At 58.9% G+C, this 57,671-nt stretch carries 53 protein-coding genes and 2 pseudogenes (1 of these 55 running past the window's edge); 39 read left to right on the forward strand and 16 right to left on the reverse strand.

The features are described from left to right. A pseudogene (locus tag WBG04_RS12215) lies at positions 1 to 373 on the forward strand (hypothetical protein); the annotation flags it as partial. Between the two features lie 13 nt (positions 374 to 386). Here the strand turns inward: WBG04_RS12215 and WBG04_RS12220 are convergent. The 6 genes from WBG04_RS12220 to WBG04_RS12245 form a co-directional block, all read right to left on the reverse strand. Continuing rightward, positions 387 to 554, reverse strand: a complete 168-nt coding sequence (locus WBG04_RS12220; protein ID WP_424314713.1) for a hypothetical protein — start codon at positions 552 to 554, stop codon at positions 387 to 389. Between the two features lie 42 nt (positions 555 to 596). Beyond that, on the reverse strand, positions 597 to 1,694 hold the full coding sequence (gene ppk2, locus WBG04_RS12225) for a polyphosphate kinase 2 (RefSeq protein WP_424314714.1): 1,098 nt from the start codon (positions 1,692 to 1,694) through the stop codon (positions 597 to 599). 305 nt (positions 1,695 to 1,999) lie between these two features. Continuing rightward, positions 2,000 to 2,449: a hypothetical protein gene (locus WBG04_RS12230; RefSeq protein ID WP_424314715.1), complete on the reverse strand. Its 450-nt coding sequence runs from the start codon at positions 2,447 to 2,449 to the stop codon at positions 2,000 to 2,002. Between the two features lie 77 nt (positions 2,450 to 2,526). Next, positions 2,527 to 2,982, reverse strand: a complete 456-nt coding sequence (locus tag WBG04_RS12235) for a hypothetical protein (protein ID WP_424314716.1) — start codon at positions 2,980 to 2,982, stop codon at positions 2,527 to 2,529. Between the two features lie 63 nt (positions 2,983 to 3,045). Beyond that, positions 3,046 to 4,383: a hypothetical protein gene (locus WBG04_RS12240; RefSeq protein WP_424314717.1), complete on the reverse strand. Its 1,338-nt coding sequence runs from the start codon at positions 4,381 to 4,383 to the stop codon at positions 3,046 to 3,048. A 45-nt stretch (positions 4,384 to 4,428) separates the two neighbouring features. Continuing rightward, on the reverse strand, positions 4,429 to 6,225 hold the full coding sequence (locus tag WBG04_RS12245) for an arylsulfatase (protein ID WP_424314718.1): 1,797 nt from the start codon (positions 6,223 to 6,225) through the stop codon (positions 4,429 to 4,431). 55 nt (positions 6,226 to 6,280) lie between these two features. Here WBG04_RS12245 and WBG04_RS12250 point away from each other — a divergent pair, with 55 nt between their 5' ends. Beyond that, the gene (locus WBG04_RS12250) at positions 6,281 to 6,772 is read left to right on the forward strand and encodes a low molecular weight protein-tyrosine-phosphatase (RefSeq protein WP_424314719.1); all 492 of its coding nucleotides are present in this window, start codon (positions 6,281 to 6,283) and stop codon (positions 6,770 to 6,772) included. Positions 6,773 to 6,901: 129 nt separating this feature from the next. Here the strand turns inward: WBG04_RS12250 and WBG04_RS12255 are convergent, their stop codons facing one another. After that, the gene (locus WBG04_RS12255) at positions 6,902 to 8,698 is read right to left on the reverse strand and encodes an AsmA-like C-terminal region-containing protein (RefSeq protein WP_424314720.1); all 1,797 of its coding nucleotides are present in this window, start codon (positions 8,696 to 8,698) and stop codon (positions 6,902 to 6,904) included. Between WBG04_RS12255 and WBG04_RS12260 the strand changes: the two genes are divergently transcribed. From WBG04_RS12260 to WBG04_RS12285, 6 genes are all read left to right on the forward strand, one after another. Next, positions 8,685 to 8,867: a hypothetical protein gene (locus WBG04_RS12260; RefSeq protein ID WP_424314721.1), complete on the forward strand. Its 183-nt coding sequence runs from the start codon at positions 8,685 to 8,687 to the stop codon at positions 8,865 to 8,867. The two genes, WBG04_RS12255 and WBG04_RS12260, sit on opposite strands and share 14 nt — an antisense overlap. Before the next feature lie 9 nt (positions 8,868 to 8,876). Next, the gene (locus WBG04_RS12265) at positions 8,877 to 9,386 is read left to right on the forward strand and encodes a hypothetical protein (protein ID WP_424314722.1); all 510 of its coding nucleotides are present in this window, start codon (positions 8,877 to 8,879) and stop codon (positions 9,384 to 9,386) included. A gap of 160 nt (positions 9,387 to 9,546) precedes the next feature. Then, positions 9,547 to 10,338: a hypothetical protein gene (locus WBG04_RS12270; RefSeq protein WP_424314723.1), complete on the forward strand. Its 792-nt coding sequence runs from the start codon at positions 9,547 to 9,549 to the stop codon at positions 10,336 to 10,338. 368 nt (positions 10,339 to 10,706) lie between these two features. Next, positions 10,707 to 11,354: a hypothetical protein gene (locus WBG04_RS12275; protein ID WP_424314724.1), complete on the forward strand. Its 648-nt coding sequence runs from the start codon at positions 10,707 to 10,709 to the stop codon at positions 11,352 to 11,354. A gap of 219 nt (positions 11,355 to 11,573) precedes the next feature. Further along, a complete protein-coding gene (locus tag WBG04_RS12280; protein ID WP_424314725.1) occupies positions 11,574 to 11,975 on the forward strand; it encodes a MaoC family dehydratase in 402 nt (133 codons plus the stop codon). A 172-nt stretch (positions 11,976 to 12,147) separates the two neighbouring features. Continuing rightward, positions 12,148 to 13,443, forward strand: a complete 1,296-nt coding sequence (locus tag WBG04_RS12285; RefSeq protein ID WP_424314726.1) for an alpha/beta hydrolase — start codon at positions 12,148 to 12,150, stop codon at positions 13,441 to 13,443. Positions 13,444 to 13,450: 7 nt separating this feature from the next. On the opposite strand, the gene WBG04_RS12290 is transcribed toward WBG04_RS12285, so the two are convergent. Beyond that, positions 13,451 to 13,780, reverse strand: coding sequence for a hypothetical protein (locus WBG04_RS12290; protein WP_424314727.1), 330 nt, complete (start codon positions 13,778 to 13,780; stop codon positions 13,451 to 13,453). 90 nt (positions 13,781 to 13,870) lie between these two features. Here WBG04_RS12290 and WBG04_RS12295 point away from each other — a divergent pair, with 90 nt between their 5' ends. The 7 genes from WBG04_RS12295 to WBG04_RS12325 all read left to right on the forward strand — a co-directional run bounded on the left by WBG04_RS12295 (position 13,871) and on the right by WBG04_RS12325 (position 23,195). Further along, complete coding sequence (locus WBG04_RS12295) at positions 13,871 to 14,488, forward strand: MBL fold metallo-hydrolase (RefSeq protein ID WP_424314728.1); 618 nt, start codon at positions 13,871 to 13,873, stop codon at positions 14,486 to 14,488. A 199-nt stretch (positions 14,489 to 14,687) separates the two neighbouring features. Further along, a complete protein-coding gene (locus tag WBG04_RS12300; protein WP_424314729.1) occupies positions 14,688 to 17,306 on the forward strand; it encodes a hypothetical protein in 2,619 nt (872 codons plus the stop codon). Beyond that, positions 17,303 to 17,926, forward strand: a complete 624-nt coding sequence (locus tag WBG04_RS12305; protein WP_424314730.1) for a hypothetical protein — start codon at positions 17,303 to 17,305, stop codon at positions 17,924 to 17,926. The genes WBG04_RS12300 and WBG04_RS12305 overlap by 4 nt, the downstream gene beginning before the upstream one ends. A 16-nt stretch (positions 17,927 to 17,942) precedes the next feature. Then, on the forward strand, positions 17,943 to 18,929 hold the full coding sequence (locus tag WBG04_RS12310) for a prenyltransferase/squalene oxidase repeat-containing protein (RefSeq protein WP_424314731.1): 987 nt from the start codon (positions 17,943 to 17,945) through the stop codon (positions 18,927 to 18,929). Further along, positions 18,926 to 20,485, forward strand: coding sequence for a hypothetical protein (locus WBG04_RS12315; protein ID WP_424314732.1), 1,560 nt, complete (start codon positions 18,926 to 18,928; stop codon positions 20,483 to 20,485). Before WBG04_RS12310 ends, WBG04_RS12315 begins: the two co-directional genes overlap by 4 nt. Further along, positions 20,482 to 21,816: a hypothetical protein gene (locus WBG04_RS12320; protein WP_424314733.1), complete on the forward strand. Its 1,335-nt coding sequence runs from the start codon at positions 20,482 to 20,484 to the stop codon at positions 21,814 to 21,816. The genes WBG04_RS12315 and WBG04_RS12320 overlap by 4 nt, the downstream gene beginning before the upstream one ends. Then, complete coding sequence (locus WBG04_RS12325; protein WP_424314734.1) at positions 21,813 to 23,195, forward strand: hypothetical protein; 1,383 nt, start codon at positions 21,813 to 21,815, stop codon at positions 23,193 to 23,195. Before WBG04_RS12320 ends, WBG04_RS12325 begins: the two co-directional genes overlap by 4 nt. Here WBG04_RS12325 and aat read toward each other — a convergent pair. Then, positions 23,165 to 23,809, reverse strand: a complete 645-nt coding sequence (aat, locus tag WBG04_RS12330; protein ID WP_424314735.1) for a leucyl/phenylalanyl-tRNA--protein transferase — start codon at positions 23,807 to 23,809, stop codon at positions 23,165 to 23,167. The two genes, WBG04_RS12325 and aat, sit on opposite strands and share 31 nt — an antisense overlap. A gap of 121 nt (positions 23,810 to 23,930) precedes the next feature. Between aat and WBG04_RS12335 the strand changes: the two genes are divergently transcribed. The 3 genes from WBG04_RS12335 to plsX all read left to right on the forward strand — a co-directional run bounded on the left by WBG04_RS12335 (position 23,931) and on the right by plsX (position 25,739). Next, positions 23,931 to 24,431 carry a YceD family protein gene (locus WBG04_RS12335; protein ID WP_424314736.1) on the forward strand — a complete coding sequence of 167 codons (501 nt, stop codon included), beginning with the start codon at positions 23,931 to 23,933 and terminating at the stop codon, positions 24,429 to 24,431. Between the two features lie 12 nt (positions 24,432 to 24,443). After that, complete coding sequence (rpmF, locus tag WBG04_RS12340) at positions 24,444 to 24,626, forward strand: 50S ribosomal protein L32 (RefSeq protein ID WP_424314737.1); 183 nt, start codon at positions 24,444 to 24,446, stop codon at positions 24,624 to 24,626. A gap of 87 nt (positions 24,627 to 24,713) precedes the next feature. After that, positions 24,714 to 25,739, forward strand: coding sequence for a phosphate acyltransferase PlsX (gene plsX / locus WBG04_RS12345; protein WP_424314738.1), 1,026 nt, complete (start codon positions 24,714 to 24,716; stop codon positions 25,737 to 25,739). Between the two features lie 6 nt (positions 25,740 to 25,745). Here plsX and WBG04_RS12350 read toward each other — a convergent pair whose 3' ends face one another. From WBG04_RS12350 to WBG04_RS12365, 4 genes are read right to left on the reverse strand one after another with little or no spacing between them, the layout of a single operon-like run. Further along, the gene (locus tag WBG04_RS12350; protein ID WP_424314739.1) at positions 25,746 to 28,937 is read right to left on the reverse strand and encodes an efflux RND transporter permease subunit; all 3,192 of its coding nucleotides are present in this window, start codon (positions 28,935 to 28,937) and stop codon (positions 25,746 to 25,748) included. 4 nt (positions 28,938 to 28,941) lie between these two features. Next, on the reverse strand, positions 28,942 to 30,114 hold the full coding sequence (locus WBG04_RS12355; protein ID WP_424314740.1) for an efflux RND transporter periplasmic adaptor subunit: 1,173 nt from the start codon (positions 30,112 to 30,114) through the stop codon (positions 28,942 to 28,944). 12 nt (positions 30,115 to 30,126) lie between these two features. After that, positions 30,127 to 31,533, reverse strand: coding sequence for an efflux transporter outer membrane subunit (locus WBG04_RS12360; protein ID WP_424314741.1), 1,407 nt, complete (start codon positions 31,531 to 31,533; stop codon positions 30,127 to 30,129). 5 nt (positions 31,534 to 31,538) lie between these two features. Continuing rightward, on the reverse strand, positions 31,539 to 32,243 hold the full coding sequence (locus tag WBG04_RS12365; protein WP_424314742.1) for a TetR/AcrR family transcriptional regulator: 705 nt from the start codon (positions 32,241 to 32,243) through the stop codon (positions 31,539 to 31,541). Positions 32,244 to 32,403: 160 nt separating this feature from the next. On the opposite strand from WBG04_RS12365, the gene WBG04_RS12370 reads away from it, so the two are divergent. From WBG04_RS12370 to WBG04_RS12380, 3 genes are all read left to right on the forward strand, one after another. Next, positions 32,404 to 33,723: an NAD(P)/FAD-dependent oxidoreductase gene (locus WBG04_RS12370; protein ID WP_424314743.1), complete on the forward strand. Its 1,320-nt coding sequence runs from the start codon at positions 32,404 to 32,406 to the stop codon at positions 33,721 to 33,723. A gap of 128 nt (positions 33,724 to 33,851) precedes the next feature. After that, positions 33,852 to 35,126: a hypothetical protein gene (locus WBG04_RS12375; RefSeq protein ID WP_424314744.1), complete on the forward strand. Its 1,275-nt coding sequence runs from the start codon at positions 33,852 to 33,854 to the stop codon at positions 35,124 to 35,126. Between the two features lie 82 nt (positions 35,127 to 35,208). After that, positions 35,209 to 36,705, forward strand: a complete 1,497-nt coding sequence (locus WBG04_RS12380) for a S10 family peptidase (RefSeq protein WP_424314745.1) — start codon at positions 35,209 to 35,211, stop codon at positions 36,703 to 36,705. A gap of 23 nt (positions 36,706 to 36,728) precedes the next feature. On the opposite strand, the gene WBG04_RS12385 is transcribed toward WBG04_RS12380, so the two are convergent. Both WBG04_RS12385 and WBG04_RS12390 read right to left on the reverse strand, forming a co-directional pair. Beyond that, entirely contained in the window at positions 36,729 to 36,851 is a 123-nt protein-coding gene (locus WBG04_RS12385; protein ID WP_424314746.1) for a hypothetical protein, read from the reverse strand. Between the two features lie 183 nt (positions 36,852 to 37,034). Continuing rightward, complete coding sequence (locus WBG04_RS12390) at positions 37,035 to 37,958, reverse strand: LysR family transcriptional regulator (RefSeq protein WP_424314747.1); 924 nt, start codon at positions 37,956 to 37,958, stop codon at positions 37,035 to 37,037. 94 nt (positions 37,959 to 38,052) lie between these two features. Here WBG04_RS12390 and WBG04_RS12395 point away from each other — a divergent pair, with 94 nt between their 5' ends. From WBG04_RS12395 to WBG04_RS12430, 8 genes and pseudogenes are all read left to right on the forward strand, one after another. Beyond that, entirely contained in the window at positions 38,053 to 39,081 is a 1,029-nt protein-coding gene (locus WBG04_RS12395; protein WP_424314748.1) for a CmpA/NrtA family ABC transporter substrate-binding protein, read from the forward strand. Between the two features lie 109 nt (positions 39,082 to 39,190). Beyond that, a pseudogene (locus tag WBG04_RS12400) lies at positions 39,191 to 39,830 on the forward strand (CmpA/NrtA family ABC transporter substrate-binding protein); the annotation flags it as partial. Between the two features lie 500 nt (positions 39,831 to 40,330). After that, positions 40,331 to 40,933, forward strand: a complete 603-nt coding sequence (locus WBG04_RS12405; protein ID WP_424314749.1) for a 3-keto-disaccharide hydrolase — start codon at positions 40,331 to 40,333, stop codon at positions 40,931 to 40,933. Positions 40,934 to 40,977: 44 nt separating this feature from the next. Further along, entirely contained in the window at positions 40,978 to 41,433 is a 456-nt protein-coding gene (locus tag WBG04_RS12410; RefSeq protein WP_424314750.1) for a DUF5069 domain-containing protein, read from the forward strand. 366 nt (positions 41,434 to 41,799) lie between these two features. Further along, positions 41,800 to 43,257, forward strand: coding sequence for an efflux transporter outer membrane subunit (locus WBG04_RS12415; RefSeq protein ID WP_424314751.1), 1,458 nt, complete (start codon positions 41,800 to 41,802; stop codon positions 43,255 to 43,257). A 58-nt stretch (positions 43,258 to 43,315) separates the two neighbouring features. Further along, entirely contained in the window at positions 43,316 to 44,470 is a 1,155-nt protein-coding gene (locus tag WBG04_RS12420) for an efflux RND transporter periplasmic adaptor subunit (RefSeq protein ID WP_424314752.1), read from the forward strand. Between the two features lie 49 nt (positions 44,471 to 44,519). After that, a complete protein-coding gene (locus WBG04_RS12425) occupies positions 44,520 to 47,645 on the forward strand; it encodes an efflux RND transporter permease subunit (protein ID WP_424314753.1) in 3,126 nt (1,041 codons plus the stop codon). After that, positions 47,642 to 48,526 (forward strand): hypothetical protein, encoded by an 885-nt coding sequence (locus WBG04_RS12430; protein ID WP_424314754.1) that lies wholly within the window; start codon positions 47,642 to 47,644, stop codon positions 48,524 to 48,526. The genes WBG04_RS12425 and WBG04_RS12430 overlap by 4 nt, the downstream gene beginning before the upstream one ends. Here WBG04_RS12430 and WBG04_RS12435 read toward each other — a convergent pair. Then, positions 48,427 to 49,419, reverse strand: a complete 993-nt coding sequence (locus WBG04_RS12435) for a LysR family transcriptional regulator (protein ID WP_424314755.1) — start codon at positions 49,417 to 49,419, stop codon at positions 48,427 to 48,429. The genes WBG04_RS12430 and WBG04_RS12435 overlap by 100 nt on opposite strands. Positions 49,420 to 49,524: 105 nt before the next feature. Between WBG04_RS12435 and WBG04_RS12440 the strand changes: the two genes are divergently transcribed. The 10 genes from WBG04_RS12440 to WBG04_RS12485 form a co-directional block, all read left to right on the forward strand. Next, complete coding sequence (locus WBG04_RS12440; protein ID WP_424314756.1) at positions 49,525 to 51,072, forward strand: arylsulfatase; 1,548 nt, start codon at positions 49,525 to 49,527, stop codon at positions 51,070 to 51,072. 84 nt (positions 51,073 to 51,156) lie between these two features. Beyond that, on the forward strand, positions 51,157 to 51,765 hold the full coding sequence (locus WBG04_RS12445) for a DUF502 domain-containing protein (RefSeq protein WP_424314757.1): 609 nt from the start codon (positions 51,157 to 51,159) through the stop codon (positions 51,763 to 51,765). Then, positions 51,762 to 52,721: an AAA family ATPase gene (locus WBG04_RS12450; protein ID WP_424314758.1), complete on the forward strand. Its 960-nt coding sequence runs from the start codon at positions 51,762 to 51,764 to the stop codon at positions 52,719 to 52,721. Before WBG04_RS12445 ends, WBG04_RS12450 begins: the two co-directional genes overlap by 4 nt. A gap of 297 nt (positions 52,722 to 53,018) precedes the next feature. Next, complete coding sequence (locus WBG04_RS12455; RefSeq protein WP_424314759.1) at positions 53,019 to 53,423, forward strand: GxxExxY protein; 405 nt, start codon at positions 53,019 to 53,021, stop codon at positions 53,421 to 53,423. Between the two features lie 63 nt (positions 53,424 to 53,486). Continuing rightward, positions 53,487 to 54,407: a DUF58 domain-containing protein gene (locus WBG04_RS12460; RefSeq protein WP_424314760.1), complete on the forward strand. Its 921-nt coding sequence runs from the start codon at positions 53,487 to 53,489 to the stop codon at positions 54,405 to 54,407. Positions 54,408 to 54,411: 4 nt separating this feature from the next. Continuing rightward, positions 54,412 to 54,864 (forward strand): DUF4381 domain-containing protein, encoded by a 453-nt coding sequence (locus tag WBG04_RS12465; protein WP_424314761.1) that lies wholly within the window; start codon positions 54,412 to 54,414, stop codon positions 54,862 to 54,864. Further along, entirely contained in the window at positions 54,858 to 55,886 is a 1,029-nt protein-coding gene (locus WBG04_RS12470; protein WP_424314762.1) for a VWA domain-containing protein, read from the forward strand. Before WBG04_RS12465 ends, WBG04_RS12470 begins: the two co-directional genes overlap by 7 nt. Beyond that, on the forward strand, positions 55,886 to 56,806 hold the full coding sequence (locus WBG04_RS12475) for a vWA domain-containing protein (RefSeq protein ID WP_424314763.1): 921 nt from the start codon (positions 55,886 to 55,888) through the stop codon (positions 56,804 to 56,806). The genes WBG04_RS12470 and WBG04_RS12475 overlap by 1 nt, the downstream gene beginning before the upstream one ends. Further along, a complete protein-coding gene (locus tag WBG04_RS12480; RefSeq protein WP_424314764.1) occupies positions 56,803 to 57,378 on the forward strand; it encodes a tetratricopeptide repeat protein in 576 nt (191 codons plus the stop codon). Before WBG04_RS12475 ends, WBG04_RS12480 begins: the two co-directional genes overlap by 4 nt. Positions 57,379 to 57,416: 38 nt before the next feature. Next, on the forward strand, positions 57,417 to 57,671 hold the 5' portion of the coding sequence (locus WBG04_RS12485) for a transposase (protein WP_424314765.1). Its footprint extends 66 nt past the window's final position; 255 of the gene's 321 nt are visible here — the first part of the coding sequence; the start codon lies at positions 57,417 to 57,419; the stop codon falls past the right edge of the window.

Consider the following 57,671-nt stretch of genomic DNA (forward strand, 5'->3'; position numbering starts at 1 on the left):
CAAACGCCACCGCGTCCGCACCAAACCCATCTCCGTCATCCATAGTAATTACGAAACCACCATCGAGGACCACCCAAAAACTCAACCTCAAGAAACTTTGCGTCCTTCGCGTCTTGGCGTTTCAAAATACTCGGAGCCGAAGTCCTACCTCCGCCTCGGTCTCCACCGCCTCAAAGGCCTCAAACAAGCCACCGCCCAGCGCATCATCACCGAACGCAATAATCAGCCCTTCGAATCCCTCCCCGACTTCCTCCTCGTCGAAGGCCGCCTCCAAATCTCCGAAGGCGGCCAACCCACCGTCTACACCACCGCCCTCCATCCGCTCCCAGGCATCGACAGCAGCCACATCGCCGGCTCGCACGATTTTCACTAAGGAGTGGCGACACTTAGCCGCCGTATTTGTCGATGGCTGTCGCCCAACAGGATTGCAAAATTTCAGCGAGCAAAAAGCGGCTGTGCTTACTGTCTTCCAGCGGAATCGAAGACGCCTCGGAGTCCTCTGGGCTCGAGACAAGCCCCTGAGCATCCCGCATCGCACCAAGCAGGTTCAGCATCGCTGATCGATACGATTCGAATGAAGCGTGCCGAGTTCGATTTCAGGCAGTCCTCACTTCTTTTGGCAATTCAAAGGACTCCTCGCCGAGTTCGTAGATATCCCGCGCCGAACCCACGACCAGCGGGTCCATCTTTGCGAGCAACTTCTCATCCTTACCGGCATACGGGACGCTGTTCAAAAGGAACATGATCGCATTGAGACGCGCACGCTTCTTGTCATCGGAGCGCACAACCGTCCACGGTGCATCGGCGGTGTCGGTGTAGAAGAGCATCGCCTCCTTCGCTTTGGTGTACTCTTCCCAACGTCCCAGAGATTCGACATCCATTGGGCTCAGCTTCCATTGCTTGAGCGGATCCTTGGCCCGTGACATGAAGCGTCGCAGTTGCTCCTCGCGACTGACCGAGAACCAGAACTTGAAGACCCGGATGCCGCTTCGAACCAGCATCCGCTCGAACTCGGGAGCCTGACGCATGAACTCGAGATACTCATGGGGATTACAGAAACCCATGACATGTTCGACTCCCGCCCGGTTGTACCAGGACCGATCGAAGAAAACCGTTTCGCCATTACTCGGCAGGCGCTGGATGTAGCGCTGGAAATACCACTGGCCACGCTCGGTATCCGAGGGCTTGGCCAGGGCCACGACCCTTGCCGAGCGGGGGTTCAAACTCTCGGTGAATCGCTTGATTGTTCCTCCCTTGCCTGCCGCATCACGTCCCTCGAAAATCATCACGATCCGCTCACCGGTCTGGTTCACCCATGCCTGCATCTTGACCAGCTCGATCTGGAGCAACTCGATCATCTCCTCGTAGACGTCGGACTTCATCATCCGCTTGTAGGGATAACTCGAGCTGACAATCTGTTTCTTGTCCTTCGTCCCTTTGACACGCGCCACCATCTCGGGAGGGATACTCGTCCTCACCTGCTCCGCGATGACCTTGATCATCGGGAAGGCCTCCTCCATCAGTGCCTGGGCGTCCGACTTGACTTCCTTTCGCTTAACTTTCTTCGATCTGGATGTCGTCTTCGATTCAGAGTCCACCTTGGACGCAGGCTTCGTTTTCTCCGACTTCTTCACAGCCTTCGACTTCTTACGCGGTTTCGCCGCCCCACCGCCGTTGCCTTTGATATCTTTCATGTCTTGTCGGGATCGGAGTACAGCCCCGCGCAGGCAGCATCAGGGAAACCATCGGATCAACCCTCGGACACGGAGAAAAGGAATTACAGCAATTTCCGGGCCATGACGAAACTAAGGAATCGACGCCCAAGCCGCCTACTTGTCGGACTCCCCATCAGACTCACGGTGATCCTTCGGCTATCCCCATTGGATCGCCAACCACGAAAACCTCTCGTGGTCTGGCGATCTTGGCGCAAAAAAGATCGAGCTCTCGATGATCCAAGTGTGGTCCTTACTCCTTGGACCCAATCCCCGCCAAGTGGATCTTACATCCCTTGCTGCTGGATCAGCTCGCTGAGCTGCTTCTGAAAACTCATCACGTCCTCCTCGGAAGGACGATACCCCGGCGTATCGGGATCGAGACCCGGACGACCCTGCTGGTCGAGCAACCACACCGCAGTCGCGCCATCCGAAAATGTCACCTTGCCACTCACCAAGGCACCGGGCATCGCAATGCTGTCCATTGTTACCTCGACATACCCGGTCGGTGTCGGTTTGAGCTCATCGACCACTTCCTCCTTCTTCGGCTGTTCCTCAGGGGCCGTCTGAATCTCAATGCCGAGGTCCAGCACCATGAAACGGGCATCCATGTAGGTCATGCCGATTTGGAATTCCTCCTTTATCCGATTTTGAAGGTCCGCGATCGACGCGCCTTCCGCAGCCCACTGATGGAGTGACTTCTTCTGATCTTCGGTAAGTTGCTTGGCGCTGAACATCGGCGCTGATTGAGCCCTGCCAGCCACCATTTCCAAGTCCCAATTCCAGCAAAGCGCCTTAGATCGTAAAAAAGCCACTATTGTGCCGTCTCAACCCCCTCCCGGCGTGCCTCGACCGCAAGCTGGAACGCCTGACGATCGCCGTGCCGTTTCACCGAAAACTTCACGCAGCGCCGCTCGCCCGGAGCCGGACACCAGGTAGCCTGCCAAAAATGATAGCTGGCACCGTTGCTGGCGCTGACCACCACTTTGGAAACCCCAACCACGCCCGATGAATTCCGTGACGATTTCAGGCAAACCCGCGCGCCCGAATCTTCATCAAAACCGCGAATCAGCTCGTCGCGCCAGTTCCGCGCCGCTTCATAGGCCTGCCGCATTCCCCCGCACTGGCGATCTGCGAAGAACTTTCCATAGCGTCTGCCCCGCCGCTGCATCCTGACCTGCCAGCCGTGCGTCCCGACACCCGAAAGATCAATCCGGGCGATGGCATAGGTATCATCAGGAGTCCACATGAGGCTGAAGCGGTCTTCCAAGGAACCTCACGCTCCGCCCCAAGCTTGTCAACGAATCAGCAAATCTCTCCAAAGCTACCTCGTTCAACGCCCACGACCTCGACCGCGATCACCACCATCGCCACTGAGGATCCGCTCCTTGACTTCATCACTGATCGCCGTCGTTTGCTCCACGTAGGCGCGCGCCGCACTTTCGTCTTCACGCATCCAACGCGAGGCCGTCATCCCAACCGCCCTGCTGCGGTCACGCTCATCAGTGATGGCTTCAGCGAGGTTGAGTGACTGGGCAGGTGGCATCGATCGATCCGTCCAGAGGTAGGCTTGGGTGGCGGAATCCCGCATTTCACCGGCGGGCTGGCTTTCGAGGAAACTCAGTGCCGCCGCGCTGTCTTGGCCGGCCCAGGTCGCCATCACACTGCGCATGCCATCCGCACCACTATCCTGCGCGACCACCCACTCGGCCGCCTCCGCCGGAGCTTCGCGCGCCCATGATGAAGCGACGTCGCGAATCGCCCGTTCCTTCTCGCGGCCTTCGCTCAATGACGCAACCTTGCCTGCGGCTGTCGTCGGATCGGTTTTCGCCAGGACACCAATCGCCGCCGCCATCGCATCCTGCTTCTCCTCGCCGCTGAGCGTGTTGATCCAAGACTCGGCCGACGAGTAATCCGCCAGCGCCCATTGCTGCGCGATCTCCGAGTAGGCACGATTGCGGTCATCTCCCTCCAGACCAGCAGCAACACTCGCAGCTTCTGCCGGATCCTTCACCGCCATCTCGCCCAACACGGAAACCAGCGCTGAACTCTTGTCGCGTCCATCGAGACTCTGGGCCCATTCAAGCGCACCCTGAGAGTCGAGCTTCGCCCACTCACGTGCGATCACGCCCGCACCGTTGTCGCCACCCGGACCACCACGGCCACCCATGGTTGCGAAATCGTTGGGATTCTCAGCAAAATACTTCGCCGCGTTGACTGGATCCACACTCGCCCAGCTGCGCAGCACCGTCGGCTTCGCAAACATGCCGCCAAAGCCCATCGTCTTGGTGTAATCGAGCGCGCCCTGCGGGTCGACTTCACCCCATTGACTGAAAAGCAGCATCGACGCCATGATCCGCTCGCCCATGGGCAAACTGTCCAGCTCGCCGGCCGCAGCTTCCAACTGGGCGGCATCCATGCCCGCATAGAGGTCCATCAGTGACTGCACCCGAGCCAGTTGACTCGGCTCCCGCATCGCGGCCGCGACGCTATCCACCTGCGGGCGACGGCTCTCACCCGACACGCTCTTCTTTTCGCGAACCAGAAGCACCTCACTATTCTCCTTCGCCATCGCCTCCTCATCCGCAGAATTACCGGCCTTGCCGACGAGAAAACCTCCGGCACTCCCAACCAGGAGTGCGGCCAAACCAATCGAAATGCCCTGTTTCATAGTTGTATCCGGAGACCTAACCCATCAATCTGCCAAAAGTTGCATCTATTCTTCTGAGGCTTCCCGAATATGAAATTCCGCCTTCGAGCGTTGGCGCTCACCAAGACGCTCCACCCCGACAAAGAAGGCCCCGAGCTTCCTCTTCCCGAGCAATTGCCCGTCAAACCAAGCCTCGAGGTCGATCGGGCCCGCGTCCAGATCCATCCTCACGCTGACCTCCGTCGCCCCTTCCATCACCTGCAGTTGCACCTCTTCCTGCCCGGCCCTGACATGCGCCGTCCCCGGCCGCAGTCTCGCCAAGAGCGCCACCTCCTCCTTCGAGGCCTCGCGCGGCAACAGGCTCATCCGGATTCGATAGCTCCCCGGCCTCTCCGCCTGCAATTTCCAGTGCCCCGAAACGCCGCCCAGAGCATTGCGGGTCCCTGCGACCCTGGCTTTATCAAGAAACGCCCGCATCGAGTCGTGCCTCACGAAGCTCCGCGACGAATCCGCGTCCTTCTCCAAAGTCGGCCACCAATCGTGGGCCGTCAGCTCAACCTGCGCTTGCTTCTCGCTACCGATCACCGGTCGCACCGGTTGCCGGACCAGCGGAACGACCGACTCCCACCAGCGTGCATAGTCCATCAGCAGCTGCGTCACGACCTCCGGATGCTCTTCAAAAACATTCACCTCCTGTCCCGGATCCGCCTGCATGTCGAAAAGCTCCAGCCCCACCAATCGCCAGCGATCCGTTCGAACGGAAAACTCTTTCGAACGAAAACGCTCCGGACTTTCATCTCCGGGCCAGCGTCCGCGATGCGTGAAAAAACTCCGTCCCACCGGAAATCCGGCCTCACCTAACAGCGCCGGCGAAAGATCAACGCCGTCGCCAACCCAGGAAGCAGGCAAGGCCACTCCGCACAAAGCTGCAATGGTCGGCATCATGTCAACATGTGCGGTCAGGCTTGGAACCACTCTATCACCCGCAATCCTTCCCTTCCATTTCACGAAACACGGCACCCGCACGCCACCCTCGTCCACCGTTCCCTTCGCCCCCTTCATCCCTGCATTGAAATGCGGCACGGCCGATCCGTTGTCCGTCATGAAAATCACCATCGTCTCCTCCTCAATCTTCAATCTCTCCAGAGTTTCTAACAGCAAACCCAGATTCTCATCTATGTTCTCGATCATCGCATAAAACGAAGCCACCGGATCCTCCAGCCCCCTCGCTTTCATCGCTTCCGCCCTCCCCTCCGGCGCAACGAAGGGAGCATGCGGAGCATTCGTCGCCAGCCACAGAAAGAACGGCTTCTCAGACGCGACCTGCTCATCGATCCAAAGGATCGCCTCCTTGAAGAACACATCCGTGCAGTAGCCTTCCGTCGCCACCCAGCCATCCTTGCGGCGAATCATCGGATCAAAGTAGCCATTTCCCCAGTAGTCGGGCGTCTGACCTATCCCACCACCGCCGTGCACGAAGACTTCATCAAAGCCGCGGTCCTCAGGTCGGCAAGGGTAATTGTCGCCGAGATGCCATTTACCAAAGATACCCGTCGCATACCCCGCACTCTTCATGGCCTCCGCCAGAGTCGGCACCCCGGGCCGCAACAGACTCCGGCCGGAATGCGTATGACTCACTCCCACCGCAAACTCGTGACGGCCGGTCAGCAAGGCCGCTCGCGTCGGCGCACAAGTCGGGCTGACCAGAAAACGATCAAGAGAGGTCGACTCTTTCCGCAAGGCATCCATCACCGGCGTCTTCAAATGCGGATTCCCGTGTGCCGAAACATCGCCATACCCTTGATCATCGGTCAAAATCACCACCACATTCGGCCCCGCCAGCGTCAGCGCTGAAAGAAGCATATTTGCGATTGCGACACGCCGCCAAATCCCGAGCATGGGCGAAGCTTCGCCTCCAATGACTGACCACCGCAAGCCTTACCGCGTCCTCTTCGTCTGCATGGGAAACATCTGCCGCTCCCCCGCCGCAGAAATCGTCTTCCGCAAGCTTGTCCTCGACGAAGGCCTCGACGAGCGCATCGAAATCGATTCCGCCGGCACCATCGGCTACCATGCCGGCAACCCTCCCGATTCCCGGATGTCCGCCACCCTTGAGAGTCGCGGCTACGAGATCACTGGAAACTCCCGGAAACTCATCCACCGCGACCTCGATGACTTCGACCTCATCCTTGTCGCCGACGATGACAACCTTCACGACGTCCACCGCCTCGACGCGGAGAACAAGCACCGCCACAAGATCAAGCTGATCACCCACTTCTGTGTCGAGAAATCCGCCTCTCACGTCCCCGATCCTTACTACGGGGGACCTGGTGGTTTCGAAGAAGTCGCCGACCTCGTCGTCGACGCGTCCAACGGGCTCCTCGACTTCCTCCGGAAAAACGAGCTCTAGACAATGGGTGCAAGGGCGCTCCCGCCCTGTCGATTCATCCCACGAGCCACTTCACCCGGAAGTCGATCACTCCCTGAACGGCTGACCACCCCGGGTCCTCTCCCCAGCCTCAAGATGGAGACCCTCCGCTTATTCCTCCTCCTTCTTCTTCGGAATCAGAAAACCCGGCCGCTCGTCGAGTAGCCCTCTCTCTACCTTGCCCACCTCCCTGACGGCGTCACCCACGACCCCCTTCGTCTCGCGAATCACTCCCCTCGTCACCCCTTCGGCATCTCCAAGAACCCTGGGAACCCCGATCAATTGCCATCTCACCCGGTCGTAAGGTCCTTTGCCCTGAACTTCCAAAGCTCTGCTGACCAAATCCGTGGCGACTCCGACAAGCCCTTTCAAATTGGCACGCACCTTCAAATCGACCTCCTTCGAAACCACGTCAACGCTTCCCTCCACCAGCACCTCGGTCGCCACGCTTTCAATCCTGAGATCGGAGGAATGAACCACACCGTCCTTCAAGTCCATCGTCGCACTGAGGTCCCCCGCCTCATCGAAGCCAAAGTGATTGGACTTGCCAGCTAAGAACGAACGAAGCGAGCCGACTATGGGAACCTCATAGAAGTGACCATCCTCCACCTGGATCCGGCCGCTCCCGAAATGAGTCTTCATCCCTTTCCCGCCACCACCGTCAAAACTCACGTCCATCGTCCCAACCAGCTCCTTCTTGGCTCCCAACACCTTGCCCACCTCACTGAAGGCCATGCTTTCGGCCTTCATCTGCAATTGATAGTGAAAGCCTCCCGACAACGGCATTCGGTATGAACCGTCTCCGGTCCCGCCGAGAAGGGTGAAGCTCTTCCCATCAACATCCAACTCGCCGTCTTTGAAGTTCACATCCCCGCGGAACTCTCTCAGCGGCAACTCCACTGAATCCACCGGTATTACGATGCCCTCCGTAGAGCCTACCGAAAGGGTTCCCCTGCTCTTTGAAAATTCCCTCCAATCAAAAACAACATTCTCCCCACTCACGGAAGTCCCGCCCAGCGAACGAAACTTCCCTAACAACTCTTTTTCCAGAATCCCGTCGACCAATGGAAACGGGTCGGCACGACTCTCCACTTTCACCAGCTCTACCGTCCCCGAGGAAAAGTTGACGCGAAGCGAGGCGCTGACCGCCCCACCAAGCGTCTCCAATTCCACGGCAGGAAACTCGATCCCCTCCTCGACCAATACCACCGAAGCCTTCGCCCGATCAATATCCAGGCTTCTCCAGCGGAAATCCTGCCCCGTCAATTCACCAGAGACTCCAACGCGGCCATCGGCAGTCTGCGGAGGATCCAGTTTCACTTCCAATCGGGCATCTCCTCCCGAAAATCTCAACCACGAGGAGGCCTTCACCAACGGCGCCAGATCAGGAATGACAAGTTCCCGCTTCTTCTCACTCTTCTCCCACCTAAAGTCGCCACCCAGCAAAATTTCAAGATCAGCCAACTTTGCCTCGAATCTTCCAATAATTAAAGAATTCCGATGCGCTGTCAGACTGAAGTTCAGTCCGTCGAGTTGCAGGCTCCCTTCCGTAGTCCCGAGCTTCAGATAACCCTCGTCCGAGCTGATCACCACACTCGCATCTTGACTGAAGATCTCCATTAGTGGGATTCGAATCCCCACATTGTCGAACTCGGCAACCCGTAAGGCCCTGGTCTCATCCGCATAAAGGTAGAAGCCATTCAAGACGACCCCTCGGTCCCAAGTCAGGAGATGGCTGTCGTGGCCGATGTAGAATCCATTCTCCGCCAAACGCTGCTCAGCCAAGGAAATAATCTTCGAAATGATCCTATCCCGCATCACAAATCCCGCCACTCCAACAAGCACCACGACCACCACTCCCATGGTGAGCATTCGGAAAACCCACTTCTTGATCTTGGAGGCACTCATTGATGTAGAAATGGTGAAACCCGGCTTCATCGAATCCGGCAACACGGACAGTAATCTCTCCCATGCCTCTTACCACAACAATCCCGTCGATGGACCTTCCGCAGCCCACCTCTTCTCGGACCCACCGATTTCACCAAGCCTTCATACGCCATTCATGACCACCCGCTGAATTCACGACATGCACCACGCCAGCGCCAACCACGACCCCTTCCGCCATCTCGATCCCGGCATTTGGCAGGCCACCAAATCCGCCCACATTACCCTCACGGTGATCGGCACGTTGCTTCTCGCGCCTGCCGCCCTGGTTCTCGCCGTATTCTGGAGCTCGCTGCAGTCCAGCTACATGAACTTCGGCAGCGATGAGATCCTCATGGTCGGCAGTGCCATGACCGGAGCCATCAGCGGCGGCTTCGCATGGTGCGCCCTCTGCCTCCTCTTCTTCAAACGCTCCGACCTCCGCTGGCAACGGATCGCCTGGACCACCTGCGCAATCTTCGGCTATCTCACCACCCCATGCATCATCGGTTGGATCATTTGGATCCTCAATCATGAGCCCGACTCCGGAGGCTTCATTCTCATCCTCCTCGGCATCTTCATCTCCTCGGTGGCATGCATGGTTCTCGGCCGAATCAATGCCCGACTTGCAGCGCACGCACTGAAACAAAAAACGGTCGCGCTGAGGCACTGAAATCGAGCCCGATCACTGCCGAAATCCACATCGACCGCCGCGCCGTTCCTCACCATCCCCAAGCCATGATTCCGGAAGCTTGAAGCTCGGGAGCCATCAATATTTTCCCGTGACCTTCCCCGCCTCGGATGCTTTAAATCCGCGCAGATCCCATCCGCCCATGAAATCCACTTCCATTCTCACCTTCGCCGCTTCCCTGCTGGTTGCTGGCCAACTCTTTGCCGGCACGACCGTCGTAAACTCCGGCGCCAGCCCGACCGTTACGACCACCACCGACAATGACTGGTATTTCACGCTCGGTGTCTACAGCTGGGGCGCCGGCCTGAATGGCGACATCGGCGCCGGCGGTTTCACGGCTCCCGTTGACATCTCCTTTTCGGAAATCCTCGACACCCTCGACATGACCGCGATGGGCCTGATCGAGTTTGGCAAAGGCCGCTGGTTCTTTCAATTCGAAGGTCTCTACCTCCAAAACGGCGCCAGAGGACTGAGCTCCGGCCCCGGCGGCATCGTACAAGTCTCTTCAAAGCTCACCGCAAGAACCACCCGCCTGACACCCGTCATCGGCTACCGCATCGTCGACAACGAATGTACCAAATTCGACATCCTTGCCGGTGGAACCTACTACGACATTTCGAATGAATTGCAGATTTTCGACAGAAGGTATCTGAAAGTGAAATCGGCCGAACAATGGATGGATCCAATGGTGGGATTCCGTCTGAATCAGCGGCTCAGCGAGCGCTGGCATTTTCAAGCCCGGGCCGACGTCGGCGGCTTCGGAGCCGCCTCCAAGATCAGCTGGCAGGCCTTGGGCTTGTTCGGATACGACATCACGGATTCCACCGCTCTTTTTGCAGGCTACCGGCACACCGCCGTGGACTTTCAAAAAGGCGGCTTCCTCTACGATGTCTCGAGCAGCGGACCCATCCTTGGCCTGACGGTCACTTGGTAATCCTCACCGGGGACCGAATTCCAATTGAGGAGCAAGGGCTTTCGCACTCCGTCAAATGGCCCAAGGAATCCCCCCCGGGGAAAGCAATCGCTCGACCCGCTCCTCTGACGTCTCCCGGCGAGTCCTCATCCATCAACCCTTCGATAGGGGCTCGTGTTAGAAGGGCAGATCAGTTGCCAGATTCCGCCCCTCCCCTTCCTACAGGTCAAATTGCTCTCCTGAAATCCGCAAGCTGCCGGATTCGGCAACCTGCATTGAGCTTAGGTTCAACACTTGGTTGACGAGAAAACCGAATGTGCTACAGGTGAAAATCAGTGGTGTTTTTCGGCCATGGGCCAGGATTGCCCCACCCGCAACCCTTCACGCCGATGACCTACTCTTTCCCACTCCTTGCCGTCGACCTGAAGGGCCTCTTCATCCTGCCTGGGAAGAGTGCCAGCATCTGTTTCACGCCCCATGAGCCCGATGCCGACAGAGGCGCCTGGTCCTTTGCCGCCGGCGTCGCCTTCATCACCTCGAACAATATCAACGAAATCATCGGTGGTGACATCAACGTCGACAATGGCCCCGCCGGCGGCGAGATCTATTCGCTGACAGCCACGCGGCGTCTTGGGCAATTCAATCTCGAACTCTGGGGCCATACCTTCCAACCCCAGCTCGAACTTCCGCTCACGCTGGAAATCATCGACGAGAATTCACGCAGCCCCTTCTTTGGTCTGAATGCATCTCTCGTGGTCCGCTGGGAGGAATTCCCATGGAGCCACCTTGTCCACACGACTTTTGCAACAGGTGTCGGACTATCCTACGATGATCAAGTCTACCTGATGGACATCAGCCGACACCCCGGCTCGGACCGATCTCACCTGAAGTTCAACTGGCCGCTCCAATTGACCTTCGCGCACCCCGAGCACCCCGACCATCAGTTGATGCTCTTCATCGCCCATCAGTCCGGTGGCAGGATCTTCGACGACGGAGGAGTCAACAGCCTCGGCATCGGCTACCGTTTCAGCTACTAGACAGCTATCATATCGTTAGGAGAGCCTCTGCACGGAGCATCGCTTCGGTTGCAAGTCCGTGAATACCGCCACCCCATCGGGGCAAATACCGATCTGAAGGCATTGCGAGTCGAGGCTTCGGCACGAGAACTTCAGGATTTTCGGCGTTTACTGCTGTTCATTCCCGCGTCCGCCTTCAGGTTCGCTGCTCAGGCGACGAGCTCGCTAACGCATCACTTCATGAAATTCGACGAACTCACCCTTGGTCAAACGGCCAGCGAAACCATCCTCATCACTCCGGAAATGATCGCCGGTTTCGCTGATGTCACCGGAGACCACAACCCGCTCCACACCGATCCTGCCTATGCCGAGCCGCGCTTTGGTGGAGTGATTGCCCATGGAGTGCTGCTTGTTGGATATTTCTCAGCACTACTGGCAACCAAATTGCCAGGACCGGGTTCGGTGGCCCGGTCGCTGAATGTACGCTTCAAGTCCCCCGCCAAGCCAGGGGATGATGTCCGCATCGAGGTGAAGATCGTTAAATTGATACCAAAAATCCGCAAGGTGGAACTGGATGGCCACGCATCCATCGGCGACCGCGTGGTGCTGCGCATTTCGGCAGAGACCTTGCTCGAAGCATAGCGCCGAGTGGCGGAGGAACCCTATACAGCGAGACTCATGAAATGGTCGTGTCCATCGATGCCCACTCGGTGATCTTCGATATTCCGTCCGTCAACGGGCAGGCACGCTTTCCCGTTTTTTCCCGTAGAGCTGGCTTATTCGGCTGGAATCGCCATATTCGTCAAATCCCACCATGATATCTCGAATCGTATCATTTGCACTCTCCGCCTGCCTTTCGATCTCCTCCTTGCTGACCATCGGCTGCGCTAATTTTCGCGAGCTCGGCAAGGACCTGAAGTTCATCGACGAGACCGTCGTGGTCTCCGCCCGGATCACCAATGCCTCATCATTCACGAACATCAGGGGTTTCACCCTGGACTGGAATGAAAAGCAGAACACGGTGAGGAGTGGGGATGCGACGGAAGTCAAAGGACTGGGTGTGTTCGGCTTCTTTGTTGCGAAGACGGACACCCAGTATATCTGCGCCTACAGCGACAAGAACGGTGACGAGCGATACCAACCCGGTGAACCGGCATGGATCTCTTCTGGTCCCGATGGAAAGCCCGCACCTCTCGATCTCACCAGCCCTGAGGGAAGAAGTGCGAAAGGCGCCTTGTCTTCCAAGACCGTCATCCCTGCCAAGCTCGTCACCGCGACTTATGAATTCATCGACAACACCCCCCCGGGTGAGGCCAAGTCCGGCTGGAGCATCCCCGTCGCTCTCGGTGAAATCGCCGAGCTCGACGAGCCCCGCTTCTCTTCCGAGACGGGTGCCGAAGGCTACTGGCAACCTGCCGGCTATGCCATGGATACCGGAATCGGCATCTACTTCCTCGAGAAATACGATCCCAACCGTATTCCCGTGATCTTCGTTTACGGAGCCGCTGGATCACCCCAGGACTGGACCACCTTCTTCAAGGAGTTTGATCGCAAACGTTACCAACTCTGGTTCTATCAATACCCATCCGCCGAGCGCCTGGCGAAATCCGGAGGGGCACTCAACCGCGGGATTCAGCTGCTTCAGAGCCACTACGGTTTCAACGAACTCAACATCGTCGCCCACAGCATGGGCGGTCTCGTCTCGCGTGATGCGGTGATCAACAACTATGACGATGGCAATCGTTACATCAAACACTTCGTCACCATCTCCAGTCCCTTCGGCGGCATGGAGTTCGCCAGGTCGGGCGTCAAGCACGCCAGCTCGGTGGTTCCGTCATGGTATGACATGGTCCCTGATTCGGATTTCCAACAGGAGCTCTTCGACACGAAACTCAAGGGCAAGATCCCCTACCTGCTGATCTATGGCACCAAGGCCAAACGATCAATGATCCTGCCGGCTGAGAATGACGGAACCGTCAGCGTCGAAAGCGTGACCCGCGATGATGCCATCAAGGACGCGATCAAGGTGCAGGGCTTCGACGAAGATCACGTCTCGATCCTTTCGAATCCTCAAGTCATCCAAATGGTCGAGGACTTCCTCGGAAGCTGAGACGGATCTAACCGGCAATCGAATCCTTTTGGTCCTTCGATGCGAGCTTTGCCTGCCTCAGCCGCTCGCCGAAGGCGGGATCCATGGGCGGTGGCGGACTCGTTTGCGCGAACAAGCCGGAACCCAGCGCACCGAAGAGACAGTTGATGAAAAGGAAGGTCACGCTGCCACACGCGAGGATGACAGCGGTCATCACCCAGCGCCCGGCCCCATCATCTCCGATCAGGTTCCAACTGTGGAGAATCCCGGCCGTGGTGGCCGTCAAAACACAGAGGGTCAAAGTCCAGAACACCACCGCCTTGACCACGGAGTGCGGCAGATATCCTTTCCGATTCATCCTGCCAGTCAAAGGCATCTGCTGATCGTCTTCAAGCATCAAACTTACGCCTCCCATTGACAGCTTCCGCCCCCTGCGTCTTTCTCCGGCATGGACGCGATTCAACGCTTCGAGGGCGGATTCCTGCTCACCAATGCCTACCTGCTTTCCACTCCCGGAGGCGGTCATGTTCTCATTGATGCGCCGGCGGACACGGTCCAGTGGCTCCAGCACGCCAAGATCAAACCGCTGGCGCTGCTGCTGACCCACCAGCATTTCGATCACGTCATGGACGCGGCGGCCGTTTCGGCCATGGGCGTGCCGATCTACTCGTGGAGCGGCTACTCGAAAGAGCTGACCGCCGAGGAGATCGTCAAGCAGTGGGGCATGCCGATGACGGTCGAGCCTTACACCGTCGATCACGAACTGGCCGGCGAGACGACGCTGGAGATCGAGGGTCTGTCACTCGAACTCGCCCACGTGCCGGGCCACTCGCCGGACAGCGTGACTTTTCACGACAAGGAACGAGGCATCCTGGTCTCGGGCGACACGCTTTTCAATGGATCCACCGGTCGCGGCGACCTGCCGGGCGGCAGTCTTGAGCTCCTTTGCCGGGGCATCGTTGAGAAGATCTACACCCTCCCTGGTGAGACCCGCGTTTATCCCGGCCATGGACCTGACACGACGGTCGCGACCGAGAAGCGAAGCAATGCCGTGGTCCAAGGATAAGCTCAGGCAAAGCCCGGGGCTGGTGCCGCTTCTTCGGAGGCGGTCGGTTGAATCCGGTCGGCGGGCTCCGAAGCCTCTGCATCTCCGGAGATTTCCGCTGGAAAAGGACCGATTCCTCTGGGAGTTTGGTAAGGATCCATCGGAGATCGCCGTTTTACCCTAGGATATGCCTGAAGACTCGAAGAATTCCCCGGCCCCCTTGCCCGAGTCACTCCGGCGTCAATTGGAAGACTTCCGTCGCCAGCTCTGGCGTACCAAGATCACTGAGGCGGTCTTTGCCGGGATCTTCGGGTTGCTGCTCTCCTACCTCGTCGTCTTCGCGCTCGACCGCTTCTGGCCAACGCCGGGCCTTGTCCGTCTGGCCATCCTTCTCGCCGGCACCTCGCTGTTCGCGATCTTTGCACCGCTCTGGCTGCACCGCTGGGTGTGGGGCCATCGTCACGACAATCAACTCGCCCGCCTCATCGCCCGCAAACACCCCGGACTCGGCGACCGCCTGCTCGGCGTGGTGGAGCTCCAGGAACAATCGGAGAACTCCGATACCCTGTCACCCCGACTGCGGATGGCGGCGATGGAATCCGTCGCCTCCGAAACCGAGCGCCGCAAGCTCGACGACTCCCTGCCAGTGTCGCGCCACAAACGCTGGTCGCTGGCCGTCATCGCCGTCTTCGTCTGCGCGGGTGCGGCGCTAATCCTGGTTCCCGAGGCGGGACTCAATTCGCTGAAGCGCTGGCTGCTCCCCCTCTCGGCCACACCTCGCTACACCTTCACGCTTCTTGAAGACGTTCCCTCGATGATGCCGGTGCCTCAAGGCGAAGCCTTTTCCATCGATCTACAACTTTCATCGGAGTCCGAATGGCAACCGGAATCGGGTGAAGCCCGCTATGGTCGCCAGGATCCGGTTTGGGCCAATCTTGGAAATGGCATCTATCGCTTCGAATTCCCCGGCCAGCAGGACCCCGGAAACGTCAAGATCGAAGTGGGAGATGCCCGCCACGACATCTTCGTGATTCCCTCGCTTCGCCCGTCGATTGCCAACACCTTCGCCGAAATCAACTACCCGGACTACCTCGAACTCGACAATCGGATTCTCGATGTGCCGACGGGAGTCATCACCGTCGTCGAGGGATCACAAGTCCAGCTTACGATCGAATCCTCACGCGTGCTGTCCTCCGCCGACTTCGGCCCGATCGGAGTGACAAGCCCCACTCTCGTCAGCAGCGACCCCGATGCGCTTCCAGTGGCTCCACCTTCGAGCATTTCCTCAGAAATCGAAGCCATGCAGGTGCGTGGCACGAGCGCCAGCACCGGATTTCTAAGTGTCGAAACCGGAAGCATCGATGTCCCGATGAGCTGGCGCGACGAACTGGGCCTGAGCGGAGCCCAAGGTTTCAGTCTAAGAATCGACACGCTGCGGGATGAGGCTCCTTCCAGCTACCTCCAAGGGGTGCAGTCACAACGAGTGATGCTGCCCGAAGAGACGATCGACCTCGAAATCCTCGCAGAAGATGACTTTGGTCTGAAGGAATATGGTTTCGAGTGGCAGGGGGAACACACCCGCCCGACAGACGCCGCGCCCGCCACTGGCTTCCTCCGTTTGGAAGAAGGCAACCCTTCCCTGGCACGTGCTTCGAAGCCCGCCGCATTCTCACCCCTGGCGTTCGGCATTGCTCCGCAGAAACTCATCCTCCGCGCCTACGCCGAAGACTACCTTCCAGACCGGGGACGCGTCTACTCGCAGCCGATCGTGATTCATGTCCTGACCCGTGATGAACACGCTCAGATGCTGAAGAACCAGTTCGACCGGGCGATCAGCGAACTCGAAGACCTTGCCCGACGAGAGCGCAACCTGCTCGAAGAGAACCAGCGAATTGAGCGTCTCGACGGTGAAGAATTGCAAACTGAAGAGGCACAGGAGCGACTCGGCAAACAAGAGGAAGCCGAACGCCAGCAGGCGGAACAAATGACGGAGCTCGCCGAGAAGATGGAGGAACTACTCAAAGATAGCAGCCGCAATGGCAGCATCGACAAGGAGACCCTCAAAAAGATGGCCGAGACCTCTCAAGCGATGCGGGAACTCGGCGAAAAGGAAATGCCTCAGGTGGAGGAAAGCCTCGGCGAAGCTCAGAATCAGAAGAATACCGAAGAGAAGTCCGAGCAAGACGTCAAGAAGGCCGTCGAACAGCAGAAGAAGAACCTGGAGAAGATGCAGGAAACCATCGACAAGGCGAACGACGCCAACCAGAACTTCGAGGCCAGCACCTTTGTCAACCGGCTCAAGAAGGCCGCCACCGAAGAAGATGGCATCGCCGTCACCGCCCTCTCCAGCAACAAGAACTTCGGGCTCCATCCGATGGAACTCGACCCCGCTGATCTCGGGGTGCTGGCCGATATCTCTCGCCAGCAGTCGGACACGGCCTCAGACGTGCGCTGGATTCAGGAAGACCTCGGGCACTTTTACACCCGCAGCAACAAGCAGGAGTTTCGTGAGATCCTCGACGAAATGATCAGCTCCGATATCGACCTCGCCCTCGAAGACATCCGCACGCGCTTGACCCAGAACCACGGCTACATCGCAGCGACCGAGGCGAAGAAGTGGGCCGCCGTACTTCGTGAATGGGCCGAAAAGCTGGAGGGCTCGCAAGATAGCCAAGGAGGTGGAGGGGGCGGCGGCGATGGCGGCGGTGATGGCGAAGACGAAGACTTCGAATTCATGCTGCGGGTGATGAGAATGATTCAACAGCAGCAGGACGTGCGGGCACGCACCCGGGCCCTCGAAACCCTTCGCAGATCCTTTGAAACCGGCGACCCATCATGAAACACCTCATCCCCATCTTCCTGATTCCGTATCTCGCCTTCGCCGACGATGCTGAGCTCGCCGAGAAAATCAGCTCGTTCCAAACCGGTTCCCGAGAGCTTTCGGAGGAACAGGACGAACTCGCTGCCGACGTCCAGCAAATCACCATCGAACAAACCCTACCCAAGGTGATCGAGTTGTTTCGCGAAGTGGAGGACGCCATGGACGAAGCCTCGGAACGGCTCTACGATTTCGATACCGGTGGTAAAACGATCGCAGCAGAAACGGATGTCATTGAGAAAATCTTCGAAGCCGCCAAGGAGCGTCAGAAGCAAAGCAGCGGTGGCCAGCAGGAACAGCAAGGCAGCGCCATGCTCGACATGATGGAGCGCATGATGGGCCGCACTCCAGATGGCGAGAAACCAGGAGGCAAACCCGGCGATAAACCCGGCGACCAGGCAGGTGAAGGCTCGACCGGCGAGTCCGACTCCCCCAATGCCGCCCAAGGCGGAAGCGTCGAAGGTAAGGTCGAAGAGCGTCGCGTGCCCAAAGGCTCGGGCACGGCCGGCAGATCACTCCCGAAAGAATTCCAGGAAGCACTCAGAGCCTACAATCAGGGGGCGGAGAAACTGACCCGCTGAAAAGCACTCACAGCTCATGAAATTCACTCACCTCATCATCGCAAGCGGCATCACCCTTGCGCCCAGTTTTGCTCAGGAATTTCCCCGCCGACCGGATGATCCGATCCCGGCGCAGCTGGAAACCGTCTACGAGCGCGGTCTCTCCTATCTCGCCAAGAACCAGAATGAGAACGGCGCATGGAACGACACCATGGGCGGCGAACCGGGCGTGGTCGGCCTCTGTGTGATCGCCTTCCTCGCCCATGGGGAAGACCCCAATCATGGCCCCCATGCGGAGAACATCCGCAAGGGCCTCGACTACATCCTCTCTCGCCAGCGCGAAAGCAACGGCTACATCGGTAGCTCGATGTACAATCACGGCTTTGCCACCCTCGCCCTCGCCGAAGCCTACGGCGCGGTCGACGAACCAAAACTCGCTCCCGCGCTGGAGAAAGCCGTGGAGCTCATTCTCTCCGCCCAGAGCCGGAATGGAGCGGGCGCCTGGCGTTACACCCCCGACAGCCGCGATGCCGACACGACGGTGACCGGCTGCCAGTTGGTGGCACTCTTTGGTGCCAGAAATGCCGGCATACCCGTTCCCGACGAAGCCATCAAGAAGGGGCTCGCCTACATGGCCCGCTGCCGGGGAGGTGATGGCGCCTACGGCTACACTTCGGCAGGCGGCGGCAAGACCACCCTCACCGCCATCGGCGTCACCTGCCTCGCCCTCGCCAAGGAAAAGGACGGCAAAGGCTTCCAGAAAAGCGTCGAGTATTTGAACGACCAGCTCAACTACCGCGAGCGCCACTACCCTTACTACTTCGAATACTACATGTCCCAGGCCCTCTTCCACTCCGATGAAAACGCGTGGAACGAATGGAATGCCAAGAACCTGCGCTACCTCGCGGCCAGCCAGAGACCGGATGGCTCGTGGCCCGGCAATAAAGGGGAGTCGTTCAACACATCAGCCGCCTTGCTCTCGCTCGCTCTCAACTACCGCTTTCTCCCCATTTACGAAAAATGATCCGCTTATCGCTGCTCCTTGCCATCAGCCTGCCATTGCTGGCCGATGACGAAAAACTCCCGGACCTGCTGAGACTCACCAACGGCGAACTCGAAGGCCACTTCGGCGGTCTCGATGCCAATGGCGTCCTTCGCTGGGAACGCGAAGACGGTATCGCCCCGATGGAGTTCAAGACCGACAAGGTGCGGCAGATCGTGCTTCAGGGCGGGCATCCGGTGGATCCCGGAAAAGACGCCGCCCACCTCGAACTCGTCAATGGCGACCGCCTGCCAGCCCATATCATCTCGCTCGATGATGAACGCTTCACACTGGATACCCCGATGGCAGGCGAGCTTCTGTTAGACCGTGACTCAGTGCTCAGCGCGGCACCAAATCCATTCGGAGGCCGGCTCATTTATGCGGGGCCTTTCGCTGAAGATGGCTGGACGTCCTACCAACCTTCCCAGGATTTCCCCGAGCCAGTCGATGCGCCCGATGATGAGGGCGAGGAAACCAAAGCTGAGAAAAACGAAAAGGCACCGGTCGAAAGCAAGGCCAGTTGGAAGCACCGCGGGTCCAAGTGGTACTTCACTGGTGGGCGGGATGCCCTGCGCAGCTCGCTAGGCATGCCAGACCAGGCGATTCTTCGATTCAGTCTCGAATGGCGGAACCGGCCACCGATTGCCATCGCCTTCCATGCCGACTTCGAACCTCCCGTCTACCCCCCACCAGCCGAAGGGGAAGAACCCAGCGCCGAAGAACTCAAGACGCTCCAGGAGCAGCGCGACAACCGCCGCCGCAACTCCCAGCATCTCGCCGACTACTTCGGCAACGCCTACGTCCTGACTCTCCGCAGCAGCTACGCCCAACTTCAACAGTGCGGGTTCGACGACAAGGGTGAACCCTTCATCAACCAAATCCGTTCTTCCTCGACCAACATCCGCTTCGACGACACGGGAACGGCGGATTTCGAAATCCGCTGCAACCGGAAGAGCGGCGAAATCGCGCTGTTCGTGAACAACGAGTTCGCCATGCAGTGGGAGACGGAATCGGAATTCGGCAACGAAGAAAACTCCGACACGGGCTATGGTGCCCCGGGTGACGGCGTCGGCTTCCAGATGCTTGGCTCCGACACCCCCGTCCGGATTTCAGACATCATCGTCGCCGAGTGGAATGGCATGCCCGACTCCGCCCGCAGCCTGCAAAGCGATGAATTGGACATCGTCCTGCTCACCAACGGAACCGATCGCTTTTCTGGCAAGGTATCCTCCATCAAGGACGGGAAACTCACTCTCGCAGGACGCTATGCTCCGCTCGACATCCCGCTCGATGAGATCGCCGAAATTCACTTTGCCCGGAACGGCCTCAAGAAACTGGAAGAAAGCCGTGAGCGCCTCGCTCGCGTCCACTTTCAGCCTATCGGTCGCCTCAGCGGCGTGGCTGGCGTCACCACCACAAAGGAAATGATTCTGGATTCCCGACTGCTTCAGAAAGTCAAACTGGATCTGACTTCCGCCGTCGTCATCGACTTCCAATCCGGCTCGAGCTTCCTCAACTATTGGGACGAAGAACTATGAGATCCCTCATCTTCGTATTGGCCTTGTCGCCCACCATCCCTCTCGCTGCCGACGAACTCGACCTCACCGGCGGAGGCAGGCTTACGGGCGTTGTTAGATCCATCAGTGCCGATGGGATCATCAAGGCCGATCTGCAGATCGCCGAAGCTCCTGTTGAAATTCAGGCCGACCGCGTCACCCAAGTCCGTTTCAGCAAAGGGCTCCGCACGCTCAATCACGACACCTTGCTGACACTCATCAATGGTGACCGCCTCCCGTGCGATATCACCGCAATCTCGGAATCCGACATCACCGTGTCCACGGACTACGCGGACTCTCTCACGGTTCCGCGCAAGTTCATCACCAATGCCCAACTTGGCATCCGTCCGAGGAAGACGATCTACAGTGGTCCCGCCAACCTGAAGCACTGGGTCGTTGAGAACAACTGGCACTACGAAGACGGCGCGATGGTTTCCGACGGCCGTGGGTCCATCTCCCGCGAATTCGACAAGCTCCCCGATTCCTATTCACTCTCCTTCCGCCTGACTTGGGCCGAGAAGCCGATGTTCAAAGCCTACTTCTCATCGGCGAACACCAATGCCATGGGCTCCAAACACGATCGCTACTGTCTGCAGGTGGGTGCCACAATGGTCGAGCTTTCCCGCCAGAGCTCCGGCAACACCACCTCGCACTCCTTGATCACGGTCAATCGCAACTACAACAGCTTCGACGACCGCGAGGCGCAATTCGAAATCAGGATCGATCACCACCGGAAGCGAATCATGCTCTACATCGACGGCCAACTGGAAGGACAGGCAGCCGATCCACTGCCGAAAATCCCGGCAGGAAAAATCGTGGTGCTGCAAAGTGAGACTTCAGATGCCGAGGCCCATCGAGTCTCCGAGATCAAGCTGATGGAATGGGATGCGGCAGGAGAACGCCACCGCAGCGAAGACCGTGGCGAAACCGGGGAAGACGCCCTGATCAACAACAAGGGAGAGCGCATCGGCGGAGATCTGCTTGGCTCCAGCGGCGTCGGCAACGACATGATCATTCTCATCAAGAGCCCCTTCGCCCCTGAAGCCCTTGAGATCCCGGCGCCCGAAGTCTCCACTCTCTTCTTCAAGGAGGCAGAACCCATTGAGCCCGACTCCACTCCGCTGATTCTTGGGCTGACAGGAGCGGGTTCCCTCGGTGCCACCGATTGCACTTTCGGCGGCGAATCCGTCGACCTCAACCACCCACTACTCGGTCGACTTTCGATAACGCGTGATGTCATCAAGCTCCTCCAACGTCGGGAGTGGCCCGAAGATCTGGAAACCCGGAGCGACGAAACCCCTGCCGAAGAATGAATGCCATCCGATTAATCTCCCTCGCTGCCTGTGGAATGGTTCAGGCCGCGCCTCCCATGACGGCACGCTTCGAAAATGGCGATAGCCTCTCCGGCACTCTGACTGGCATCACCGAAGACTCCTTCACCTGGAAGTCGGACTACTTTCCCGATCCTCAGGCGCTGAAACTACGAAACCTCGTCGAGGTGGCCCTGCCCGGAAACGAGAACATCGACATGCCGGAAGGCGATCACATCGCCGTTGTCACCCTGACCAACGATGATGTCGTCCGCGGCTCACTGACCCGTCTCGACAGCAAGGAAGTCCACCTTCGAACCAGCTTCGCCGGCGACCTCGTCTTCCGCAGAGACATGGTTGCCTCCCTCAACATTGAAGACAAACCGGAGATCTTCTTTGCGGGTCCCAATGGGCTCGACGAATGGCAGACCAACTCCGAAGGAGATTGGAGCTTTGAGCGCGGTGAACTCGTCAGTCTGAACAACGCCAGTATTTCCCGCGATATCGGCAAGCGTGATCGATTCCGAATCGCCTTCGACGTCGAGTGGCGGGGCTACCCTCGCTTCCGAGTCTTTACCTGCGCCGACAATGCCGACCTCGACGAAGTGGGAAACAGCTTCGAACTCGTCTGCCAGCGCAACTATGCCTACATGCGCAAGCGTACCATGCGCAACGATCGGAAGGAATCCGTCACCATCGGAACCACCAGTGGGGTCAAGGAGTTCCAAGAGCGCGAGAAAGTACGCGTCGAACTCCTGCACGACCTGGTGGCCGGACGGATCCGCTTCATCCTCGGTGGGCGCGTCGTCGCCGACTGGCGCGAACCAGCGCCCGGTGCCGGCAACCTTGGTGGCATGCTCCACTTCATGTCGGAATCCGGGAAGGAGATCCGGATCTCCCGGATCCGGGTGACCTCATGGGACGGCACCATCGACGGCAACTGGATGGAAGCCGGCATGGATCCTATCTTCGGGGACGAGGAACCGGATGAAAATGAGGCAAGTCCGGAAAGCCCCTCAGGCATCATCCTCCGGAATGGCGACATGATCGAAGGAAACACCGTCGGAATCGACAATGGCGTCGTCAGCATGAAAACCGAACTCGGCGAATTCGAGCTCCCGGTCTCCAGGCTCAGGAGTTTCGCCCTGCGAACCGCGGAAGAAGCCGCCAACCCGGAACTCACCTGGAAGCCAATCCTCCGCAAAGGCGACATCCGTGCCCACTTCACCGAAGGAGATCACATCACCTTCCAACTGGTCGGCTTCGGCGAGGAAACCCTTCGTGGAAAATCGCAGACCTTCGGCGAAGCCGAGTTTGACGTTTCCGCGTTCAGCCGCCTGGAGTTCAACCTCTACACCTCGGACTTCGACGACGACTGGTGAGGCCCCAGCCCGGGCGGCTTGATCGCCGCCGAGTCCTGTTCCGAGAGCGCCCTCATCAATCGCCGGTGATACTCATCGCGTGGCACTTCCTCGGCACCGAACTGCTTCAGGTGAGGCGTGATCCACTGGGTATCTAGTAACTCAAACCCACTTGCCCGCATCCCCTCCACCAGATGGACCAGAGCGATCTTCGAAGCGTCGGTCTTTTTCGAGAACATGCTTTCGCCAAAAAACACCCGTCCCATCGCCACCCCATAGAGACCTCCCTGCAATCCATCCTCATCCCAACACTCCACCGAATGGGCGTAGCCCCAGTCGTGAAGCAGGCAATAGCTCTCCACAATCACCTCATCGATCCACGTTTCCTCCCGATCCGCGCAGTATTCCATCACCTGCCGGAATGCCGTGTCCCAGCGGACCTCGAAGGGCTTCTTCCGCAAGGCCCTCTTCAAGCCATGAGGCACATGAAACCGCTCATCCAGCGGAATCAATCCCCGCTTCAAGGGCGAGAACCAGACGATCTCTCCCTCGTCCGCCATGGGAAACACTCCCTGAGCATAGGCGCCCAGCAAGACCTGAGGCGGCAGAACCTTTTGTTTTGGTGACTCGGACACTTACCACCCGGATGAATACCCTAGGTAGACTTCGAACGAAAGTTCGAAGTCAGAGCCACCAAACTCATCAATTCGCAAAATTTCCGATTTCAAATTGTCGAACTCGCCTTACATCTGCGGCATGAAAGGCCTCATCATTGACCTCCCCACCCTTCCCGAAGAGGGAAAGGAATTTGTCGGAGAGATTCCGGACGCCGTTTTCGACCTGCCGCCGAAGGACGCCAAGCCCGTCGGCCCTCTGAACTACGACCTTTGGGTTCAACGCTTCGAATCCGAGCTCCTGCTCACCGGCTCGCTCTCCGCGTCCTTCGAATTCACCTGCGTCCGAACGCTGCACCCCTTCACCCAGACGATTTTTGTCGAGCACGCGGCGATCTCCCTCGAAATCGGGAATTCCAGCCAGATCGATGCCACCGAAGCCTTGCGGGAAGAGGTTTTGATCCACTTTCCGACCGACCCCCGCTGCGACGATGCGGACGAACCCCAGAAATGCGAAATCGATCCTAAGTATTTGGCAGTAGACAAACCCTCCGAGGATGACGTAAAGACCCGGCCCCGCGACGAAGGCGACGACCGATGGTCTGCCCTCGATGCGCTCAAGAAGTCCGATTCAGAACCTTAAGCACTTTACGTCATGGCTGTACCAAAACGTCGTCAATCCAAGAGCCGCCAAAAAATGCGCCGTGGTGCAAACCGCTGGCGTGCCCCGATCTTCAAGAGTTGTCCCGAGTGTGAGAGCCGCGTGCCCTCCCACATCGCCTGCCCTTCCTGCGGTTACTACCGCTCGCGCAAGGTGCTGGAAGTGGATGCTTTCTGAGGCTCTCCTCCCCGCCTTTCCCAAATCGCCGTGTCGGACTTCTGACTCGGTGATTTCTTGTATCCACATCTCGCAAAAAACCTACGCATGATTGTCGCACTCGATGCCATGGGCGGCGATAAGGCCCCCGCCGTCAACCTCGCCGGAGCCCGGGATGCTCTTGCCCACTACCCCACGATCAAGAAGCTCATCCTCGTCGGAGAGCAATCCGTCATCGAGTCCGCGGCTCCCGCTCACGATCTGAACCTTTCCGATCCACGGATCGAAATCGTCCATGCGTCCGAGGTCATCGGCATGTGCGAGCCGGGTGCCAAAACCATTCGACGCAAGAAGCAGTCGTCGATCTCCATCGCCCTCGATCTCGTCAAATCGGGCGACGCCGATGCCTTCGTTTCTGCCGGCAACACCGGTGCCTGCGTCGCGGGGGCCCAGATCAAGCTGCGCCTCATCCCGGGCATCGAGCGCCCCGGCATCGCCTCGGCCCTGCCCAACGAATTCGGCGCCTGCCACCTCCTGGACGCCGGTGCCAACCCGGAAGCGAAACCCTCCCACCTCCTCGGCTATGCCATCATGGGCAGTGCCTTCGCGACGGGCGTGATGGGTGTCAAACGCCCCAAGGTCGGCATCATGTCGAATGGCGAAGAAGATGAAAAGGGCACGGCGTTCACCAAGGAAACCTTCGCTCTCATCAAGCAGTTCGTCGAAACCGGACGCGCGCCCTTCGAATTCCTCGGCAACGTCGAAGGCCACGACCTTTTCGAAACCGAACTCGACGTCTGCCTTTGCGACGGCTTCACCGGCAACGTCGTGCTCAAGAGTTGCGAGGCGACCGCCAAGGCGATGTCCAAGTGGCTCAAAGCCTCACTCACCGCCTCTCCCATTCGCAAGATGGGGGCACTGATCGCCAAAGGAGCCTTCGTTGAACTGAAACACCGCTCAAGCGCCGAATCCTACGGCGGCAGCCCTCTTTTGGGCATCAACGGTGTGGTGATCATCGCCCACGGCGGATCCAGCGCCCTGGCCATCCAGAATGCCGTTCGCGTCGCCGTCGAAAGTGTCGACCACAAGGTCAACAAGCACATCTCCGAAACGCTTGAGGCACTGAAGGACTGACGAGCCCTACGCCCGACGCTTCCGGTTCACCAATCGTTGCACATCATCGAGCATCAGATAGATGCTGGGCACGAGGAAGAGCGTAATCACCGTCGCAAAGAGAATTCCGAAGCCCAGCGAAACCGCCATCGGAATCAGGAAGCGCGCTTGAAGATCGGTTTCCAGCAGCATCGGCATCAGGCCGGCAAAGGTGGTGAGCGAGGTCAGCATGATCGCGCGGAAGCGCTTTCCTCCCGCTTCAACCGCCGCCTGACGGATCGGATGTTCGCCCCGGTGACGGTTGACGTAGTCCACCAGCACGAGGGAGTCATTCACCACCACCCCGGCCAGTGCCACCAAGCCGCACATCGACATGATCGAAAGATTCAGGCCGAGCAGGATGTGACCACCGATCGCCCCGATGATCCCGAAGGGAATCACCGACATGATGATCAAAGGCTGCCAGTAGGACCTGAGCGGAATGGCGATCAGCACGTACATGATCACCAAGGCACCGAGGAAGCCGATTCCGATTTCCCGGACACTGTCCGCCTGATCCTTCTGCTCTCCTTCAAAGGCGTAGCGCACACCGGGAAACTTCGACGGAATCTTTGAAAGGACCTCTTCCGTCAGAGTCTGAGCGATCTCGGTCCCGTTGGCGTCCCCGATCGTATCGGCCGTGATCTTGATCGAGCGCTGACGGTCCGTGCGATTGATGACCGAAGCCCCCCGCCCGAAGCCATACTCGACGACCTGCCTGAACGGGACTTCTTCCCCGCTCATGGTCCTGATCTTCATTTCCTCGAGCGACTCAAGCGTTCGCCGGTCATCCTGCGGAAAACGGATCATCACCTTCACTTCATCCCGCCCGCGCTGCAGCCTCTGAGCTTCGTCCCCATAGAAGGCATTGCGAACCTGGCGGGCGATGTCCTCGAGCCGCAAGCCGAGCGATCGGCCGGCGGGCGTCAGTCGAATCAAACGAAGCTCATCCTTTCCTTCCCGGTCGGAGTCTGAGATTTCGACCACTCCCTCGTACTCACCGAGGGCCGCCTTCACCCATTCCGTCGCCTCACGCAGTCGCGAGAGATCCTGCCCGGCAAGATTCAAGTCGATCGCGTTTCCACCTCCTGCAGCTTCCGATGACATGGTCAATTCAACAAGTCCCGGAATCTCACCAAGCTCCTTGCGCCACTCATCGATGAACTGACTGGCTCTCACCGTCCGTCCCACCGCCGGAGTCAGCTCAACCGTCACCTCTCCAAGATGCGTCGCCTTCGGCGGCCCCGCCGGTGCCATGCTTGTAATGAAAGGCTGGATGCCTGCGCTGGTGAGAAAATGCTTCAGCACCGGCTCACCCGCATCGTTCTTCAAACGCTGGCCCACCGCCACCGCTGCCGCTTCGAGTCGCTGCGAAACCTCAACCGATGCCTCGAATGGCACTCCTTGCGACAATTGGAACTTCGCCGAAATGATATCGCCTTCAACTTCCGGGAAGAACTTGAACTTCACGTGACCACCGGCGACGTAGCCAAGGGTAATCAACAGCAAGGCGACAAACCCGGCAGCCGTGACATAGCGCCAGCGCAAACAAAGCTCCAGCGTCGGCTTGTAAACCTTTGCAACAAAAGTCTCCAAACCATCGGCAATTTTTCTTTGCAGACGGAAAATCGGATTCTTCGGCTTCTCCTTGCGATGGGGTGCCAGCAACGACAGATGGGCAGGAAGTACGAACTTCGACTGAATCAATGAGAAGGCCAGTGTCGGAATCACCACCAAAGGAATGTTCGGCCAGATTTTTCCACTCACGCCGCTCAGCCCGAGCATCGGCGTGAAGGCGACCATCGTGGTCAGCACCCCGAACACCACCACCGTGCCAACTTCGTGAGTCCCCTTCCATGAAGCGATCCTCGGATGCTCGCCCGCCTGAATACGCGAGTACACATTTTCCCCGGTGACAATCGCATCATCGACCACGATCCCGAGCACCAGGATGAACGAGAACAGCGAGATCATGTTGATCGATATGCCGAGGTACGGCATCAACCATAGACCACCGGCAAACGAAACCGGAATCCCCAGTGCCACGAGGAACGCGAGCGAAGGACGCAGGAACAAAGCCAGCACCAACAGCACCAACAGCAGACCCCACATCGCGTTGCGCATCAGCAAATCAAGACGCCCTTGGAGGTAACTGCTTTGATCATTCCAAATCGCCAGATTGACTCCGCGCGGCAAGCGTGTTTCGGCGACATCCAAGTAGGCATTCACCACCCGAACCAGGCGCAGCGTGTCCTCCTCTCCGACCCGGTAAACATTCACCAACACACCCGACTTGCCGTCGAAGCGGGTCGAAATATCCACATCCTCGAAACCGTCAATAACCGTCGCCACATCCTCCAACAGAATCTCAGACCCGTCGGCACGGCTCGCCACCGGCACGGAGCGAAACTCATCCGCAGTGAAGCGTTTGCCCAAAGCCCGCAAGATCAGCTCCCCACCGTCGGCCCGGATCGATCCGCCGGGAAGATCCACCGAGGTTTGCCGCACGGCACTTGCCACCTGCGCGTGCGTCAGACCCAGTTCGCGCAGCCGGTCCTCGGAAACCTCGATCGAAAGCTCATACTCCCGCGTCCCCGCGACATCCACCTGAGAGATGTCCGCCGTTCCACCCAAGGCCTTTGCCAGGAAATCAAAGATCCCATCCGCAGGAGGCTCCTCAAAGGTCAGCAAGTCATCACGGATCTGCTCGGCGATCCGATTGAGCGTCGTCTCATCAACCTCCTGATCGGTCGTCACCGCAATGCTGAGCACCGGTGCCTTGACCACGATTTCCTCAAGCAATGGCTTCTCGGCTTCCTCGGGAAAATTATCAATGGAGTCGACCCGGCTTTTGACATCATCAAGCAATTCACGGACGTCATAACCGGTCTCCACTTCAACCGTCACGGATCCCATGTTCTGGGCAGCCGTCGACCGGATCTTCTTGATGCCTGTTAGATCCGAGATCGCCTCCTCGACCGGCACGTTCACTCCACGTTCGACCTCTTCAGGCGTCGCATTCGGATACGGCACGTTCACCAGCACGGCATCGATCGCCAGTTCGGGGAAAATTTCCTTTCTCAAGGTGAACCAGCTCGAAAAGCCGGCCATGAGCACTGCGAGCATCAGGAAGTTCCCCGCCACGTGGTTCTTGCTGAACCATTTAATCACCGCTTCCATGATCCTATTCGCTTGGTCCCTCGTCGACGACTACCTTCATTCCGCTGATCGGCGCGTCGAGACGGGTCAGCACCAGCCGGTCCTCCGCTTCGAATTCTCCTCGGGTGATCAGCACATCCCGCATCGATCTCAAGACCTCGACCGTGCGCTTCTGCAGCTCTCCATCGTGCTCCACCCAGACCTCGTTCTCACCACGAACCGCTGACCGCGGAATCTCAAGCACCCCATCGATCTCGCTACCGGGAACGATCGCTTCGACAAATAACCCGACCGGCGGATAAGGAAGGCCACTTGAGGATGGCAATACCTTCGCGATGCCATAGCCCGAAAGGGTGGCTCGCTCGACTTCCCCTTCGATCCGATCAAGAAGTGCTGGCCAGGTTTGCTGCTCACCGCCGATCATCGCTTTCAAGACGAACTCTGCTGTATCCACTCCATTGAGATAACCAAAGTCTCTCAGCGAAAACGGCAATCGCACTTCGAGATCACTGTCGGAATAGATCTCGGCAAGACGAGTGCCCGGCATCACCACCGCACCCTCTTCCACATCATCCGATCGCACTCGACCGGAGAACGGCGCCACCACCTTGGTGCGCTCCAAATCCCGCTCGGCCCGCTCGACTTCCGCAGCCGCCGACTCAATCCGCGCCTCGGCACTTTCAATCTGCGGCTTGCGCAGCACCAATGGCGAAGCTTCTCCCCGTCCGAGCTTCTGCCAATCCCGGTCAGCCTGAACGGCTTTCGCCTTCTCCACCTCCAGCGCCAATCGCGCGTCCGCCAAGGCGGCTTTCGCCATCGCCACATTCGCCCGGTAGTCCGCAGGATCAATCTCGAGCAGCACGTCTCCCTTATTCACCCGCCCGCCCTCGACGAGCTGTGGTGAAACCGAGATCACCCGCCCCCCAACCTCCGATGCCAGCATGACTTCGCGACGGCTTTCAACCACCCCCTGAGTCGTGATGGTCACGCTGTGTTGGTGGGGATCCAGCGTCATCACCTGCACCGTCGGGATGATCGCTTTGGGTTCCTCCTGTTTCGCCTTCACCCTGTTCACGACGAACAGGATCATCACGCTGGCTCCGCCTATCAGAATTACCAGCACCAACACAAAGGACAATACTGCGCTGATCGCACCCTTCCGCGCGACTTCTTCGTTTTCCATTTCTTCAGCTAACATGTTCGGAGTGAGTTAAAGTTTGTAGTCACCACCCAGGGCGAGGTGCAGGTTGACCCGATTATCCAGACGCAGACGCCTCAGGATCAGTTGCTGGGTCGCCAGCTCGATCCGACGGCTTTCGGAAACAAGAAGCGTCAGCACATCACCCGTTCCCAAGGCAAAATCCCGGGTCGCTGACTCGGCTCCATCAGTCGCGATTTCCAGTGCCTGACTCGTCGACTGCTCGCGCTCTGCCAGAAAGCGATCGGAGGCCAGCGCCAGTTCCACTTCGCCGAAGCCATCGAGAACCGTCTGCTGCAGATTCGCCAAGGCCTCCTTTTCCTCCGCACTACGCGCGTCCAATTGGGATCGAAGCGCACCACCTCTCAGAATCGGCTGCACGGCCTGCCCAGCGATCGACCAAACACCGAATCCACTATCGAAAATATTTCCCAGCTCGCTGGTGCTCTGACCCGAGCTCCCCGTCAGTGAAAAGCTCGGGTAAAACGCCTTGCTGGCCTCAGCCTCACGTCGACCGGCCGCCGCCAGCTGCCGTTCGGCAGAAAGGATGTCCGGGCGACGCAATAACAACTCCGACGGAAGACCCGCCGGCGGGAACTTGGGAACCTTCGGCAACTTCGCGGAACCCACAATTTCCGCCGATGGATAGCGCCCCAGCAATATCTCCAACTGACGCTTCGCCTGATCGTTCTCCCCCTCCTGCTGAGCCAAATTCGCCTGCGCCGTTGCGACATCGGTCTCGGCCAGGCGTAGCTGGGAAGCATTCGCACCTGCTTCGTCGGAAGCCAGTTCGAAGCGTCCGCGAATCAACTCAGCGGTATCCTTGCGGACGCGTAGCGAATCCTTCGCCAAGGCAACCTGCTCGTTGGTCTCAGCCAAGAGCAACCAGGCGCGCACCACCTGCGCCGCCAGCGAGGCACGAGCGCCAAGGTAAGTGTATCCCTGCGCCTGAAGGTCCGCCAGAGAAGCCTCCTCACCCGCCCGAATCCTCCCCCACAAGTCGATCTCCCACTGGAGGTTCAAGCTCGCCCCATAAGTGTTCGCAATCGAAGAACCCGCCGCCCCCGGGAAACCAATGAAGTTCCGCTTGTCCCGAGATCCATTCAGCGCTGCGTTCAATTGGGGACGTGCCGCAGCACCCGCACCCCGCGCCGTCGCCGAAGCCCGTTCGACGCGTGCCGCTGCCGCCTGCAGATTCCTGTTAGACTCATAAGCCTCGCCGACCAGGGAGCTGAGATCCCGACTTTCAAAGCGATCAACCCAGTGGTCGTCGATGCCTGCCTTGGCCTCGCGTGTCGCACTCCAGCTTCCCGGCGCGCTCCCCGCTTCGTCCATCCGACTCTCTGGAGGCAGCACCGTGCATGCGACAAGGATCAAGGGCAGCAACCCACCCACACATGTGTTAGAAGGCAATCTCACAATACTCAGAATCGAAACTCCTCTTGAGGCCCCTTCGCACGGGACTCCCCGCGCGGCAACTCCTGTCTCAATCCAGCCGCGCTGAACTGAATGAATCGGGAGAGCGTCTTTTCCATCGGTGGCGAGCCCGACTCACCCTGGGTAAACCGATTCAAGGTTTCACCATGCGCCATGGTGTGAATCATGGCACCGACGGTGAAATGAATGCGCCATAGCAACTCCTCGTCATCCAGTGTGGGAAGCGCTTTCGCAAAGGCCTTTTTGAAGCGGATCAACATCAACTGAAAGCCTTGCTCTACCGACTTCGGCAGCTGCCCGCCGCGATCACCCAGACAGCGCCCCATCAGTTTATAAAACATCTTCTCCGAGAGCTCGCTCTTCCTCACCTGAGTGGCAAAGGGCCGAATAAAGGCATCGAGAAGTTCTTCGAGCGGAATCGCCTTGCTCCCCGATTTCTTCTCCAGAGCGTCAAGCCTCGCCAGTCGCTCGTCATTGACCGGATTGATGTAGCGCTCAATCACCATTTCGACCAGATGCTCGCGACTGTTGAAGTGGTAATTCACCGCCGCCACGTTCGCCCCGGCACGCTCGGTGATGTCCCGCACGGAAACCGAGTCAAAACCCTCCTCGGAGAACAATTGCTCGGCGGCCTCCAACAAGCGCTGGCGAGTTGCTGCTCCACTCTCGGCTTTTGACTTCGTCGTGCTCATCGGCCACGACTCTGACCCACGACCAATTATTGTCAAACGACTGATTGAATATTTTGTTGGAAAAATTTTACCGCCAATTCATTCCCAATGATTTACGAGCTTGTGAAAATTTTCACAAGCTCGATCTTGCTGTTTAGGAATGCCGTGGCAGTGTCGCGGTGTGAGTAACAAGCGCGAATCGAAAGTCCGTCGGGTTCTAATCATTGGTGGAGGCTTCGCCGGCCTCGAAACCGCCCGCAAGCTTTCCGGAGACTCCCGCTTTTCGGTAACTTTGGTCGATCGCACCAATCACCACCTTTTCCAGCCCCTGCTCTATCAGGTCGCCACGGCTTCCTTGGCCGCTCCTGACATCGCCCGCTCGATCCGCCAGATTTTGGCCAAGGCGGAAAACGTGACGGTGCTGATGGACGATATCGAGACCATCGACCCGGACGGCAAAGTCGCGACGGGAGCATCCGGCACCCGCTATGAATGGGACTACCTCTTGCTCGCCGCGGGAGCGCGGACGTCCTTTTTCGGCAATCCGCAGTGGGAGCAGCACACCCTCGGACTCAAATCGCTTGCCGACGCCCAATCGGTCCGGCGCACCATCCTCACCAATCTCGAGCGTGCCGAGCGCACCACCGATCTGGAGGAAAGAAAGAAGCTCATGACCGTCGCCATCGTCGGTGGTGGCCCGACCGGGGTGGAATTGGCAGGGGCCCTCGCGGCGCTCGTTCGCCATTCGATGAAAGACGAGTTTCGCCATCTTGAAACCTCCGACTTGAGGGTGATCCTCATTGAAGATGCCAAGTTCGTCCTCTCGACATTCGACAATGATCAGAGCGAATACGCACGCCAACGGCTGGAATCCTTGGGTGCCGAGGTCCGCACGGGCCATCGGGTCAGCGATGTTTCCGAACAGCGATTGGAGTTTACCGACGGGACTTCGCTTGAAGCCGCAGCCATCATCTGGGCCGCCGGGGTCGAAGCCCATCCCCTCACCCGCCAACTCGGAGTTCCCTTGGCAGATGCGGCGGGTCGCATCACTCCTGAGCTCGATCTGTCGCTTCCCGGCAAGCCGGATATCTTCGTCGCCGGTGATCTTGTTCGAATGACCGACCGCGAAGGCGTCGCCGTTCCGGGAGTTGCCCCCGCCGCCGTTCAGATGGGAGACCACGTCGCTGATGTGTTGAAGGAGGAAGCAAGGCTCGAAGGGACCCGCTTTGCAGACACGAAAGTGTCGCTGAGACCCAAGTTCCGATACTTTGACAAAGGCATGATGGCCATCATCGGAAAGAACGTGGCGGTCGTGAAAGCCGGCAGAATGAAACTTCGCGGCTTCCCCGCCTGGGTCGCCTGGCTGCTGGTCCACATCCTCTTCCTCATCGGTTTCCGCAACAAGCTCGCCGTCCTGCTCGGCTGGGCCTTCTCTTACATCAAGAACGAACCGGAAGCGCGAATCATCGTCCATCCACCGGCTGACCGCGCAGCCGGATAGCACAGCAGGTGGGACTCTCTTCCCTGGTACTACCCTGCAAACCCGCTTCCCAAGCTTGAAGATGGATCAATAGGTGCCAATCTTCCTTGAACAAAGTCCCTCCTCAGTAACGATTTCCCATCGGACCCATGAAACTCGGAATTCCACTTGCCGCCGGCGCCGTCCTGATTGCCTCCGTTGGCTCCTTCATCGCCGGCCGTGCCAGCTCGCCCAATCCCGCCAGCTCCGCAGAAAAGTCGGCAGTCGCGGTGCCGGAAAGAACTCCGAAAATTGAGCGCTCAACAGGATCGGCGAGCACAAGCTTGTCGCAGGCCATGCGCGCCAACGAAGGTCCTTCTGCGAGCGGCGCCTCTGCCGCCGCCGAGGAAATGAAGCGGATCATCAGCACGATCGATCCTTTGGACCGCGCCCAGGCGTGGCTGGATTTCATCAACACACTGGAACCCGACGAGTTCGAGAACGTCGTCGCCGAATTCCGTGACTCGGGATTCGCCCAGGAAAACATGGGCGAGTATGCCATGCTGCTAACCGCCTGGGCAAAGATCGATCCACTCGAAGCGCTCGACTACGCCAAGGAAAACACCGGCAGCCCCTTTGCCCGGAACACCATCCTAGCGTCATGGGTCACCACCGATCCCGAGGCCGCAATTGCCTGGGCTCAGGACAATCATGAGGGCGACGATGCCAATCCTTGGATGGTTGGCGTGATCCGCGGCCTGGCGCAATACGACCCCGCCCGCGCAAGCGAGTTGATGACCTCGATGCCCTACTCCGAGGAACGCGGCGACGCCCTCAGGTCCATCATTCCCCACCTCATTTCTCAAGGTGGCGATGCCGCCAAAAACTGGGCGACTTCCATCGAAGACGACCGTCTCCGCGATGGAGCCATTCGTCGCGTTGCAGAACAACTCGCCAAGGACGACCCGCGCGGCACCGCCGAATGGCTCACCACCAGCGGCGGCGATGCCGCCAACGGAGCCATCGACAACGTGATGGGCGTCTGGGCTCGCGAAGATTCAGCGGCTGCCATCGCTCATTTCGATAGCATGCCGTCCGGTGAACTTCGCACCAACGCCCTCCGGGGACTCTCGAACCAGATGGCCATGGAGAACCCAAGCCAGGCCGCCGACTTTCTCGATTCGCACGCCGGCGACGCCGACGACAACACGTACCGCCAGTTCGTCTGGCATTCAATGAGGGACGACCCGGCGCTTGCCGCGAACTACATCGCCCGGATCGGCGACGACGGTGATCGCGATCGCATGTATCGCCGGATGCTGGAAGGTTGGATGTGGCGCGACCTCGACGGTGCCTCACAATGGATCGGCTCCGCCCAACTCCCCGAGGGCGTCGCCAAACACCTGGAAAGCCGGATGCAGGACGTTCGCGAAAGGCAACGCTGAATCACCATTTCCCCCCGATCTCAAACTGGCCCCTCTTTCCGGGGTCGACCTCCGCCCATTCATCATCAAAGCTCCCTTCAGCATGCGTCTAATCCTTCTTTTCCTCCTCGCCATCCTTCCCTCTCTCGCCGCCGATCCCAAGGCCGGCTCTGATGACAAGCCTGATAAGAAGCCGCCTGCGGAGACCAAACCGAAGGACCCCGTCACACGCGAGGGCTCCGTCACCATCGAGGGCAAGAAGATCGACTACACGGTGACGACTTCCAAACTCCAGCTCAAGAAGGACGATGGAACACCACGCGCTTCGATCTTCAACGTCAGCTACCTGCGCAAGGACGTCGAAGACGCTTCAAAACGCCCGGTGATGTTCGCCTTCAACGGCGGCCCTGGCTCATCAGCCGTGTGGCTCCACTTGGGAATTCTTGGGCCCTACCGCGTCGACATCCCCGGCGACGGCACCGAAGCACCGGCACCACCGGCAAAATTCATTCCAAACGAATTCTCCATCCTCGACTACACGGACCTGGTTTTCGTCGATCCGGTCTCCACCGGCTACAGCCGGGCGGAAAAGGATGCCAAGCCCTCCGATTTCCATGGTGTCAACGAGGACATCAACTCCATCGGTGACTTCGTCCGTCGCTGGATTACCGAAAACGACCGCTGGTCTTCGCCCAAGTATCTACTAGGAGAATCGTACGGAGGGGTTCGCGTCGCCGGCCTCTCCGAACACCTCCAGTCACGCTACGGCATGTCACTCAACGGGGTCATCCTGCTCTCGTCACTGCTCGACTTCCGCACCCTGCGCGGCGGTGAAGGTGACGATCTGGTGTATTCGGTCTTCCTTCCCACCTACACCTCGGTCGCTCACTTCCATGGAAAGATCAAAGGCGAGCGGGACGCCCTCGTCGAAGAGGCCCGCCAGTTCGCGAACGGCGACTACGCCCTCGCCTTGATGCAGGGCAACGCCCTAGCTCCTGAGAAAAAGAAGGAAATCGCTGCTACACTTTCCCGGCTGACTTCACTCGATGCCGACTTGATCGAAAAACTCGATCTTGAAATTGATCCCAGCCTTTTCCGTGCCGAACTGCTGCGCTCCGAAGGCAAGGTCGTCGGACGCTTCGATGCCCGCGTCGCCTGGCCAGCCGGCAATGAAGCCAGCCAGTGGCCCGAATACGACCCATCCTTCTCGCTCGCCCTCGGCGCCTACTCCACCGCCATGCTCAGCTATCTCAACGAGAAGCTCGGCTGGGACGAAGACGCTCCTTATGAGATTCTGACGGGCAAAGTCCAGCCATGGAAATGGGATGCCGACAATCGCTACGTCAATCTCACCAACCGACTCGCCACTGCGATGCGCGACAACCCCCATCTGCGCGTGCTTGTCATGGAAGGTGGCTGTGATCTGGCCACCCCTCCAGACGGAATCCGCTACTCCCTCAACCAGATGACCGATTCTCCGGAGTCGGTGCAGAACAGGATTACCCACACCGAGTATGAGGCAGGTCACATGTTCTATCTCAATCCTCCGGATCTCGAGAAATCGCGCAAGGACCTTGTCAAGTTCCTCTCGGGGGAATGACTTAAGGCCTTCGTGAACACCTGTTAGGCATCATCGCCAACCATCACGCCAAGCGCCTCCTCGCCCCAATCCGCTCCCCGGCTTGAAGTCGGTAGGGAATTCGAGGTGCTTGGACCCTTCTGATTCTGGAGTTTGATTTCGGTCATTCCTACAAGTTCATTTCACGGCCTACGCCTATCTCATGGATTTCGACAAGACCGCTCCCGTGACCCCGGGATCTGGTCGAAACCATATCAGTAACCAGCTTCTAACAGCCAGCCAGGCCACGAAACACGAAGGCGTCGAATTCTGAAACGGGATTCGGCGTTTTACGTTCGGAGAAGCCTCCTTCAGAAGCGACTCAATCGGGACAGCTCACTTCCCACCATTCCCGAAATTCCCGCAAAGGTCTCCTCGATCAGGCTGAGCGGGCGGTCGGCATTCCAGAATATCGACCACTGCCGGACAATAAGCTTACCTCCCGTCGGGATGGCGACGAGTGTCCCCTCATCCAGCTCCCGCTTGGCGACCCATGGCGCGATGATTCCGACTCCGATGCCGATTTTCGACATCTCCTTGATCGCCTCCATGTCTCCCAGCACGAGCGGTGCCCGCAAGCGAATGCCCATCTCTTCAAAGTGCTTCTCCAGCAGACGATGGGTCTCACTCGACCGCGCGTAGATGATGAACTGAATCTTTTCAAGATCCTCCCGATCAGGGACACCACTCTCGGCCCAGGGATGAATGGGAGGAACGACAAGGGCCATCTTGTCTTCGAACAGCAGCCGGGATTTCGAAGTTTGCGCGCCTTGCGTTTTCAATCCCAGGACGAGATCCAATTCATGTTCGGCAAGCCGCTCCAGCAAGCTCACCGTATCACCGGCCTCAATCGCGGGTTCACAGCGGGGAAAGCAATCGCGAAACTCCCTCAGCACCGTCGGCAAAAGGAATTGGCAAAGCGAATGCGGTGCTCCGATGCGGATCCGACTCTGTCCCCAGCGCTTCAAGCCATCCAACTCACGACCGGCCATCTCGAGCTCTCCAAGGACTCGCCGACAACGCCTGAGAAAGACATGCCCTTCCTCAGTCAGGACCGTCTTCTTTCCAAGACGCTCAAGCAGCCGACAATCAAGGCTGTCTTCCAAAGCACGCATCGAATGGCTGATCGCCGACTGCGTCAGATAGAGCTTCTTCGCCGCCAGCGTGAAACTTCCCTCATCTGCAACCGCCACAAAGGCCCTGAGCTGTCGGAGGTCGGGTAGCAGCTCATTCATGAGGTAAATTCATTCCGGATTCCGCGAGAAATCAGCACGGTGCATGCCAAGCCCCCATGATTGGCACCCTTTGCGCTTGTGAGCGCTCATGCCCATGAACTCCGCCACAAGCCCCATTCGATTGGGATTTGTCCCGCTCAACGACTGCGCTCCCGTGGCGGTGGCACACGAACTTGGAATCTTCAAGAAATACGGTCTGAACGTGCAGATCTCCCGACAGCCGGGATGGGCCACCGTTCGCGACATGCTGTTTTATGGCGAACTCGATGCCGCTCAGTCCATTGCCGGACTCGCCTTCTACTTCGCCTTGGGACTTAGCAATTTGCGAAGGGACATGGCCGTCCCCTTGATTCTCAGCGCCCACGGGAACGCCATCACCCTCTCCAACGAACTTCCTGCCGAATCCATCCGCCATGGCGAGGGCCTTGCCGCCTTCATCACCCATCGTTGGAAAAACCGCCGACCACCAACTTTTGCCGCCGCCCATCGCTTCTCCTCCCATCACATCCTGCTCCATGCCTGGCTGAAACGCCACGGACTGGAACCCGGCCGCGATGTCGAGATCGTCTTTCTTCCACCACCGCTCATGCCCGGCCACCTCGCGTCCGATCACATCGACGGCTACTGCGTCGGCGAGCCGTGGAATTCAGAAGCCATTCTCTCGGGAAACGGCTGGTGTCCCGCCACCTCGGCCGAATTGGCTACCGGACACCCGGAAAAAGTCCTTCTGGTCGAAGGATCCTTCATCGGCGAGCGGCGTGAAGAAACCATCGCGCTTGGTGCCGCCCTCCTCCACGCCTGCCGGATCTGCCACGACCAGGAATTCCGCCCGGAGCTGATCGATATCCTTTCAAAACCTGACTACACCGGCTGCTCGAAAGCCACCCTTCAGAACAGCCTCGGCCGGGTCTTCCTCAGTGGCAGGGGCAATATCGACGCTTCGGACTTCCACCTCTTCTATGGCAACGACCTGAACTGCCCCACCGCAGACAAGGCCTCATGGTTCCTTTCCGGCATGCGCAGCACCGGACTCCTTCCGGACAACACCACCGCCGCCCCCCTCACCCGACTCTACCGTCAGGACCTCTTCCGTGCTTCGGAAAAAATCCTCCTGCCGGCATGACCGAAACTCATCCCATCGATGAGAATGCAGCTCATGCAATCCTCCTTGAGTGAGCTTTCGTGGCACACCCACCGCTGCATGACGTGGTGACTACCAACACCAACGTCTCATGCATATTCGTCACGCCATTTTCATCATATCGCTCGGACTCGGATCACTCCACGCCGATCAACTCGACGTCGAAAAAAACGAACTGAAATTCAGCTTCATCAAGCTGACCGACGGCCCCCCATTGTCATCGCCAAGGAAAAAGGCTTCTTCGAAGACGAAGGCCTCCAGGTCGAAGTGATCGCCCAACCAAACTGGAAGACCCTGCTCGACAATGTCATTTCGGGTGGACTCGACGGTGCCCACATGCTCTCCGGCCAGCCGATTGCCGCGACCATCGGCTTCGGCACCAAGGCCCACGTGATCACCTCCTTCACCATGGATCTCAATGGCAAAGGCATTACCGTTTCCAATGATATCTGGAGCCAGATGCAGGAAAACGATCCCAGCCTCGACTCCCCCACTCCCCCACTGCCACGCACCCCATCACCGCTGACTCACTGAAGCCCATCATCGATGAGAAACTCGAAGACGGCGAGAAGCTCCAGATGGGCATGGTTTTCCCAACTTCGACCCATAACTACGAAATCCGCTACTGGCTCGCTGCCGCAGGGATCCATCCCGGCATGCATACCGCGACCGACATCGGCGGCCGCACCGATGCCGAAGTGGAACTCTCCGTCACCCCACCACCGATGATGAGTTGGCACTACATCGCGGAATGCGAACTGAGCGCGTTCTCACGGCAGTGCCTCCAGTGCCGCATTGCAGGCATGGGTGAACTCCGAACTGAAGTCGCGGCCTGGACCAAAGAACGCAACGGCAAGACGGTCCGAATCAATTGGCACTTCTTCACATCGGACGCGCGGATCAAGCTCAAGACCCTTTTCCCGTCAATTGAGCCCGGTTAGATCACTAGTGCCCATACGCGACCATGGGATCGATCCGTGAAATGTGGCGTTCGATCCGGCAGGTGGTGAAGAGCATCAATCACCAGCTTGCGCCGTGGCGTAGCTGTCTCGGTCATTGATCATCCGCAAGATCGATCAATTCCAAGGACGAGTGGTCCCACCTGCTCTTGCAATCATGATCGGGACGGTCATGCCACGACGGATGCCCTCGAAATTGCGATAAGTCACGCACCACTCTGGTCTGTGTCCTTTCTCTTTTCCTCCAAGAAAGATAGTCTACCCTCCCCCCAATGAGATTTCTCACTTTGCTACTGCTCGGAGCCTGCATGGCTTCCGCTACTCCCCTGTTCGATGGCAGGACGCTTGATGGCTGGGAAGTTCGAGAGGGCGAGGAGCAGTGGTGGAAGGTCGCGGACGGTGCCATCGTCGGGGGATCTCTCGAAAAGCCGATTCCCCACAACACCTTCATCACGCTCCCCAAGCGCTACTCGAATTTTGAGCTGCGATTGAAGGTCAAAGTCGAAGGGGCGAAACCCAACGCTGGCATTCAGATCCGCAGCGAGCGGATTCCGAATCATCACGAAATGATCGGTTACCAGGCCGACATCGGTGTCGGCTACTGGGGCAAGCTCTACGATGAGTCCCGTAGAAAGAAAATCATTGGCGACCATGTCAGCGAGGCCGCGGCGAAGGCGGTGAAGGAAGGATGGAATGACTACCGTATCCGCTGCGAGGGTCCGCGCATCCGGTTGTGGCTGAATGGCATTCTCACGGTTGATTTCACTGAAAAAGACAAGGACATCCCGCTCACCGGCCTGATTGCGCTCCAAACCCACAGTGGGAAGCCCTTTCAGGTTCATTACAAGGACCTCGAGATCGAGGAACTTCCGTGAATGCTTTCGGTTGCGACCCGGGAAACGGGCTTTAAGCTCACCTCATGTCAGAAACCGACCTCAAATCCCTCGCCCCCGATCTCACAAGCGGAGCATTCCCCCGCAGTCCCCGCGAAACCTTGGGTGGCTACGTGGTTGCCGCCAGAACGCTCGACAAGTGCCGTGCCGTGCTGGCCGGAACCAACGGCGAATACCATTTCGATTGTCCGCTCGACAACTTCTTCCTCAACTTCGCTGGCATCACTGCCGAGGATTTCAAAAACTTCGTCGCCACCGGTGCTGACGACGAAGCGGTGGGCGCATGGATTGAAAAGAATGCAAAGTCACATGAGAAGCGCGAGATCATCCAGTGGAACAACGACATGCGTGGCAAACGGATTTGTGAAATGCCGATTGAACTCCAAGAGTTCCTCGAAGGCTACATCCCTGAGTTCATCCCTGCCAACAAGATCGTCTACTGCTGGTTCGACGTCTACGACATCGAAGAGGGTCGGATCTGAACGCTGACTTAGCGTCGCCGTAGTAATTGGTGTCGATCAAGGTTTTTTGCTTTTTCAACAGGATTGCCGCCCTCCTCCGGCAAAAGTGAAAATCATCGGCGCGTTGGCGACTGATTTCTCGATCCTTGCCGAGACCAAACTGTCCATTAGAAGCAATGCAATGAAGATGGGGATCAGAACGCCGTTATAGTGAGTTTTTCTCGTTTGCCGGGTTGATATCGAAATCGGGTCGATGTCAAAATCAAGCACGGGCCGAAATGCACTTGGTGAATGCTTTTCCCTTCAATTTTCCACCTCCCGCTCTGCAGCCCCCGAATGATCATCGACAAATCCCGGCCTTCCCTCAATTCTCCCCCCCGTTCTGACATGGCCCGCTTTTTTTCTCATTTCCGCCTCCTGCGGCTCTCTCAGCTCCCCGCGATCATGCTGGTCAGCAGTTGCATGATCGTCGGAACGAACTACACCGCGCCCGACTCCATCACTCCCGACTACTGGAACCAGAGCCTTGCCAGCGACCTCAACTCCAGCAACCCCAGCCTCCAGTCCTGGTGGACCCGCTTCAACGATCCGACCCTCAATCTGCTCATTTCCAAAGCTCGCGAATCCAACCGGGATCTTGCCATCGCCTACGAACGCATCACCGAAGCCCGCGCCGCCCGCGGCATCCCCCGCAGCCAGCTCTTCCCCAACATCGATTTCGACGGCTCCGTTTCCCGTAATCGCACCAGCGAAAACATCGGACTACCCGGCGGCGGCAAAACCAACGACTTCTGGACCACCGGCCTCGACGCCAGTTGGGAACTCGACTTCTTCGGCGGCGTCCGCCGCGCCGTCGAATCCGCCGACGCCACCGTCGAGGGCGTCGAAGAACTCTACCGAGACACCCTAGTCAGCATCTACGCCGAGGTCGCCTTCAACTACATTCAGATCCGCACCCTCGAAGAACGGATCCGCGTCGCGGAAAAGAACATCGCCAACCAGGAGGGTGCCGTCAGCCTCACTCAGGACCGCCTCGATGCCGGCCTATCCCCCGAGCTCGACGTCTCTCAGGCGACCACCAACCTCGCCACTACCCGCTCGATCATTCCCCTCCTGCGCAATCAACGGAACCTCTCCGTCAATCGACTTGCGACCCTGATCGGACGCTATCCGGCACCGACCCAATCTTTGCTTGGAAAATCCAAAGGCATCCCCGTGCCGAAAGGCAGCTTCGGCGTCGGTATCCCCGCTGACCTCGTCCGCGCCCGCCCCGACATCCGCGCCGCCGAGCGTGAGCTCGCCGCCCAGACCGCTAGGATCGGCGTCGCCGAAGCCGACCTCCTCCCCCGTTTTGTCCTCTCCGGAACCTTCGACCTCCAGGCACTCGACTCTAACAACCTCCTCGAGTCCAGCTCCCGAAACTACGGCTTCGGCCCCTCGTTCCGCTGGAACATCTTCAGCGCCGGACGGATCCAGAGCCAGATCGCGATTGAGGAGTCGCTCACCAAACAAGCCTTCTTCAATTACCAAAACACCGTCCTCAAGGGCGTCGAGGAAGTCGAAAACAGCCTCTCCACCGTTCGCAACGAACGGGATCGTCTCAACGAACTCAACACCGCCGTCACCGCCTCGCTGAAAACCGAAGAGCTCGTCACTGCCAACTACACCGAAGGTCTCATCGACTTCCAGAACGTTCTCGACGCCCAGCGTACGGTCTTTGGCAACGAAGACGAACAAGCCATCAGCCAGGGCCAGATCGCCGCTGGTTATGTCTCTCTCTTCAAAGCCCTCGGCGGCGGCACGGAAATGCAAGCACCCGCCGTCGAGCAAAACGGCAAGCCCTAATCAGAGTCTCGCCACGAGCCGCCCACGCCAAATCCTTCCATCCCACCCGGCCATTTCCATGAAGCTCCTTCTCCTTCTTGCCGTACTTGCCCTAGTCTCCTGCGGAAAAAAGCAGAGCGCACCCGCCCCTCAACCTCTGCCGGTCACGGTCGCCAAGCCCGTGTCACGCGAGGTCATTGTCTACAAGAACTTCCCCGCCACCCTCGTGGGTTCCGTGGAAATCGAAATCCGGGCTCGTGTCAGCGGCATCCTCGAAAAGGCTGACTTCAAGGGCGGCTACCTTGTCGAAAAGGGCCAGGAACTCTTCGTCATTCAGCCGGAACCCTACCAACTTGCCGTCAATGCCGCCGAAGCCGATCTGGAACGTGCGAGCGCAGGCGAGCAACTCGCCGAGAAGAAAAGAAATCGCATCGCCGCAGCTGCCAAAACCCGCGCCGTCTCTGAAATCGATCTCGAAATCGCCAACGCCGAGCTTGCCCAAGCCAAGGCCGCCGTTAGCCAGGCCGAGGCCAAGCTCTCCGACGCCAAAATTAGTCTCGGCTACACCAGCATTGCCGCTCCGGTCACAGGCCGGATGTCCCGCGTCCTCGTCGACCCCGGAAACCTCGTCGGCGGAGTCAACCCAACCCTCCTCGCGACCATCATCGACGATTCCGTCATGCGCGCTTATTTCGAGGTTCCTGAACGCGCAATGATCAAGTATCTCGACGAACGATCGAAGGAAGGCGGCGTCGAACGCTTCGCCGACAAAAAGATCCGCCTCGAACTCGCCGACGGCACCATCTACGACAAGCCCGGCACCATTGACTTCATCGACAACCGCATCGACCCTTCCACACGCACCGCCAAGGTCCGGGCGATTTTTCCGAATCCCGACGCGCATCTCTCCTCCGGCCTCTACGGCCTCGTCGGATTCCCCGCCGGTCCGAACCCGGACAACCAGGACCAGACCACCGCTCTGCTCATCCCATCGGTCGCCATCCTCCGCGACCTCGCCGGTGATTACGTCTGGATCGTCGATGACAGCAATACCGTCCGCCGCCGCAGCATCGTCGCCGGCGACTCCGTGGAAGCCCCCGTCTCTGATCCCAACCGGGTCCCCGAACGCCAGACCGTCATCCTCAAGGGACTCGATGGCAGTGAAAGGGTCATCGTCTCCGGCCTCCAGCGCGCCCGCGATGGAGCCGTCGTCGCCCCACAGCCGGCACCCTGACCTGTTCTTCCACTGATCACTGCTCACTGATCACTCGGCACTTTTAAAGATGTTCAGCCTCTTCTTCATCAAACGCCCGATCTTCGCGGCGGTCATCTCGATCGTCATTGTCGTCATCGGCATCGTCGGGCTGATCAAGCTGCCGGTCGCCCGCTACCCCGATCTCGCGCCGCCCACCATCCAGGTCTCCGCGGTTTATCCCGGAGCTGACGCAAAAACCGTTTCCGAAACCGTCGCCGCCACCATCGAGAAGGAAGTCAACGGCGTCGAAGGCATGATCTACATGTCCTCCGTCAACGGCAACGACGGCAGCATGAACCTGACGGTCACCTTTGAGCCGGGGACCGACCTCGATTCCGCCAACGTGCTCGTCCAGAACCGCGTCTCAAAGGCCGAGCCGCGCCTCCCGGAGGAAGTCAAACGCACCGGCGTCACGGTGAAGAAGAAGTCCACCGACACCGTGATGTTCATCGGCCTCACCTCGCCCGATGGCACCTACGACGACGCCTTCCTTTCCAACTACGCCAACCTCCGCCTGCGCGACGAACTCGCCCGCGTCCCCGGCGTCGGCGATGTCACCGTCTTCGGTGTCGGCGAGTTCAGCATGCGCATCTGGCTCGATCCCGACCTGCTGCTCGCCCGTGACCTTGCCGCCTCCGATGTGGTCGCCGCCATCCGTGAGCAGAACATTCAGGTCGCCGCCGGCCGGGTCGGCGCCGCGCCCGCGCCACCCGGCACTGCCTTCGAATACATCCTCAGCACCCAGGGCCGGCTCACCGATACCGAACAGTTCGGCAACGTCATCATCCGCACCGGCGAGGACGGCGGCAGCATCCGCCTGCGCGATGTCGCCCGCGTCGAACTCGGTGCCGACAGCTACTCGATTTCCTCCCAGCTCAACAGCAAGGCCTCTGCGACCCTCGCCATCTATCAGATCCCCGGCTCGAATCTGATCGACGTCGCCACCGGCGTCCGCGCCAAGCTTGACGAACTCGCGGCCGCCTTTCCCGCCGATGTCAGCTACAAGGTCGTCTACGACTCCACCGACGTCATCAACGCCTCGATCAAGGAAGTCGCCATCACCCTGATCGCCACGCTGATTCTGGTCGTCCTCACCGTTTATCTCTTCCTTCAGAATGCCCGCGCCACCCTGGTGCCGACCATCACCATCCCGGTCTCCTTGATCGGCACCTTCGCCGTGCTGCTGGCGATGGGCTTCTCGCTGAACATCCTGACCCTCTTCGGCCTCGTGCTGGTCATCGGCATCGTCGTTGATGATGCCATCATTGTCGTCGAGAATACCTTCGTCCACTTGGAGAAAGGACTGAGCGGGAAGGAAGCGGCCGCCGCCGCGATGAAGGAAGTCTCCGGGCCGGTCATTGCCACCACCCTTGTGCTGCTCGCGGTCTTCGTGCCGACCGCGATGATGTCCGGCATCACCGGCACCATGTTCAAGCAGTTCGCGGCGACCATCTCCATCGCCACCATCTTCAGCTCGATCAATGCCCTCACCCTCAGCCCGGCCCTCTGCGGCATCCTGCTGAAACCTAACAAGAAGGAACCGAGTGGCCTGTTCAAAGCCTTCAACAAGACCATCGACGTCTCTAACAAGGGCTACCGCGGCATCGTCCGCACCGCCATGCGCTTCTCCGCCATCGGCGTGCTGATCTTCATCGCCATGACCGGTGGCTCGATCACCGGACTTGGCAAGCTCCCGACCGGCTTCGTCCCCCAGGAGGACGAGGGCTACTGCATGATCGGCATCCAGCTTCCCGATGGAGCCACGCTCGATCGCACCAAAGCCGTTATGGCCAAGGTGGAAAAGGTCGTCGCCGCCACCGAAGGCACGGTCGACTGCCTCGCCATCACCGGTTACTCCATCATCGACGGCGGTGCGTCCGCCAACACCGGCTTCTGCGTGGTCACTTTCAAACCTTGGGAAGAACGCGGCAACAAGGAGCTCAAACAGGCTGCCCTACTTCAGAAAATCCAGCGTGGCCTCGGTTCGATCCAGGAGGGAGGCGCCTTCGCCTTCCCGGTTCCCTCACTCCCCGGTGTCGGCGTCTCCGGCGGCTTCACCTTCATGCTCCAGGACAAGGGCGGCGTCGGTCTCGACCAACTTCAGGCCGTTGCTGGAGAGATGATCGCCACCGCCAACGCCGACCCTTCCCTCGCCGGCGTCCGCACCACCTTCCGCGCCAGTGTGCCACAGATCTACGTCGACATCGACCGCGAGCAGGTCAAGCGCACCGGCACCTCGATGTCCGCCGTCTTCGATACCCTGCAGATCTACCTCGGCTCCGCCTACGTCAACGACTTCACCCTCTTCGGCCGCAGCTTCAAGGTCATCGCCCAGGCCGACGCGCCCTTCCGCGCGCAGCCCGACGACGTCAACAAACTCCAGGTCCGCGGAGCGGGAGGAAAGATGATCCCGCTCGGCGCGGTGGCCAGCCTCAAGAACGTGCTCGGCCCCCAGAACATCACCCGCTTCAACATGCAGCCCGCCGTCAAGATCCTCGGCAACCCCGCCCCGGGATCCAGCTCCGGCGCCGCGATGACGACCATGGAAGAACTCGCCGCCACCATTCTTCCGGCCTCCATGGGCTACTCCTGGGCCGACCTCTCCTTTCAGGAAAAACAGGCGGGAACCGGCCTCGCTGCCGTCTTCGGCTTTGCGATCCTCATGGTCTACCTAGTACTAGCGGCGCAGTACGAAAGCTGGACGCTTCCGATCTCCGTCTGCCTCTCGGTCCCCACCGCACTGCTCGGCGCGGTCATCGCAATCAACGCACGCGGCATGGAGAACAACGTCTACACCCAGATCGGCATCATTCTGCTCATCGCGATGTCGACCAAGACCGCCATCCTGCTCACCGAGTTCGCCAAGATGAAACGCGACGAGGGCATGAGCATCTTCGACTCCGCGGTCGAAGCCGTCCGCCTGCGCTTCCGCGCCGTGATGATGACCGCGCTCTCCTTCGTCCTCGGCGTCATCCCGCTCCTCATTGCAAGTGGTGCCGGTGCGGAATCCCGCAAGGTTCTCGGCACCGCCGTCTTCGGTGGCATGATCGCCGCCACCTTGGTTTCGCTCGCTGCCGTGCCGATGCTCTACTACGTCGTCCAGCGCCTCAGCGAAGGCCGCAAGAAGAAGGATGAAAGCTCTGCCGAAGCTTGAAGGAGATTGTCGACATCGGAATCCTCATCGTCACTTGCCTGATGATGTTCTCCGTCGGTCTTGAGATCGTCAAAGATCTCCTGGTCGGGCTCTTCGGACGCGAGCATCGGATCTTCCCACTGCTTCTAGCTCAGTTACTCCTGCCACCACTTGCAGGCTTGGCCGTCGCCAAGCTCTTTCACCTCCCGCCACACCTCGCCTGCGCCCTGCTCTTGGTCGCCGCATGCCCGATTGGTGACATTGCGAATGCCTACACCCTGATCTCGCGTGGCAACCCGGCGGCATCCCTTTTCCTCAATACCGTCACCTGTGCGGTCGCACCTCTGAGCATGGCAGCCTGTTTCATCGGCTACCGCTATTTCGGATACGAGGACGAAAGCTTCGCCATTCCCGGTTGGGTCTTCGTCGGCCGTCTGCTGGCGATACTCGTGATTCCAACTCTGATCGGGATCTTCATCAGGACAAGAATGCCCGATCTCGCGATTGGAATACGCAAACCTGTTCACCGACTCGTCACCCTCGGGATCCTACTCCTCCTCATCTACGTCATCTTCGCCCAGAGACAGCGGATTCTTGAAGAGGGACTCATCATCGCTGCCTCCAGCCTCGCTTTCATGCTCATCGTTCTACTGGCAGGAGTGGCGTTTCTCAAACAGCTCCCTGTTGATCCCCGGACCGCCAGAGCTTCCCTGCTTGCCTTGCCGGTGAGAAATATCGGAGTCGCCAGCCTGATCTCCATCACCATGCTCGGCCAGATCGACTACGCCGGGTTCGCAGCCGTCTACTTCCTCGCTGAAGTCCCCTTGCTCCTTTTGCTAGCCTGGCTACTACGCCGTCCCTTCTTCGGAAAGATCATCGCCTGCAGTTCCTCGCCGCGCTGAAGACATGCGGCGTCGGTCCGTTTCATCTCCTCGAAAAGATGCCCTGCCAAGGGCGGCAAGGTCCTGCCTTTCAATTTAACGATACCGAAAGACGTCTTCAGGCAGGATTCCACGCAGGGCAACGCGCAGAGCGATCCCTCGGCAATCTCCCTCTCCACCAAACAAAGCGGTGCCAGCATGATGACGTCCGAGCGACTGACAATCTCCTTCAGGATTTCGAGATCTTCGCAGTGAATCGCCAGCGAAGACGCCTTTTTAGCCCCCCCCGCCGCAAGAGGTCCCAGCACTCTGGGCGGCAAAGCAGCCGTAATCCCGAACGGCCAACGCTTGATCTCGGAGAACTTCGACTCTCTCATCTTGGCCAAAGGATGGGACGACCGCACCACCGGATAGACCCGATGTTCAGCCAGCGGCACGACTTCAAAAACCGACTCGTCCAGCTCGCTGCATTCGCACACCGCCAGCTCAATCTGCCTCTCCCGCAAACGCCGGACGGTCTCGGTCCAATTGTCGACAATCACTCGAAACTTGAGATCAGGCTGCCGTGAAAGCAGTCCTCCAAGCGACGACCCGAGGAACATTTTCGCCGGATAGGGTCCCGTCCCGATCTTCATCTCACCAACATTGCCTCGGGTCACCGCACCCGCCTCTTCCTCCAAATCATCCATTTGGACAATGAGCGCTCGGGCCCGCTTCAGAAGGAGTTGGCCACCCTCGGTCGGCTCAACCCCCTTCCTTCCGCGATCAAAAAGCCGCAGACCAAGCTGAGTTTCAAGACTTTGGATGCTCCGGCTCAAGGCTGGCTGGCTCAGGTTCAGGGAACGGGCCGCGCGAGCGAAGTTTCGGTGCTCCGCGAGAGCCACCGCATGAACCAGTTGACGGACTTCAACCATAATGCGCTCCGGTTATCGAAACCATGAAAACAATGCAATTTCCAAATCTTTACGGACCTGATACCAATGAGGTTCGATCCTCGAAAATCGACTCAGCAAAAAAATATGAACACCACCAGATACCTTGCCGTCATCGCGACTAGTTTCGCGTTTCTGGCGCCTGCCGTTGCGGCAGACAAACCGAACATCCTCGTCATTTGGGGCGACGATGTCGGACAATCCAACATTTCCGCCTACACCCGCGGACTTGTCGGTTACAAGACACCGAACATCGACCGCATTGCCGACGAAGGCATCCTCTTCACCGACTACTACGGCGAGCAGTCCTGCACCGCAGGCCGCTCGTCTTTCATCATGGGCCAAAGTGTCTTCCGCACAGGTCTTTCCAAGGTCGGTCTGCCCGGTGCCAAGGAAGGCATGATGGTCGAAGACCCGACCATCGCTGGACTCCTCAAGGACCAGGGTTACGCCACCGGACAGTTCGGCAAAAACCACCTCGGCGATCGTGATGAGCACCTTCCCACCAACCACGGATTCGATGAGTTCTATGGCAACCTCTATCACCTCAATGCCGAGGAAGAGCCGGAGAACGAAGACTACCCGAAGAATCCGGAATTTCGCAAGAAGTTCGGCCCTCGTGGAGTGATCAGCTCGACTGCCGACGGCAAGATCGAGGACACCGGCCCGCTCACCAAGAAGCGCATGGAGACGGTCGATGACGACACCTCCGACCGTGCCATCGACTTCATCAAACGCCAGACCGCTGCCGGCAAGCCATGGTTTGTCTGGTGGAGTGGCACTCGCATGCACTTCCGCACCCACGTGAAAGCCGAACTCCGCGGCATTTCCGGTCAGGACGAATACGCAGACGGCATGGTCGAGCACGACATGCACATCGGCAAGTTCCTCAAGGTCCTCGACGAGCTCGGCATCGCCGACAACACCATCGTCCACTACTCGACCGACAACGGTCCTCACAAGAACACCTGGCCCGACGCTGCCGTGAACCCTTTCCGTGGTGAGAAAAACACCAACTGGGAAGGCGGATGGCGTGTTCCTGCGGTGATGCGCTGGCCTGGTGTCATCAAGCCCGGTTCGGTTTCCAACGGCATCGTCCATCACATGGACTTCCTCCCAACCTTCCTCGCCGCGGCCGGCAAGACGGACATCAAGGAAGACCTCCTCGACGGCTACAAGTCCAGCGCCCTCGGCCGCGACTACAAGATCCACCTCGATGGCTATGACATGACCGAGCACCTCAAGGATCCGGACAATATCGAAAGTCCCCGCAAGGAAATCTTCTACTTCTCGGATGACGGCGACCTGACAGCCATGCGCTACAACGATTGGAAGCTGATCTTCATGGAACAGAAGACCGCTGGAACCTTCCGAGTCTGGATGGAGCCCTTCGACGCACTTCGCGTTCCCATGATCCTGAACCTTCGCCGCGATCCCTATGAGTTTGCGCCGGTCACTTCGAACACCTACTATGATTGGGTTCTCGACCGCGCCTACATGCTGGTCCCCGCACAGGCCTACGTGGGCAAGTTCCTCGAAACCTTCGCAGAGTATCCACCACGCCAGAAGGCCGCGAGCTTTTCGCTCGATGATGTGATGGAGAAAATGACCGAAGGTGCCGCCGGTTCCCGCTGATCTCCTGACCAGCCGAATCAAATACAATCCCTTGGCCGCATCCGGAACTTGTCCGGGTGCGGCTTTCTCTTTCATAGTGCGGACATGAAATTTCTTAGATCCCTGAAGTCGGCTTTGGTCACCGGCCTATTTATCGTCCTGCCTGCCTGGCTGGCGCTCCTTCTGTTTCTCAAGATCCTCGTCAAACTTGGCGTCATCGTGAAACCGATCGCCGGCCACATGCCCGAGGAGGTCAACCATCCGACGATCATCGCGCTGGTCGTCTTCATCCTCATTTGCCTGCTCGTCGGGGCCCTCTTTCACACCGCAATCGGAAAGATCATCGGCCACGCCATCCAGAACAACATTCTGAATCGGATTCCTGGCTACACCTCACTTCAGGCCATTGCTGCCCAAACGGCCGGATTGGAATCCGAAACTGACTTCCAACCCGCCCTCATCGAAGTCGAGGACGGCTGCCTCGCCCCCGCCTTTCTCATCGAGACCCACGAAGGCGGATTCTCAACCGTCTTCATGCCGTCCGTCCCCACTCCCATGGCCGGCGGCATCTTCATCATGCCAAGCGAACGCGTTCACGAAATTGACGTGCCGGTTCCCACCATGATGAAGTGCATCTCCAAGTGGGGCAGCGGCTCATCCGAGCTTGTCGCCGCCATGAAAGCCTCAGGTAAATCTTTCCCCAAATTCTCATGACACCACGCGAAGCCATCCTCCGCATTTCCGAATCCATGAACGCGGCCGTCATCGGCCAGGAACCCGTCGTCGAACGCATTCTCATTGCCCTCCTCGCCGACGGTCACCTGCTCATGGAAGGCCTCCCGGGCGTTGCCAAGACCCGCTCGATCAAGACGCTGTCGAAACTCATCGAAAGCGAGTTCAGCCGCGTGCAATTCACTCCCGACTTGCTGCCATCCGATGTCACCGGCTCAGAGATCTACCGTGAGCAGAACGGCACCTTCGAGTTCCAGCCCGGACCGATTTTCGGCAATCTGGTTCTCGCTGATGAAATCAACCGCGCCCCGGCGAAGGTTCAGGCGGCCTTGCTCGAGGCCATGGAAGAACGCCAGGTCACCGTTGCAGGAACCACCCACCCGCTCCCCAGGCTGTTCCTCGTTCTCGCCACCCAGAATCCCATCGAACAGGAAGGCACCTACCCGCTTCCCGAAGCTCAAATGGATCGTTTTCTCCTGCACGTCAACGTCCCCTACCCGCCCGCCGAAAACGAAGCCGCCATCCTGCGTCTCGTCCGCGGCGAGAAAACCGGCACCGCGAGTGAAGCGCCTCCCGCCATCGATCAGGAACTCATCTTCACCGCCCGCAGCGAAGTGAACCTCATCCACGTGGCCGAACCCGCCGAGAAATACATGGTCGATCTGGTCATCGCCACCCGCGAACCGCAACGTTACGGCGGCGATCTTGAAAAATGGATCCGCCTCGGGGCCAGCCCACGCGGCACCCTCGCGCTCGACGCCGCCGCCCGCGCCCACGCCTGGCTCCAAGGCCAGGACTTCGTCTCACCCGAAAACATCCGCGCCGTCGCCCCCGCCTGCCTCGCCCACCGCATTCATCCCACCTACGAAGCCGAAGCCGCCGGCATCGGCCGCTCGGAGATCATTGAGGCAGTCCTCGAGCAAGTCGTGGCGGTTTGATGAAGAAATTTCACAGAAGAAAACAAAGATAACGAAGGTTCTCCTGAACGAAAAACTCACACCCTTTCAAATCATCCACCTTCGTTTCCTTCCTTACCTTCTGTAAAAAATCAATCACAACCTTCCTCGAGGAGACCGAGAATTCCAGGCAACATTCGCGACCAAATCCAAGAAATTTCACAGAAGGAAACAAAGGTAACGAAGGCTCTTCTAAACAAAGAAATCCAGTCCTCATCAAATCCCCATCCTTCGTTTCCTTCCCTATCTTCTGTAAATATTCGCATCAACCTCATCGAAATGCATCCAGAGTTCCAGCGAGCCGACAAGCTAAGCAAGCTCGTCATTGGCGCGGCAATCGAGGTTCACCGTATCAAGGGACCTGGTCTCATCGAGTCCATTTACGAAAAGTGCCTCGCCAGAGAATTGGAACTCCAAGGCATACGATCTGAGCGTCAGATCGTCGTATCCATCGAATACAAAGGATTCACATTCGAGGAACCACTTCGACTCGATCTACTCATCGAAGGCTGCCTCCTTCTTGAACTGAAATCAGTGACCAAAGTTCTCCCCATCCACAAAGCCCAACTCTTGAGTTACATGAAGATCCTCAAAACCCCAATCGGGCTTCTCATCAATTTTCACGAGCTTCGCTTAGTCGACGGAGTACACCGCATGATCCTCCCCGGCAGCAACCAGTCATAATCAAGAACCTTCGTTTCCTTCGTTATCTTCTGTAAAAAACCCACGCAACCTCCAGCAACTTTTGTGAACCAACCGACCATCAGCGTAACCCTCGACCACCTCGTCCAGCTCAAGGCCGAGGCCCATGGATACTCGTTCAAGCAACGCCAACCGGTCGCATCCCTCCTCGCCGGCCGTCACGCCTCCCGCCTCCGCGGCCGAGGCCTCGCTTTCGAAGAACTCAGGAACTACCACCCGGGCGATGACATCCGCACCATCGATTGGAAAGCCACCGCCCGACTCCGCAAGCCCCAGGTCCGCGTTTACAGCGAAGAGCGCGAACGCCCCGTCCTCCTCGTCATCGACCAGAGATCTCCGATGTTTTTCGGCAGTCGACGCGCCATGAAATCGGTCGCCGCCGCCGAACTCGCGGCGCTTGCCGCCTGGCGTGCCTTGAACGGTGGCGACCGGGTCGGCGGCATCGTCTTCAATGAAGAGGGAATCACTTCTCTCCGCCCCCAACGCGGACCAGCCCAGGCCCTTCGCCTCTTCCACGAGATCGAACGCTACAACCAACGGCTCGCCGTGTCGCCCTTCCCAACTGGAAAGGTCACCCTTAATCAAGCCCTCGAAGCCGCCCTTCAACGCGCCACTCACGACCACCTCGTCATCCTCATCACCGACCTCGACGGCGCGGACGATCAGACCAGAAAGCTGACCACCCGCCTCAGCGTCCACAACGACCTGATCGTCTCCGCCGTCTACGATCCCTTGGGAATCCAACTCACCGGCTACCCTGACATGGAAGCCTCTGATCGGGGGAAAAACTGGCGAATTCCTCCGGACAAGGCCTTCGACACCGCTTTCCAGAAGGCGTTTCAAGAAGTCATCGATCACTGGAGAACCCTCTTCACCCATCTTCGGATTCCCCTTTTCCCCTTATCCACCGACACCCCCGTGATCGATCAGCTCCGCTATCTGATCGGACAGAACGCCAATCGTTGAACCCATGACCGACGATCCCGCCGCTCTCAGCAAACTCCACGACATCGTGACTCCGCCCGATGTTTCCTGGTGGCCGCTTGCACCCGGGTGGATGGTCTTGCTGACAGTCGCCGCTTTCGCCCTCTGCTACTACGCCTACCGTATTTTCCTGAATTGGAAAAAGAACGCCTATCGCAGGGAAGCCCTCGAACAGCTCAACGCAGCGGATACGGCAGTCGGCATTGCGGAGGTCCTGAAACGTACCGCTCTCGCCATCGCCCCTCGTGAAGAAGTGGCCAAGCTCGATGGCAGCAGCTGGATCGACTGGCTTGGAAAAGAAGCGGCCACCAAACCAACGCAAGCAGTTTGTGAAATACTAACCCGCTCGAATTACGAAGCTGAGCCGCCGAGCGAAGATCTCACCAGCCTGCGGGAATTCGCCGGAAGCTGGATCCGCAATCATCAGAACCCATGCTGAGCTTCCTCCATCCATGGCTACTGCTGCTCGCTCCACTACCGTGGATCGTCAAACGCCTGCTTCCACCCCGACCACGCTCATCGGCCACTCTCCGCGTCCCTTTTGGCAAGCGACTCGAGAAAGCCATCTCCGAAGTGCCACTGGCCACTCAGGCCAAGCGTGGATCGATCAACACGCGGATCCCCATCCTTGTCTGGTTCCTGCTTCTCGCCGCGCTTGCCCGCCCCCAATGGATCGAAGACCCCGTCGAAAAGCTCGTTCCCACACGTGACCTCCTGCTGCTCGTCGATCTCTCCGCCTCGATGCAGGCCGAAGACTTCACCGATGATTCAGGCAAGAAGGTCGACCGACTGACGGCGGTGAAGGACATCCTCGGCGACTTCCTTGAAAAACGCGAAGGCGACCGCGTCGGACTGGTGGTCTTCGGCGACTCCCCCTTCCTCCAGGCCCCCTTCTCGACCGACCTCTCCCTCTCACGCCAGCTCCTCGATGAAACCGCCGTCGGCATGGCCGGTCCCCGCACCGCCTTGGGCGATGCCATCGGACTTGGCATCAATCTCTTCGAATCATCCGACGCCCCTGCCAAGACCATCATCGCTCTAACAGACGGTAACGACACCAAAAGCCAGGTGCCACCCGTCGAAGCGGCACGTGTCGCCGTCGATCGGGACATTCGCATCCACACCGTCGCCATTGGCGATCCGACTTCGGTGGGTGAGGAAAAACTCGATCAGGAGACCCTCGATCAGGTCGCTGAAGAGACCGGCGGCCGTTCCTACTTCGCCGGCAATCGTGAGGAACTCGCCGGCATCTACGACGAGCTCGACAAGCTTGAAACCCGTGAAGTCAAGAAGCTCTCCCATCGACCGCGCCGCGATCTCTTCGCCCTGCCGGTGCTCGTTGCACTCATCCTTTCCATGCTGAGCAAAGTCCGTCTGCGCCGCGCCCCTGCAGCCGCCCCCGACAACACCCCCGTGCTCCACGTCAACCCCGTCACCGGCGAACTCGAAGTCAGCTCCTGATGATCGAATTCTTCCAGTCCTTTCACCTGCTGCGCCCCGCCGCCCTCGCGCTCGCGGTGCCCGCGCTCGTCGTCTGGTGGCTATGGCGAAAGCATGCCGATCCCCTGCGCGGGTGGCGTTCGCAGGTCGATTCCGATCTACTCGATGCCCTGAGCGATCAAGCCGACTCAAAGCCGCGCGCCTTCTGGCCGCTGTTGATCGCCTGGTTGATCGCCACACTCGCCATCGCCGGCCCTTCCTGGAAACCGGAGCCCAGTCCCTTCGCGGAAGACATCAGCCCCTTGATCATCCTTCTCAAGGCGGACGCCAGCATGGACACTCCCGATCCCGAGCCATCGCGACTCGAAAGGGCTCACCTCAAAATCAAGGACCTTGCCACCGCAAGACAGGGACAAGCCCTCGGATTGATCGCCTATGCGGGAAGCGCCCACCTCGTGCTTCCTCCCACCAAGGATACCAGCGCCGTCGCCACCATGGCCGCCGAGATTTCGCCCGAAATCATGCCCGTCCAAGGTCAACGTCTCGACCTCGCGCTTGATCGCGCCTCCGAGCTATTGAAAGAGAATGGCGGAACGCTTCTCATCATCACCGATACCGCCAGCAGCGACACTCCGGAAATCAACAAGGCCTTCGCGGCCGCCGGTTCACCCGCTACCCAGATCCTCGCCATCGCCCCCGTCGGCAGCTCGATCTCGCAACTCAATCCGCTCGCCAAATCCCTCGACGCCGATCTCATCGCCATGACCGATGGCGATCAGGACATCGAACGCATAATCAAAGGTGCCGCACGGCCGCCGGTCGCCCGCACCGGGGATGGCGCCACCCGCTGGCAGGATGGCGGCTACTACCTCGTCCCCTTTCTAGTCATCCTCTCGCTCCTCCCGTTTCGCCGTGAATCCCAAACCAAGGAAGCCGTATGAAAACCTTCCTCGCCATCGCCACCCTCACCTGGTCCGGGCTCTGGTTCACACCCGACCAGCAGGGTCAGCGCTTGTTTGACAAAAAGGAATACATCGCCGCGGCCGACACATTCAGCGACACCATGTGGAAAGGCGTCGCCCTCTACCGCGCCGGTGAATTCAAAAAAGCTCAAGCCGTCTTTTCTCGTCTCGACTCCGCCGAAGCCCACTACAACCGCGGCAACTGCCTCGTCTTCCTCGGCCAGTACCAGGACGCGGTTGCCAGCTACGACCGCGCTCTGAGCCGCCGCCCCGACTGGCAGGCAGCCACCGAGAACCGCAATCTCGCGGCCATTCGAGCCGAGCGCATGAAATCGGAAGGCGGCGACATGGGCGATCAGCAGATCGGAGCCGACAAGATCGTCTTCGATAAGAAAAAGGAAGGCGGCCAGGACACCGAAACCAACGACGACAAACCGGCCGATAACAACTCGACCCAAGCTCTCTGGCTGCGCCGAATCCAGACCGAGCCCGCCGACTTCCTGAGAAACAAATTCGCCTATCAAGCACAATTCGGAGAGGAGGCGAAATGAGGTGAGCTGGATTTCTGGACCACCAACCTCCAGAATCCATGTCCATGAAGCAAAAGTCACGTCGGCGATACACCGCCGAATTCAAATCGCAAGCCGTCGAGTTGCTCCAAGCGGGAAGGCCAGTGCCCGAGCTTGCCGAGGAACTGGGCATCAGCGCCAACCTGCTCTACAACTGGAGGCTGTCCTCGCAGCGCCCGCAGGTCGGGAGCGAAGGACCGCGAGCCGTAGGCGAGCGGGACGCAGCGGACGAGCTGCGGGCGCTGCGTCGCGAACTCACCCGCCTGCGCCAGGAG

The organism is Haloferula sp., from assembly GCF_049672945.1.
Classification (GTDB): Bacteria; Verrucomicrobiota; Verrucomicrobiia; order Verrucomicrobiales; family Akkermansiaceae; genus Haloferula.

Bases quoted from the DNA above. Each gene is read 5' to 3' on its own strand.
- WBG04_RS12350 (WP_424314739.1), bottom strand. From the start codon at position 28,937: ATGGAAGCGGTGATTAAATGGTTCAGCAAGAACCACGTGGCGGGGAAC.
- plsX (WP_424314738.1), top strand. From the start codon at position 24,714: ATGATTGTCGCACTCGATGCCATGGGCGGCGATAAGGCCCCCGCCGTC.
- WBG04_RS12425 (WP_424314753.1), top strand. From the start codon at position 44,520: ATGTTCAGCCTCTTCTTCATCAAACGCCCGATCTTCGCGGCGGTCATC.
- WBG04_RS12245 (WP_424314718.1), bottom strand. From the start codon at position 6,225: ATGCTTCTTTCAGCGCTGACGCTGGCGGGGCCGAATGTGGTGGTGATT.
- WBG04_RS12395 (WP_424314748.1), top strand. From the start codon at position 38,053: ATGAACTCCGCCACAAGCCCCATTCGATTGGGATTTGTCCCGCTCAAC.
- WBG04_RS12355 (WP_424314740.1), bottom strand. From the start codon at position 30,114: ATGTTAGCTGAAGAAATGGAAAACGAAGAAGTCGCGCGGAAGGGTGCG.
- WBG04_RS12335 (WP_424314736.1), top strand. From the start codon at position 23,931: ATGAAAGGCCTCATCATTGACCTCCCCACCCTTCCCGAAGAGGGAAAG.
- rpmF (WP_424314737.1), top strand. From the start codon at position 24,444: ATGGCTGTACCAAAACGTCGTCAATCCAAGAGCCGCCAAAAAATGCGC.
- WBG04_RS12445 (WP_424314757.1), top strand. From the start codon at position 51,157: ATGAAATTTCTTAGATCCCTGAAGTCGGCTTTGGTCACCGGCCTATTT.
- WBG04_RS12440 (WP_424314756.1), top strand. From the start codon at position 49,525: ATGAACACCACCAGATACCTTGCCGTCATCGCGACTAGTTTCGCGTTT.
- WBG04_RS12375 (WP_424314744.1), top strand. From the start codon at position 33,852: ATGAAACTCGGAATTCCACTTGCCGCCGGCGCCGTCCTGATTGCCTCC.
- WBG04_RS12365 (WP_424314742.1), bottom strand. From the start codon at position 32,243: ATGAGCACGACGAAGTCAAAAGCCGAGAGTGGAGCAGCAACTCGCCAG.
- WBG04_RS12275 (WP_424314724.1), top strand. From the start codon at position 10,707: ATGACCTACTCTTTCCCACTCCTTGCCGTCGACCTGAAGGGCCTCTTC.
- WBG04_RS12305 (WP_424314730.1), top strand. From the start codon at position 17,303: ATGAAACACCTCATCCCCATCTTCCTGATTCCGTATCTCGCCTTCGCC.
- WBG04_RS12450 (WP_424314758.1), top strand. From the start codon at position 51,762: ATGACACCACGCGAAGCCATCCTCCGCATTTCCGAATCCATGAACGCG.
- WBG04_RS12470 (WP_424314762.1), top strand. From the start codon at position 54,858: ATGCTGAGCTTCCTCCATCCATGGCTACTGCTGCTCGCTCCACTACCG.
- WBG04_RS12250 (WP_424314719.1), top strand. From the start codon at position 6,281: ATGACTGACCACCGCAAGCCTTACCGCGTCCTCTTCGTCTGCATGGGA.
- WBG04_RS12270 (WP_424314723.1), top strand. From the start codon at position 9,547: ATGAAATCCACTTCCATTCTCACCTTCGCCGCTTCCCTGCTGGTTGCT.
- WBG04_RS12220 (WP_424314713.1), bottom strand. From the start codon at position 554: ATGCTGAACCTGCTTGGTGCGATGCGGGATGCTCAGGGGCTTGTCTCG.
- WBG04_RS12325 (WP_424314734.1), top strand. From the start codon at position 21,813: ATGAATGCCATCCGATTAATCTCCCTCGCTGCCTGTGGAATGGTTCAG.
- WBG04_RS12255 (WP_424314720.1), bottom strand. From the start codon at position 8,698: ATGAGTGCCTCCAAGATCAAGAAGTGGGTTTTCCGAATGCTCACCATG.
- WBG04_RS12420 (WP_424314752.1), top strand. From the start codon at position 43,316: ATGAAGCTCCTTCTCCTTCTTGCCGTACTTGCCCTAGTCTCCTGCGGA.
- WBG04_RS12435 (WP_424314755.1), bottom strand. From the start codon at position 49,419: ATGGTTGAAGTCCGTCAACTGGTTCATGCGGTGGCTCTCGCGGAGCAC.
- WBG04_RS12265 (WP_424314722.1), top strand. From the start codon at position 8,877: ATGCACCACGCCAGCGCCAACCACGACCCCTTCCGCCATCTCGATCCC.
- WBG04_RS12320 (WP_424314733.1), top strand. From the start codon at position 20,482: ATGAGATCCCTCATCTTCGTATTGGCCTTGTCGCCCACCATCCCTCTC.
- WBG04_RS12385 (WP_424314746.1), bottom strand. From the start codon at position 36,851: ATGACCGAAATCAAACTCCAGAATCAGAAGGGTCCAAGCACCTCGAAT.
- WBG04_RS12405 (WP_424314749.1), top strand. From the start codon at position 40,331: ATGAGATTTCTCACTTTGCTACTGCTCGGAGCCTGCATGGCTTCCGCT.
- WBG04_RS12475 (WP_424314763.1), top strand. From the start codon at position 55,886: ATGATCGAATTCTTCCAGTCCTTTCACCTGCTGCGCCCCGCCGCCCTC.
- WBG04_RS12410 (WP_424314750.1), top strand. From the start codon at position 40,978: ATGTCAGAAACCGACCTCAAATCCCTCGCCCCCGATCTCACAAGCGGA.
- ppk2 (WP_424314714.1), bottom strand. From the start codon at position 1,694: ATGAAAGATATCAAAGGCAACGGCGGTGGGGCGGCGAAACCGCGTAAG.
- WBG04_RS12230 (WP_424314715.1), bottom strand. From the start codon at position 2,449: ATGTTCAGCGCCAAGCAACTTACCGAAGATCAGAAGAAGTCACTCCAT.
- WBG04_RS12380 (WP_424314745.1), top strand. From the start codon at position 35,209: ATGCGTCTAATCCTTCTTTTCCTCCTCGCCATCCTTCCCTCTCTCGCC.
- WBG04_RS12465 (WP_424314761.1), top strand. From the start codon at position 54,412: ATGACCGACGATCCCGCCGCTCTCAGCAAACTCCACGACATCGTGACT.
- WBG04_RS12290 (WP_424314727.1), bottom strand. From the start codon at position 13,780: ATGAATCGGAAAGGATATCTGCCGCACTCCGTGGTCAAGGCGGTGGTG.
- WBG04_RS12480 (WP_424314764.1), top strand. From the start codon at position 56,803: ATGAAAACCTTCCTCGCCATCGCCACCCTCACCTGGTCCGGGCTCTGG.
- WBG04_RS12280 (WP_424314725.1), top strand. From the start codon at position 11,574: ATGAAATTCGACGAACTCACCCTTGGTCAAACGGCCAGCGAAACCATC.
- WBG04_RS12285 (WP_424314726.1), top strand. From the start codon at position 12,148: ATGATATCTCGAATCGTATCATTTGCACTCTCCGCCTGCCTTTCGATC.
- WBG04_RS12315 (WP_424314732.1), top strand. From the start codon at position 18,926: ATGATCCGCTTATCGCTGCTCCTTGCCATCAGCCTGCCATTGCTGGCC.
- WBG04_RS12455 (WP_424314759.1), top strand. From the start codon at position 53,019: ATGCATCCAGAGTTCCAGCGAGCCGACAAGCTAAGCAAGCTCGTCATT.
- WBG04_RS12390 (WP_424314747.1), bottom strand. From the start codon at position 37,958: ATGAATGAGCTGCTACCCGACCTCCGACAGCTCAGGGCCTTTGTGGCG.
- WBG04_RS12415 (WP_424314751.1), top strand. From the start codon at position 41,800: ATGGCCCGCTTTTTTTCTCATTTCCGCCTCCTGCGGCTCTCTCAGCTC.
- WBG04_RS12310 (WP_424314731.1), top strand. From the start codon at position 17,943: ATGAAATTCACTCACCTCATCATCGCAAGCGGCATCACCCTTGCGCCC.
- WBG04_RS12295 (WP_424314728.1), top strand. From the start codon at position 13,871: ATGGACGCGATTCAACGCTTCGAGGGCGGATTCCTGCTCACCAATGCC.
- WBG04_RS12240 (WP_424314717.1), bottom strand. From the start codon at position 4,383: ATGAAACAGGGCATTTCGATTGGTTTGGCCGCACTCCTGGTTGGGAGT.